At 67.1% G+C, this 55,252-nt stretch carries 53 protein-coding genes and 1 pseudogene (2 of these 54 cut by a window edge); 14 read left to right on the top strand and 40 right to left on the bottom strand.

Annotation, left to right across the window (positions count from 1 at the left end):
• The 3 genes from CSC70_RS00270 to CSC70_RS00280 form a co-directional block, all read left to right on the top strand.
• On the top strand, positions 1-103 hold the final stretch of the coding sequence (locus CSC70_RS00270) for a hypothetical protein (protein WP_162454638.1). Its footprint begins 365 nt before the window's first position; 103 of the gene's 468 nt are visible here — the last part of the coding sequence; its start codon lies off the left edge, out of view; its stop codon occupies positions 101-103.
• Between the two features lie 106 nt (positions 104-209).
• A complete protein-coding gene (locus CSC70_RS00275) occupies positions 210-791 on the top strand; it encodes a hypothetical protein (RefSeq protein WP_162454639.1) in 582 nt (193 codons plus the stop codon).
• A 43-nt stretch (positions 792-834) separates the two neighbouring features.
• On the top strand, positions 835-1,608 hold the full coding sequence (locus tag CSC70_RS00280) for a hypothetical protein (protein ID WP_162454640.1): 774 nt from the start codon (positions 835-837) through the stop codon (positions 1,606-1,608).
• A 110-nt stretch (positions 1,609-1,718) separates the two neighbouring features.
• Here the strand turns inward: CSC70_RS00280 and CSC70_RS00285 are convergent, their stop codons facing one another.
• The 6 genes from CSC70_RS00285 to CSC70_RS00310 all read right to left on the bottom strand — a co-directional run bounded on the left by CSC70_RS00285 (position 1,719) and on the right by CSC70_RS00310 (position 6,736).
• Complete coding sequence (locus CSC70_RS00285; RefSeq protein ID WP_162454641.1) at positions 1,719-2,639, bottom strand: lysophospholipid acyltransferase family protein; 921 nt, start codon at positions 2,637-2,639, stop codon at positions 1,719-1,721.
• Positions 2,632-3,945: an O-antigen ligase family protein gene (locus CSC70_RS00290; RefSeq protein ID WP_162454642.1), complete on the bottom strand. Its 1,314-nt coding sequence runs from the start codon at positions 3,943-3,945 to the stop codon at positions 2,632-2,634. Before CSC70_RS00290 ends, CSC70_RS00285 begins: the two co-directional genes overlap by 8 nt.
• A complete protein-coding gene (locus CSC70_RS00295) occupies positions 3,938-5,068 on the bottom strand; it encodes a glycosyltransferase (RefSeq protein ID WP_162454643.1) in 1,131 nt (376 codons plus the stop codon). The genes CSC70_RS00290 and CSC70_RS00295 overlap by 8 nt, the downstream gene beginning before the upstream one ends.
• A gap of 13 nt (positions 5,069-5,081) precedes the next feature.
• The gene (locus CSC70_RS00300; RefSeq protein ID WP_162454644.1) at positions 5,082-5,279 is read right to left on the bottom strand and encodes a zinc-finger domain-containing protein; all 198 of its coding nucleotides are present in this window, start codon (positions 5,277-5,279) and stop codon (positions 5,082-5,084) included.
• A gap of 101 nt (positions 5,280-5,380) precedes the next feature.
• The gene (locus tag CSC70_RS00305; RefSeq protein ID WP_162454645.1) at positions 5,381-6,064 is read right to left on the bottom strand and encodes a YceI family protein; all 684 of its coding nucleotides are present in this window, start codon (positions 6,062-6,064) and stop codon (positions 5,381-5,383) included.
• 84 nt (positions 6,065-6,148) lie between these two features.
• Positions 6,149-6,736, bottom strand: a complete 588-nt coding sequence (locus tag CSC70_RS00310; RefSeq protein ID WP_162454646.1) for a malonic semialdehyde reductase — start codon at positions 6,734-6,736, stop codon at positions 6,149-6,151.
• A gap of 124 nt (positions 6,737-6,860) precedes the next feature.
• On the opposite strand from CSC70_RS00310, the gene CSC70_RS00315 reads away from it, so the two are divergent.
• Positions 6,861-7,814 (top strand): mitochondrial fission ELM1 family protein, encoded by a 954-nt coding sequence (locus CSC70_RS00315; protein WP_162454647.1) that lies wholly within the window; start codon positions 6,861-6,863, stop codon positions 7,812-7,814.
• On the opposite strand, the gene glnE is transcribed toward CSC70_RS00315, so the two are convergent.
• Genes glnE through CSC70_RS00330 form a run of 3 tightly spaced genes read right to left on the bottom strand, consistent with a single transcriptional unit; the run spans position 7,811 to position 11,696 of the window.
• On the bottom strand, positions 7,811-10,621 hold the full coding sequence (gene glnE, locus CSC70_RS00320; RefSeq protein WP_162454648.1) for a bifunctional [glutamate--ammonia ligase]-adenylyl-L-tyrosine phosphorylase/[glutamate--ammonia-ligase] adenylyltransferase: 2,811 nt from the start codon (positions 10,619-10,621) through the stop codon (positions 7,811-7,813). The genes CSC70_RS00315 and glnE overlap by 4 nt on opposite strands.
• A gap of 45 nt (positions 10,622-10,666) precedes the next feature.
• Complete coding sequence (lipB, locus tag CSC70_RS00325) at positions 10,667-11,362, bottom strand: lipoyl(octanoyl) transferase LipB (RefSeq protein ID WP_162454649.1); 696 nt, start codon at positions 11,360-11,362, stop codon at positions 10,667-10,669.
• A 55-nt stretch (positions 11,363-11,417) separates the two neighbouring features.
• Positions 11,418-11,696 carry a DUF493 family protein gene (locus tag CSC70_RS00330; protein WP_162454650.1) on the bottom strand — a complete coding sequence of 93 codons (279 nt, stop codon included), beginning with the start codon at positions 11,694-11,696 and terminating at the stop codon, positions 11,418-11,420.
• Between the two features lie 88 nt (positions 11,697-11,784).
• Here CSC70_RS00330 and CSC70_RS00335 point away from each other — a divergent pair, with 88 nt between their 5' ends.
• Positions 11,785-12,648: an EamA family transporter gene (locus CSC70_RS00335; protein WP_162454651.1), complete on the top strand. Its 864-nt coding sequence runs from the start codon at positions 11,785-11,787 to the stop codon at positions 12,646-12,648.
• 84 nt (positions 12,649-12,732) lie between these two features.
• Here the strand turns inward: CSC70_RS00335 and CSC70_RS00340 are convergent, their stop codons facing one another.
• The 8 genes and pseudogenes from CSC70_RS00340 to CSC70_RS00375 form a co-directional block, all read right to left on the bottom strand.
• Positions 12,733-13,962 (bottom strand): D-alanyl-D-alanine carboxypeptidase family protein, encoded by a 1,230-nt coding sequence (locus tag CSC70_RS00340; RefSeq protein WP_162454652.1) that lies wholly within the window; start codon positions 13,960-13,962, stop codon positions 12,733-12,735.
• A gap of 108 nt (positions 13,963-14,070) precedes the next feature.
• Positions 14,071-15,330 (bottom strand): septal ring lytic transglycosylase RlpA family protein, encoded by a 1,260-nt coding sequence (locus CSC70_RS00345; RefSeq protein WP_162454653.1) that lies wholly within the window; start codon positions 15,328-15,330, stop codon positions 14,071-14,073.
• A complete protein-coding gene (gene mltB / locus CSC70_RS00350) occupies positions 15,327-16,499 on the bottom strand; it encodes a lytic murein transglycosylase B (protein WP_162454654.1) in 1,173 nt (390 codons plus the stop codon). The genes CSC70_RS00345 and mltB overlap by 4 nt, the downstream gene beginning before the upstream one ends.
• 136 nt (positions 16,500-16,635) lie before the next feature.
• On the bottom strand, positions 16,636-17,772 hold the full coding sequence (gene rodA, locus CSC70_RS00355; protein WP_162454655.1) for a rod shape-determining protein RodA: 1,137 nt from the start codon (positions 17,770-17,772) through the stop codon (positions 16,636-16,638).
• 113 nt (positions 17,773-17,885) lie between these two features.
• A pseudogene (gene mrdA / locus CSC70_RS00360) lies at positions 17,886-19,706 on the bottom strand (penicillin-binding protein 2); the annotation flags it as partial.
• A 1-nt stretch (position 19,707) separates the two neighbouring features.
• Positions 19,708-20,187 (bottom strand): rod shape-determining protein MreD, encoded by a 480-nt coding sequence (mreD, locus tag CSC70_RS00365; protein ID WP_162454657.1) that lies wholly within the window; start codon positions 20,185-20,187, stop codon positions 19,708-19,710.
• Positions 20,184-21,074 carry a rod shape-determining protein MreC gene (gene mreC, locus CSC70_RS00370; RefSeq protein ID WP_425501492.1) on the bottom strand — a complete coding sequence of 297 codons (891 nt, stop codon included), beginning with the start codon at positions 21,072-21,074 and terminating at the stop codon, positions 20,184-20,186. Before mreC ends, mreD begins: the two co-directional genes overlap by 4 nt.
• Before the next feature lie 173 nt (positions 21,075-21,247).
• Entirely contained in the window at positions 21,248-22,294 is a 1,047-nt protein-coding gene (locus tag CSC70_RS00375) for a rod shape-determining protein (protein ID WP_162454659.1), read from the bottom strand.
• A 245-nt stretch (positions 22,295-22,539) separates the two neighbouring features.
• Between CSC70_RS00375 and CSC70_RS00380 the strand changes: the two genes are divergently transcribed.
• A complete protein-coding gene (locus CSC70_RS00380; RefSeq protein WP_162454660.1) occupies positions 22,540-23,472 on the top strand; it encodes a carbohydrate kinase family protein in 933 nt (310 codons plus the stop codon).
• A gap of 6 nt (positions 23,473-23,478) precedes the next feature.
• Here the strand turns inward: CSC70_RS00380 and CSC70_RS00385 are convergent, their stop codons facing one another.
• From CSC70_RS00385 to ubiE, 3 genes are all read right to left on the bottom strand, one after another.
• Entirely contained in the window at positions 23,479-24,204 is a 726-nt protein-coding gene (locus CSC70_RS00385; RefSeq protein ID WP_162454661.1) for a hypothetical protein, read from the bottom strand.
• A gap of 67 nt (positions 24,205-24,271) precedes the next feature.
• Positions 24,272-26,194, bottom strand: a complete 1,923-nt coding sequence (locus CSC70_RS00390; protein ID WP_162454662.1) for a M1 family metallopeptidase — start codon at positions 26,192-26,194, stop codon at positions 24,272-24,274.
• 67 nt (positions 26,195-26,261) lie between these two features.
• Positions 26,262-27,023, bottom strand: a complete 762-nt coding sequence (gene ubiE / locus CSC70_RS00395) for a bifunctional demethylmenaquinone methyltransferase/2-methoxy-6-polyprenyl-1,4-benzoquinol methylase UbiE (RefSeq protein WP_162454663.1) — start codon at positions 27,021-27,023, stop codon at positions 26,262-26,264.
• Positions 27,024-27,082: 59 nt separating this feature from the next.
• Here ubiE and CSC70_RS00400 point away from each other — a divergent pair, with 59 nt between their 5' ends.
• Together CSC70_RS00400 and CSC70_RS00405 are read left to right on the top strand one after the other, a co-directional pair.
• A complete protein-coding gene (locus CSC70_RS00400; protein WP_162454664.1) occupies positions 27,083-27,538 on the top strand; it encodes a nucleoside deaminase in 456 nt (151 codons plus the stop codon).
• A 185-nt stretch (positions 27,539-27,723) separates the two neighbouring features.
• Positions 27,724-29,328: an inorganic phosphate transporter gene (locus CSC70_RS00405; RefSeq protein ID WP_162454665.1), complete on the top strand. Its 1,605-nt coding sequence runs from the start codon at positions 27,724-27,726 to the stop codon at positions 29,326-29,328.
• A 57-nt stretch (positions 29,329-29,385) separates the two neighbouring features.
• Here the strand turns inward: CSC70_RS00405 and hslU are convergent, their stop codons facing one another.
• From hslU to CSC70_RS00460, 11 genes are all read right to left on the bottom strand, one after another.
• The gene (hslU, locus tag CSC70_RS00410; protein WP_162454666.1) at positions 29,386-30,762 is read right to left on the bottom strand and encodes an ATP-dependent protease ATPase subunit HslU; all 1,377 of its coding nucleotides are present in this window, start codon (positions 30,760-30,762) and stop codon (positions 29,386-29,388) included.
• 132 nt (positions 30,763-30,894) lie between these two features.
• Positions 30,895-31,446, bottom strand: coding sequence for an ATP-dependent protease subunit HslV (gene hslV, locus CSC70_RS00415; RefSeq protein WP_162454667.1), 552 nt, complete (start codon positions 31,444-31,446; stop codon positions 30,895-30,897).
• A gap of 87 nt (positions 31,447-31,533) precedes the next feature.
• Positions 31,534-32,424, bottom strand: a complete 891-nt coding sequence (gene xerC / locus CSC70_RS00420) for a tyrosine recombinase XerC (protein ID WP_162454668.1) — start codon at positions 32,422-32,424, stop codon at positions 31,534-31,536.
• 34 nt (positions 32,425-32,458) lie between these two features.
• Entirely contained in the window at positions 32,459-33,136 is a 678-nt protein-coding gene (locus tag CSC70_RS00425; RefSeq protein ID WP_162454669.1) for a DUF484 family protein, read from the bottom strand.
• Complete coding sequence (gene dapF, locus CSC70_RS00430) at positions 33,133-33,966, bottom strand: diaminopimelate epimerase (protein ID WP_162454670.1); 834 nt, start codon at positions 33,964-33,966, stop codon at positions 33,133-33,135. Before dapF ends, CSC70_RS00425 begins: the two co-directional genes overlap by 4 nt.
• 10 nt (positions 33,967-33,976) lie before the next feature.
• Complete coding sequence (gene lptM, locus CSC70_RS00435) at positions 33,977-34,165, bottom strand: LPS translocon maturation chaperone LptM (RefSeq protein ID WP_162454671.1); 189 nt, start codon at positions 34,163-34,165, stop codon at positions 33,977-33,979.
• Positions 34,166-34,219: 54 nt separating this feature from the next.
• Positions 34,220-34,636, bottom strand: coding sequence for a YbaN family protein (locus CSC70_RS00440; protein WP_162455298.1), 417 nt, complete (start codon positions 34,634-34,636; stop codon positions 34,220-34,222).
• Between the two features lie 128 nt (positions 34,637-34,764).
• Positions 34,765-36,954, bottom strand: a complete 2,190-nt coding sequence (locus tag CSC70_RS00445; protein ID WP_162454672.1) for a S9 family peptidase — start codon at positions 36,952-36,954, stop codon at positions 34,765-34,767.
• 43 nt (positions 36,955-36,997) lie between these two features.
• Entirely contained in the window at positions 36,998-39,103 is a 2,106-nt protein-coding gene (locus CSC70_RS00450) for a prolyl oligopeptidase family serine peptidase (RefSeq protein ID WP_162454673.1), read from the bottom strand.
• A gap of 71 nt (positions 39,104-39,174) precedes the next feature.
• On the bottom strand, positions 39,175-39,459 hold the full coding sequence (locus CSC70_RS00455; protein WP_162454674.1) for a hypothetical protein: 285 nt from the start codon (positions 39,457-39,459) through the stop codon (positions 39,175-39,177).
• 74 nt (positions 39,460-39,533) lie between these two features.
• Positions 39,534-40,502, bottom strand: a complete 969-nt coding sequence (locus CSC70_RS00460) for a helix-turn-helix transcriptional regulator (RefSeq protein WP_162454675.1) — start codon at positions 40,500-40,502, stop codon at positions 39,534-39,536.
• 174 nt (positions 40,503-40,676) lie between these two features.
• Here CSC70_RS00460 and CSC70_RS00465 point away from each other — a divergent pair, with 174 nt between their 5' ends.
• Both CSC70_RS00465 and CSC70_RS00470 read left to right on the top strand, forming a co-directional pair.
• The gene (locus tag CSC70_RS00465; RefSeq protein WP_162454676.1) at positions 40,677-41,333 is read left to right on the top strand and encodes a hypothetical protein; all 657 of its coding nucleotides are present in this window, start codon (positions 40,677-40,679) and stop codon (positions 41,331-41,333) included.
• 124 nt (positions 41,334-41,457) lie between these two features.
• Positions 41,458-42,171 (top strand): DUF481 domain-containing protein, encoded by a 714-nt coding sequence (locus tag CSC70_RS00470; RefSeq protein ID WP_162454677.1) that lies wholly within the window; start codon positions 41,458-41,460, stop codon positions 42,169-42,171.
• Between the two features lie 73 nt (positions 42,172-42,244).
• Here CSC70_RS00470 and hemC read toward each other — a convergent pair whose 3' ends face one another.
• From hemC to CSC70_RS00490, 4 genes are all read right to left on the bottom strand, one after another.
• The gene (gene hemC, locus CSC70_RS00475) at positions 42,245-43,153 is read right to left on the bottom strand and encodes a hydroxymethylbilane synthase (protein WP_162454678.1); all 909 of its coding nucleotides are present in this window, start codon (positions 43,151-43,153) and stop codon (positions 42,245-42,247) included.
• Positions 43,154-43,180: 27 nt separating this feature from the next.
• Positions 43,181-43,909 (bottom strand): LytR/AlgR family response regulator transcription factor, encoded by a 729-nt coding sequence (locus CSC70_RS00480; protein ID WP_162455299.1) that lies wholly within the window; start codon positions 43,907-43,909, stop codon positions 43,181-43,183.
• A gap of 132 nt (positions 43,910-44,041) precedes the next feature.
• Positions 44,042-44,701, bottom strand: coding sequence for an alpha/beta hydrolase (locus CSC70_RS00485; protein ID WP_162455300.1), 660 nt, complete (start codon positions 44,699-44,701; stop codon positions 44,042-44,044).
• Positions 44,702-44,730: 29 nt separating this feature from the next.
• A complete protein-coding gene (locus CSC70_RS00490; RefSeq protein WP_162454679.1) occupies positions 44,731-44,928 on the bottom strand; it encodes a rubredoxin in 198 nt (65 codons plus the stop codon).
• A 67-nt stretch (positions 44,929-44,995) separates the two neighbouring features.
• On the opposite strand from CSC70_RS00490, the gene thiE reads away from it, so the two are divergent.
• Positions 44,996-45,649, top strand: a complete 654-nt coding sequence (gene thiE, locus CSC70_RS00495) for a thiamine phosphate synthase (RefSeq protein ID WP_162454680.1) — start codon at positions 44,996-44,998, stop codon at positions 45,647-45,649.
• On the top strand, positions 45,646-46,941 hold the full coding sequence (hemL, locus tag CSC70_RS00500; RefSeq protein ID WP_162454681.1) for a glutamate-1-semialdehyde 2,1-aminomutase: 1,296 nt from the start codon (positions 45,646-45,648) through the stop codon (positions 46,939-46,941). The genes thiE and hemL overlap by 4 nt, the downstream gene beginning before the upstream one ends.
• A gap of 16 nt (positions 46,942-46,957) precedes the next feature.
• Here the strand turns inward: hemL and CSC70_RS00505 are convergent, their stop codons facing one another.
• Positions 46,958-48,178 (bottom strand): acetylornithine/succinylornithine family transaminase, encoded by a 1,221-nt coding sequence (locus tag CSC70_RS00505; RefSeq protein ID WP_162454682.1) that lies wholly within the window; start codon positions 48,176-48,178, stop codon positions 46,958-46,960.
• A gap of 83 nt (positions 48,179-48,261) precedes the next feature.
• Between CSC70_RS00505 and CSC70_RS00510 the strand changes: the two genes are divergently transcribed.
• A complete protein-coding gene (locus CSC70_RS00510) occupies positions 48,262-49,140 on the top strand; it encodes an ion transporter (protein ID WP_162454683.1) in 879 nt (292 codons plus the stop codon).
• Between the two features lie 13 nt (positions 49,141-49,153).
• Here the strand turns inward: CSC70_RS00510 and CSC70_RS00515 are convergent, their stop codons facing one another.
• From CSC70_RS00515 to CSC70_RS00530, 4 genes are all read right to left on the bottom strand, one after another.
• A complete protein-coding gene (locus CSC70_RS00515; protein ID WP_162454684.1) occupies positions 49,154-49,588 on the bottom strand; it encodes a VOC family protein in 435 nt (144 codons plus the stop codon).
• 29 nt (positions 49,589-49,617) lie between these two features.
• Positions 49,618-50,433: an SDR family oxidoreductase gene (locus tag CSC70_RS00520; protein ID WP_162454685.1), complete on the bottom strand. Its 816-nt coding sequence runs from the start codon at positions 50,431-50,433 to the stop codon at positions 49,618-49,620.
• Between the two features lie 62 nt (positions 50,434-50,495).
• Positions 50,496-52,922, bottom strand: a complete 2,427-nt coding sequence (locus CSC70_RS00525) for a membrane-bound PQQ-dependent dehydrogenase, glucose/quinate/shikimate family (RefSeq protein ID WP_162454686.1) — start codon at positions 52,920-52,922, stop codon at positions 50,496-50,498.
• A 204-nt stretch (positions 52,923-53,126) separates the two neighbouring features.
• A complete protein-coding gene (locus CSC70_RS00530) occupies positions 53,127-53,792 on the bottom strand; it encodes a protein kinase family protein (RefSeq protein ID WP_162455301.1) in 666 nt (221 codons plus the stop codon).
• Positions 53,793-53,864: 72 nt separating this feature from the next.
• On the opposite strand from CSC70_RS00530, the gene CSC70_RS00535 reads away from it, so the two are divergent.
• Positions 53,865-55,252: the 5' portion of a bifunctional DedA family/phosphatase PAP2 family protein gene (locus CSC70_RS00535; protein ID WP_162454687.1), read on the top strand. The gene runs 613 nt beyond the window's last position; only the first 1,388 of its 2,001 coding nucleotides appear in the window; it begins with the start codon at positions 53,865-53,867; the stop codon falls past the right edge of the window.

Below are 55,252 nucleotides of genomic sequence, written 5' to 3' on the forward strand. Positions count from 1 at the left end.
TAAAGCAACGGCTCTTTTCACAGGCTGCGTCAACCAATCGAACGGCGCATCTTTGCATGATCGTGCGCTAGGCTTCATGTGCACAGCCCGTGTTCGAGACTAGTACCTAACAACCACCACATCTGGCAAACGCCGGCCACTGGCAATGTTCCCGACGCACAAGGTGTACAACACTCAGTGCCACAGGATTACACAAGGCGAATTGCCCCATGAAACCTACTTTTCTTATCGTATCGTGCTTTATCTTTCTGATCACATGCGTAAAAACACCTGCTGCGACCACCAATATTGCTTTAGCTCTTGATACGGCACGCACAGAATGCGGTTATGAATTAGGAGGCTTGGAAACACGCATCCTGACCGCACAGGCCATCGCCGTAGGTAAAGAGGGGTTCCAACAGATTTACACACTGGAATGGAGAAAAGAAGCACGACGATTTCGGGCCACAATGACCCTGAATTGTGATCCAAATGGTTTATATGAATTTGATTCATCGACCCCGGTTCTCACCCCACAATACTTGATCGCCGAGGAGGATTCAGGTGGTCGCTATATGCGACACGTAGGCTGGCAGAAGCTGGCCTTGGCAGAGAATTGGACCGCCCTAGTAGCTTATATCGACTATATTTTCGGCGACGGCGACCGCACCAACACGTGCGACTTTTTAGCGTGCAATGGTGAAGTCCCCACCCCCTGCATCGCACTGTCGATTACCGAGCCCACCTCACTAAGCGTTGACAACAGTGTATCTGTGCTATCCATATTTAGAAGGATACCGGCCGCACGCTAGCGTCACAACCGGCGTTCAACGAACGCATGCGTAGATCATACCCATGCAAATTCTATTGATCACACTTCTTCTGGCCAGCTCAATCCGAAATGAAGCCCATGACGATGCTGGTAATCGGATGGAACTCTTGGTTCCGCAGCCACTCACCACTAAAGGCATCGGGCATGATGACTCAAGGTGCATTAAGAATGGTGATTTGTGCATAACTTTGGATGCGAGCGGCCAACTTCATGTCGTTCATTCGGTCACAAATAATATTTCTGAAGACTACAGCCCATCTAGCATCGGACCAAATGGCTATGACTGCGAAATTTCACTCTGGCCGTATGCTGTGGAGACACAAGAAAGCTCGATCATTGGCATATTGTGCAGAGAATCCACCAGCTACTCTGGTGGTGGCGCAAGCTCTACCGAATTGCGCTTGATAGAACTCAGAAAAAGCAACACCCCTCAACAAATACTTTCTATTCCAGTTCATGCGTACGCCATGATTCGTGCGTGCTTTTCCGAAGAGGACATGGAGAGTCGCGCCGGAGCTTGTCATGATGAATACACGTTTTCCGGCGAACTATTTCTTGCCAACCATGCATATGACGGAGCCCCCGTCTTCGAATTCGAAACGGTTGCAACATCCTTTCCCGGCCATGTTTCGCGATATGAAGATTCGCTATCAAACCCGCCTCTGAGCGAAGCAGATTTAATCACAACAGCGAATTCGCGGTGCAGCTATCGCCGCACATTCCGCTTGAAAACTGGAACAGGTCGATATGAGCCGGATCGATCATTGCCCGAGTGCTCCGACTACACCAGCCCATGACGCAGCACCTGGACAATCTTCTTCCATTTTTGAAACGGAAATGAAATTCATCCGCATGATTTGACCTGCCCCCCCCCCCACCGAGCCATACCAATCAAATCTGAAAGCGATCAGCGATTGCGGTAGACATCCCCCTCACCCGGCGGGCGGGTCTTGAAGCGGCGATGCACCCACAGGTATTGCTCGGGGTGTTGGCGGACGACGGTTTCCAGTTCGGCCATGTAGCGGGCGGCGTCGGTGACGGGGTCGCCGCTGGGCCAGCCGGGCCAGGTCGGTTCAATCCGTAACCGATAGCGGCCATCGGCGTCGCGGTGGAACCAGAACGGCAGCACCATCGCCTTACCGCGGCGGGCCAGGTCCGGGGTCGCGGTCAGGGTCGCGGCGGGGATGCCAAAAAACGGCACGAAAGCGTGCTGGTAATTGAAGTTCTGGTCGGCCGAATAGGCCACAATGCCGCCCTGCGACAACGTGCGCAACAAACCACGCACGTCCTTCTTGCCGATCACGTCGGCGAACGCGCGCCGGCGAGCGCCGTCCAGCAGGCGCTCGATGCAGGGATGATTGTTGCTGCGGGCGACGATGCTGACGCGCTCGCCCAGGGCTTCGCCCAGCAGCCGCGCGCACAGTTCCGAATGCGGGAAATGACCGCCGAACAACAGCACGCCATGTCCGGCAGCACGCGCTGCGCGCAGGTGCTCCAGTCCGTCCACTTGCGCCACCAGCCTGCCCAGCGCGGCGGGCGGCGCATACCAGCCGCGCACCAGCTCCAGCGCGCCGGTAACAGTGGCGCGCAGATTGGCCTTCAGCAACCGGCGGCGGGCGGCGGCATCGAGTTCCGGAAAACACAGGTCGATATTGATCTTGGCATAACGCCGGCGCTTGCCCAGCAGGGGCCACAACAGCCAGGTCAACGCAGCGCCCGCGGCCAGCAGCAGCCGTTGCGGCAATCGTGCGATGGCTGCAGCCAACAAGTTGACCGGACCGATGAACCAGCAGCGCAGCATGGGCCGCGCGGCGGCGGGCTCAGTCATCGTCTCGGGCCAGCAGACTGCCCGAATACAGCGCCGCCAGCATCAGGGCCAGTCCGCCCCAGAACGTGGAGTAGAAAGCCAGGTGGGTATTGAGCGGGAACACCGTCACCGCCAGCGCCAGCATCGCCGGACGGGCGCGATCGCGGGCCTGCGGCGTGGCAAACCGCCAGGCACGCCACGCCATCGCCGCGCCGGCCAGCCACAGCAACAGGCCGAACGCGCCGGTTTCGCTGAGGACCTCCAGCACGATCTGGTGCGCGTGCAGCGCCGGTCCCTCGCCCCAGGCCGGCCGTTCCTGCGGGCTCGGATCGCAGTCGGGAAAGGCGTCGCGGAAATTGCGCACACCAACGCCGTTGACCGGGTGTTCGCGCACCATGCACAGCGCGGCGCGCCAGATCTGCGCGCGTCCGGACAGGGCGGTATCCACATTGTCCTGACCGATGGTCAGCAACGCGGTGCTGCGTTCGATGCGCTCCTCGAACTGCGGCGAGACCAGCGCCAGCACGACCAGCAAAGCCGCACCGAAGGCGAACACACCGACCATGCGCTTCCAGCCCAGCAGGCGCCAGCCGGAGAACAGCAGCACCAGGGCGAAGGTGATCCAGGCCGAACGCGCGCCGGCCAGCAGGACCACCAGCCCGATCGCCGCCGCCGCCAGGATCCAGCCGATCATGCCGAAGCGGCGCCCGACCGCGAACATGGCGAACGGCGACAGGCTGGCCAGCACCACGCCCAACTTCAGGTTGCACGGGCCGAGGATGCCACTGAGCCGGTCCGCGGCGGCGACCTGCGCCGCCGTGCACATGCCGTGGCCGCTGACCATCAGCTTCAGTTGGTCGATACTCCAGAACAGCGGACTGGTCCCGAACGCGACCTGCGCCAGCGCATCCAGCGTCCACACCGCCACGATGATCGCGAGGCCGTTGAAGGTGATGCGACGGCCGCGCGCATCGGCGACCGCCGCGGCCACCAGCCACAGGAATGGCAGGTAGCGCAGGTCGACCAGCGATTCGCGCCAAGCGCGGCCGTGATCCAGCGCATCAACCGCCGATATCGCTTCCGGCAGCCAATAGGCGAAGAACAGCACGCTGGTCAGCGCCCACGCCGGGCCGCTTAGCAGGCGCATGCCGCCGCGGAACCTGACCAGCAGCAGGCGCGCGATGGCGGCCAGCGCGCCCAGCACCATCACCCCCTCGGCCCAGCCCGAGGCCGGCCACAGGGCGACGAAAGCCAGCACCCACACCGGCGCCCAGCGCCAGCCGTGGGCAACCGAACTGGGAGGTATGGAGAGATCTACTCTATTCATCGATCAGGCCATGATAAAGGTCCAGCGTGGCCTGCTGCATGGCCGCCAGCGTGTATGGCAGGGTATCGGGCAACGCAGGGCGCTGGGTCAGCAAGGTTTGCGCACGCGCCAGCAGCGCGGTTTCATCGAACGCCGGCACCGCCCCCTGCGGCAGAAGCTCCCGCAGCAATTCGCCAACCCCGCCGTGGTCCCAGCCCAGCACCGGACGGCGTACCGACAAGGCCTCGATCACCGTGCGGCCGAACGCCTCGGGCTTGCGCGAAAGCTGCAGTACCAGGTCGCTGGCGGCGTAGGCCTGCGCGATGCGCGCGGTCGGCGGCGTGAATTCCACCGCTTCGGCGACCCCCAGCGTGGCCGCCAGCCGTTCCAATTCGACGATGTAGTCGCCGCGCCCGGCCTCGCGCGCGCCCGGCAGCCACAGCCGCGCATCGGCGCCGGCCCGGCGCAGGCCGGCCAGCAGTCGCAGCGCATCGGCATGTCCTTTCAGCCGCGTGCCGCGCCCCGGCAGCAGCAGCAGGGGGCCCTCGCCGTCGAGACGCGGGTATTCGCGCACCGCATCGGCGCGGACAGCAGGATCCGGCCACGGTGCCGGCGCGAACGCGACCGGATCGATCCCGCGCGGAATCACCACCAGCCGCTGCGGATCAGTACGCGGATAGTGCCGCAGCACGTACTCGCGCACGCAGTTCGATACGCAGACCACGCGCTCGCCGCGAGTCATGATGCCGCTGTACCAACCCGGCGAATTCAGCCCATGCACGGTGGTAACGAAACGCGGGCAGCGCGGTTTCGGCATTCCGCGCAGCGCACGCCAAGCCATCCACGCCGGCAACCGCGAGCGCGCATGCACGACATCGGCCCGCTCGCGCGCGAACAGCTCGCGCAGCGTCGGCACATGGCACAGGGTCAGCGGCGACTTGCGGCCGATGTCCAGTGCGACGTGCTCGGCACCGACGGCTTCCAGTGCCGACAGCAGACGCCCGCCGGCCGACACCACGATGGCGCGATGCCCGGCCCCGACCAGCGCCGCGGCGATTTCCAGGGTGGAGCGTTCGACGCCGCCGGACTCCAGTGCCGGCAGCAATTGCACCACGGTCAGGCGACGCGACGGCGCTGCGGCCATGCGCGGTCCGGGGTCAGTCCACCAGGGTGAAGATCGAGCCGCAGTACGGGCAGCGCACTTCGCCACCCGACGCCTTCTCGATCGGCAGGTAGACCCGCGGATGCGAGTTCCACAATGCCATCGACGGCAGCGGACAGCTCAGCGGCAGGTCGCTGCGGTGCACGGGATAGCGCTTCTGGGCGTTGGCGGGCACGGCGGCGGTCTGGCTCATGGCGGACGGGTGCGAAGCGGAAGGACGGCCGCCATTCTAGCAGCCGCCAGAAACGACGACGCCGGCACATGGCCGGCGTCTCGCGCTGCAGCGGGATGCGCTCAGTTGACGGCGGGTTCGGCCGGGATCGTGCCTTCGGTGGTGATCCGCAGTTCGACCTCGTCGCTGACGTTGGGCGCATAGGCGCCGACGCCGAAATCGGTGCGCTTGAGCTGGCCGGTGGCGCTGAAGCCGATCGCCGGCGCACCGAGCATCGGGTGCTGGCCGGCGCCGTTCAGGGTCACATCCAGCACCACCGGATGGGTCTGGTCCTTGATGGTCAGGTCACCGGTCACCTTGAGCGCGTTGACGCCGGCGCTTTCGACCGCGGTGCTCTTGAAGGTGGCGACCGGATAGGTGGCCGCGTCGAAGAAATCGGCGCCCTTCAGGTGCTCGTCGAGCTTCGGCACGAAGCTGTCCAGACCGGACAGCGGCAGGGTGACTTCGACGCTGGACTGAGCCGGGTCTTCCGCGTTGTAGACCAGCGTGCCCTCGACGTTGCCGAAGTGGGCGCTGGGGTGCGAGAAGCCGAAGTGACTCCACTGCACCAGCACGTCGGTATGGGTCGGGTCGAGCACGTAGGTGCCGGACGCGGCGGCGATCGCGGTGTCGGTGGCTTCTGCGGCAGCCGCTTCCATCGCCTCGGGGGCAGGAGCAGCCGCTTCGGCGGATGTTTCCGGCTTCGAACAGGCACTGACGGCCACGGCAATGGCCAGGGCAATGAGCAGTTTCTTCTCGGTATTCATCAACGGACTCCGATGTGGGTGGCAGACCGGGGCAGCCCCGGCAGGATCGCATTGCCGGGATTCAACCGGCGTGAGCATGCCGGATCACTCGATCCGCGCAGCCTCGTCGAACGGCAGCCGCGGCGAGCGCGGGAAGATGCTGGCCGGATCGCCCTGGCCCAGGTTGACCAGGAAGTTGCTGCGGATCGCGGTGCCGGTGAAGAACGCCTCGTCGACCTTGGCCGCGTCGAAGCCGGACATCGGCCCGGTATCCAGCCCCAGCGCACGCGCGGCCAGGATCAGGTAGGCACCCTGCAGGCTGCCATTGCGCAATGCGCCTTCGTAGCGATCCTCGCGCGGGCCGTCGAACCACGGCTTGGCATCGACGTGCGGGAACAGGTAATTGATCTTCTCGTGGAAATCCAGATCGGTGCCGACGATTACCGTCACCGGCGCCGACATCGTCTTCTGCAGGTTGCCTTCCGACAACGCCGGCGCCAGCCTGGCCTTGGCCTCGGCCGACTTGACGAAGACGAAGCGCGCCGGCGTCGAATTGGCGGCCGTCGGTCCCAGCTTCACCAGTTCGTACAGCTGGTGCAGGGTGTCGTCGCTGATCTCGCCGGTGAAGGCGTTGTAGGTCCGCGCCGTGCGGAACAACTGGTCGAGCGCGGCATCGTTCAGGGCTTGGGGCATCGGGGGTTCCTGGCTGTGGGTCGGATCGCTGCCGGTCCCTCGGGGTCGGCCAGCGTTGGACGCCAGTGTAGAGTGTGCCGACTTTGGCGTTGCACCAACGCTTCGGAACGGATTGTTTTAGTCCATGGAACAACACTCCGACCTGCTTGTCGTCACCGATGGTCTTGCCGGCAACCGCCGGCAGGCGCTGGCGCTGGCTGGCGCGCTGGGCTTGCCGTACCGCGAACAGGTGCTGGTACCGCACGCGCCGTGGCGCTGGCTGGCGCCGCGGCGACTGCCCGGCGCCGGTCGCGGTTTCGACCCCGCATTGACACGGTTGCCGCCCCCACGACTGGCGATCGGCTGCGGTCGCCAGGCCGCGCTGGCAACGCGCCTGTTGCGCGCCCGTGGCACGCAGACGGTGCAGATCCTCGACCCCCGCATCGATCCCGCGCACTGGAACCTGGTCATCGCGCCGGCGCACGACGGACTGGCGGGCGCAAACGTGATCGCCGTGGCCGGCAGCCTGAATCCGATCGACGATGCCTGGCTGGATGCCGCACGTCAGCGCTTCCCGGCACTGGCCAGCCTGCCCGCGCCGCGTACCGCCGTGCTGCTGGGCGGCGACAGCGCGCACTGGCGCTTCGACCGCGCCGGCTTCGACGCCCTGGCTATGCAATTGCAGGCCCTGCAGGATCGCGACGGCGGTAGCCTGCTGTTCACCACCTCGCGGCGCACTCCGGCGGAGGTGGCCACGGCGCTGCGCGCGCGTTTCGCCGACAGCGCAGGACTGCTCTGGTGCGGCGATAGCGATGGCGAAAACCCCTATCCGGGCCTGCTCGGCTGGTCCGACCGCATCGTCTGCACGCCGGATTCGGTCAACATGCTGTCCGAAGCCTGCGCGACCCGCGCGCCGGTGTGGGTGTTCGATCCGCATGGCGTGCAGGGGCGTCCACGCCGTTTCATCGATGACTTGCGGGCGCGCGGACGCATCCATGACCTGGCCGAACCCGCTTTGGCATCCGCGGTCGAACCGCTGCGCGAGACCGCGCGCGTTGCCGCCCTCGCGCGGCAACGGCTGGGGCTGGACGCAAGCTAGTCGCCGGCAGGGTCGGGTTCCACCTGCAAGCCGAAGGCGCGCGTGGCCGCCCGCACCTGCGCGCACGCGGCATCGATGCGGTCATCGCGGGCGACGATCCGCTTGCGCCGGTCCAGCGTGCAGGCCAGCCCGGCCGCCAGCAGGGTCGCATGTGCCTGCCGCAACGCCTCGGCGGTGGCCGTCTCCAGCACGCCGGCCCGATCCTGCGCATCGATCAACGCGACACTGTTGCGCGGCGCCAGCAGCACCGGATGCGCATGCGCCTGGCCGAGCACGCCGTACTGCAGCAGGAATTCCAGATCGACCAGCCCGCCGTCGCCCTGCTTCAGGTCGAACTGCGTTGCATCGCTGCGATCCAGCGCCTCGCGCATGCGCCGACGCATGTCGATCACGTCGGTGCGCAAGGCCTCCTGCTCGCGCGGGCGCGCCAGCACCTCGGTACGGATCGATTCGAAATCCTGCAGCAACGCATCGTTACCGGCGACACCGCGCGCGCGCACCAGCGCCTGATGCTCCCAGGTCCAGGCGCGTTCGCGCTGGTAGTCGCGATAGCTGGCCAGCGATGTCACCAGCATGCTCTTGCTGCCGTCCGGACGCAGCCGGGTATCGACTTCGTACAACCGACCGGCGCTGGTCACCGCGCCAAGCATGGCGACGATCTTCTGCGCCAGCCGCGCGTACCAGCGCGACGGGTCCAGCGGACGCGGGCCGTCCGATTCGGCATTCGAATCGGCGTCGTACAGGAACACCAGGTCGAGGTCGGAACCGAATCCCAGTTCCTCGCCGCCCAGACTGCCGTAGCCGATCACGGCGAAGCGCCCACCCGGCACCTGGCCGTGTGCGGCAACGACCTCGTCGCCGGCAATGCGCAGCACCACCCGCACCACCTCGTCGGCCAGCCAGGCCAGCTGGCGTGTGCTGTCGGCGGCCGGCTGCCGCCCGTCCAGCGCCGCCAGTGCGATGCGGAAACTCAGCGCCAGGCGCTTTTCGTTGAGCAGCCGCAGCGCCGATTCGGTATCGGCTTCCTGCAAAGCCAGCGCGCATTCCTCGCGCAGCCGCTCGCGCCCGGGCATCGGCCCGGCCACCCGGGTATCGAGCAGTTCGTCCAGCAGCAGCGGATAGGCCATCAGCCGTTCGGCCAGCAACGCACTGCGCGAATACACATCGACCAGCCGCTGCCGCGCGCTGGGCTGCTCGTCGAGCAGGGCCAGGTAGCTGGCGCGGCGCAGGATGGCCTGCAGCAGACCCAGCAGGCGGCGCAGGGTCGCATCGGCCTGCGCGCTGGTGCCAGCCGCGGCCAGCAAGGCCGGCAGCACGCGGTCCAGCCGCGCGCGCGCGCTGTCGGACAGTCCGCGCACGCCGGGCGAGCGAACAAAGTCGCGCAGCTGCGCATCGGCCGCCACCGGATCGGCGAAGCCGGCCCGTTCCAGCAGTTCCGGATCGCCTCCCTTCGGCAACGCACGCCAATAGCCTTGCAGCGCATCGGGCGGCGCCTCGCGCCGGCGCGGGGCCAGCAAGGCGTCGAACTCGCGGGTCACGGTTTCGCGCTGCGCCTGCAGTTGTGCCTGCAGCGCGTCCCAGTCCACGCAACCCAGTCCCCGAGCGATCCGCGCCTGCAGCAGCGGATCTTCCGGCAAGGCGTAGGTCTGCGCATCGCCCATCATCTGCAGCCGGTTCTCCAGCCGGCGCAGGAAGCGGTAGGCGATGGCCAGCGCTTGTGCATCGCGCGCATCGACATGCCGCGCCTCGCTCAGCGCCGCCAGCGCCGGCAGCAGTCCGTGCACGCGCAGCGCCGGCTCGCGACCACCGTGGATCAGCTGCAAGGCCTGGGCGAGGAATTCGATCTCGCGGATCCCGCCCGGCCCGCGCTTGATGTCGCCGGCCAGTTCGCGCCGCGCCACTTCGGCGGCGATCGCCGCCTTCATGTCGCGCAGGCCGTCCAGCGCGGTGAAATCCAGATAGCGACGGAACACGAACGGCCGCAGTTCCTCCAGCCAGCCCTCGCCTGCCTCGATGTCGCCGGCGACCGCGCGCGCCTTCATCCACGCATAGCGCTCCCAGTCGCGGCCCTCGCGCTGGAAATACTGGTCCATGCCGGCGAACGACATCGCCACCCGGCCAGCGCCGCCGAACGGACGCAGGCGCAAGTCGACGCGGTGGCAGAAACCGTCAACGGTCGGCTCGTCCAGCAAGCGGGCCAGGCGCTGACCGAGGCGGGCGAAATAGTCCTCGGCCGCCAGCGCGCGCGCGCCATCGGACTGACCGCCTTCCGGGTAGGCATAGACCAGGTCGATGTCGGACGAGAAGTTCAATTCGCCGCCGCCGAGCTTGCCAAGGGCGAACACCACCAACCGCTGCGGCGTGCCGTCGACCGTGCGCACCGTGCCGTGGCGACGGACGAACTCGCCTTCCAGCGCGGTCAGCGCGGCCTGCAGGCATTGCTCGGCCAACCGTGAACTGCCAGCAAGGATGTCCTCGACGTCGGCGCCTTCGACCACATCGCGCCAGATCAGGCGCAGCGACTCGGCGGCGCGATGCTGACGCAACAGGCCCGGCCATTCATCAGGTAAACCCTCGGGCAAATCCGGCAACGGCAGCGGCGCGGATGCATCGCGCAGCAGTTCCGGCAACCGCTGCGGCTGGCGGCACAGGGTTTCCAGCGCAAAGTCGCTGGCGGCGATCAGCCGCGACAGCGTGTCGCGGACCGACGGCTCATCGATCAGGGACTGCAGCGCCGGCACGGCGCGCAGCCGCGCCAGGCCGCGTTCAACCTGCCTGTCCAAGGCTTCGCGCAAGGTGTCGTCCATCGGACGAATTGTGGCATGCCGCCGCGCGCGTACGCCGGGGCGCGGTCACGCCGCCAGCGACAGGTCCGGCAACGCCGATTCGTGACGCAACTGCAGGCCGAACTGTTCGCCCAGATGCGCCAGCAGGGCCGGCTTGACCGCCTCGATCGACGAGGGGCCGCCGAGGTCGGACAGCGCCACCACCTGCAGGCCCTGATAGCCGCAGGGATTGATCCGCAGGAACGGCTCCAGGTCCATCGCGATGTTGAAGGCCAGGCCGTGGAAGGTGCGGCCGTGGCGCACACGGATGCCCAGCGCGGCAATCTTGGCGTCGGCCACGTACACGCCGGGGGCGCCTTCGCGGCGCCGGCCTTCGATGTTCCAGTCGGCGAGCGTGTCGATGATCGCCTGTTCGATGCGACAGACGTAGTCGCGAACGCCGATCTTCAGCCGCGGCAGGTCGAGCAGCGGATAACCGACGATCTGACCCGGCCCGTGATAGGTCACCTGGCCGCCGCGGTCGATGTGAACCACCGGAATCTCGCCCGGCGCCAGCACGTGTTCGGGTTTGCCGGCCTGGCCCAGGGTGAACACCGGATCGTGTTCGACCAGCCAGATCTCGTCGTCGGTGTGTTCGTTGCGGGCGTCGGTGAAGCGTTGCATGGCGCGCCATACCGGCTCGTAGGGTTGCCGGCCGAGGTCGCGCACGATGCCTGTTCGACGCGTCGATGCAGGGCTGCGGTCGATTCCCGTGTCTTTCATCGTTCGCCCTCATCCGCCTTCGGCACCTTCTCCCGCCAGCGGGAGAAGGGAGCGGTCACAGCGTCCACTTCACTTCCGGGTGTTCGCGCAGCGCCTGATGGGCGGCGTCGTACTGCTCGCGGCTGTCGGCACGAAAACCGATCCGCACCGAGACGTAGCGGCCGTTGCTGGAATGCCGCCACTGGATGCTTTCCTCCAGCACTTCCACGCCGACCTGGCCCAGCAGCCTGGGAAGCTCGGTCTCCAGCCCCTTGTCGGCGGCGCCCATCGCGCTGAGCTCGAAGGTGCCGGGGAACTGAAAGCCGTGGTCGGGGTTGTCGGATTTGATTTCCATGCGCCGATTATTGGGGCGGCTTGCCGCGAAGCCAAGCCGCTGGCGGGCCGGGCACGGATAATGGACCTTTCCGTGCCGGTCTTCGCCCATGTCCTACCTGTTGCTGAGCGTGCTGTGCAGCGTGGCCGTGTCGGTGCTGCTGAAGCTGCTGCAACGGCGCGGGATCGATGCCGCCCAGGCCATCGGCTGGAACTACCTGGCGGCCGCGTTGCTGTGCTGGCAGTTGCTGGACCCGCCGCTGCAGACGCTGGCCGCACCAGATGCGCCGCACCTGGCACTGGCCGCGCTGGCGCTGCTACTGCCGGGCATCTTCCTGGCGCTGGCCGCCTCGGTCCGAGCGGCAGGCATCGTGCGCACCGACGTGGCCCAGCGGCTGTCCCTGCTGCTGTCGCTGCTGGCCGCCTTCCTGTGGTTCGGCGAAACGGCCGGGGCGATGCGGGTTGCCGGACTGCTGCTGGGCCTGCTGGCGGTGGTCCTGCTGGTACTGCGGCCGAATCGTGCGACGGCACCGGCCGGCGACGCCGGACAATGGTCGTGGCCACTGACGGTGCTGGTCGGCTTCGCCTGCATCGATGTGCTGCTGAAGACCGTTGCCGCCGCCGGCACGCCGCTCGCGGCCTCGTTGCAGGTCGCCTTCACCGCCGCCTTCGTGCTGATGACGGCCTTCAACCTGCTGCGGGCCTGGCACGGCCGGTTGGCGATGGCTGCGTCGGCGTTTTGGGCGGGCCTGCTGCTGGGCCTGCTAAACTTCGGCAACCTGCTGTTCTACCTGCACGCCCACCGCGCCCTGCCCGAGCATCCGGCCGTGGTGTTCTCGACTATGAACATCGGCGTGGTCCTGCTGGGGACCGTGGTCGGCGTGCTCGGCTTCGGCGAGCGCCTGGCGCGGATCAACTGGCTTGCCATCCCGCTGGCGGTGCTGGCAATCGCGCTGATTGCCGCCGGCACATGAGTTGCCGACCGTGAACCATCCGGCCACAACGAAGAAAGCCGGCATGTGCCGACTTTCTGTCACGCCCCTCGATGGAATGCTGACTCAGTCCGAATCCCACCACATCCAGAACGCATCCCACAGGCGGCGGAAGAAGCCGCCTTCCTCGACCGCGTCCACAGCCACCAGCGGCGCTTCGGCCACGACCTTGCCATCCAGTGTCACCTTGACCATGCCCAGCGCCTGGCCCTTGGTAATCGGGGCGACCAGCTGCTTCGGCACCTCCATCGCCGGCTTCAACGCGTCGTAACGGTCGCGCGGAACGCTGACCAGCAATGGCGTGGCCACGCCCAGCTGCACCTGCTTGCTCTTGCCCTTCCACACGCGCTGGGTGGCGATGGCGGTGCCGACGTCATACAGGCGGTGGGTTTCGTAGAAGCGGAAGCCCCAGTTGAGCAAGGCCAGGCTGTCGCTGGCGCGCTGCTTTTCCGAGGTGGAGCCCATCACCACCGCGATCAGGCGCTGGTCGCCGCGCTGGGCCGAGCTCATCAGGCAGTAGCCGGCGCCGGAATGGTGGCCGGTCTTGATGCCGTCCACGCTGGGGTCGCGCCACAGCAGCAGGTTGCGGTTCGGCTGCGGGTTCATCGCGCCGACCTTGAACTCCTTGATCTTGTTGTAGGCGTAGGTCTCCGGGTAGTCGCGGATCATCGCGCGGCCCAGCAGGGCCAGATCGTAGGCAGTGGAATAGTGTTCCGGCGCCGACAGCCCATGCGCATTGACGAAATGCGAGTCCTTCATGCCCAGCCGCTCGGCGTAGGCGTTCATCAGCGATGCGAAGGCTTCCTCGCTGCCGGCGACATGCTCGGCCAGGGCGATCGCGGCATCGTTGCCCGACTGCACGGCCATGCCTTTCTCCATGGCCTCCAGTGGCGCGGTCTGGTTGACCGGAAAACCGCTGTAGCTGCCGTCGGTCGCCGCGCCGCCTTCGCGCCAGGCGCGTTCGCTCATCATCACCGGGTCGTCGCGCTTGACCTTGCCGTTGGCGATCTCGGCGGCGACCACGTACGAGGTCATCACCTTGGTGATGCTGGCCGGTTCCAGCCGCTCGTTGTAGTTCTCGCCAGCCAGCACCTGGCCGGTGGTGTAGTCCATGATCACCCAGGCCTTGCCAGCGGGTACCGGCGCCGGCGGGATTTCGGTGATTGCCGGTGCGGGAGCGGCCGGCGAGGGCGCAGGCGCGGGCGTCTGGGCGAAGGCCAGACCGAAGGCGGCGGTGACGAGGGCAATGGTTGCAAGGCGGACCGGACTGGACTTCGGGGTAAAACGGAACTTCATGCGGTGCGGACTCCGTGGATTCGCGGGCTGCCGGGCAGCCGTTCGAAAGTCATTGATGGGGAAATTGTAAGCGCAGGTCGGCAAGCTGCCGCGCGGGCCGTATGGGCGTCATTCACGCACCAGTTGCGGTTGCCCCAGCCCCAGCGCGGCGATGCGCTCGGCCAGCGATGCGGCGCTGCCGGCATCGGCCGCCGGCACCCGCAGCCGCCACAGGGTGCGACCGTTGCTCTGCGCCTCGCTCAGGCCGGCATCGGCGATGCCGGCCGCCTGCAACCGTTGCAGCGCGCGCTCGGCATTGTCTCGGCTGGAAAAACTGCCGACCTGCAATTGCACAGCGGATGATGGCGGTGGCACAGGAGTAGCCGGAGTCGTTGGCGGCAGTGCAGAGGTGGTCGATGCATCGGCAGCCGCCGGCGCATCGCCGAAACGGTCGGAATAGCTCTGTGCCGGCTTGCCGGTCGCCACCCGGATGCCGTTGGCCTGCATCCAGGCATCGAACTGGTCGGCGTTGGTCAGCGTTCCGGCTTGCGCTTGCCCTGCCGGCGCGGACCGTATCGGCGCGGGCGACGAAGGCGACAGTGATGCCGGCGCGGGGGCGGCGGGCAGTTGCTGCACCAGCCGATCCATCGCCGTGGGCATGGGCGCGGCAACGGATCCGGATGCGGAACTGACCGAAGCATGTTCGATGGAAGCGGGTTTCGCCGCGGCCCGCTTCGGCGCGTCCTGGTCGCCCGGCTTCAGGGCGCGCACCTCGACCCGTCCGGTACCGCGCTGGACGATGTCCAGTTTGACCGCCGCGGCGTAGCTTAGATCGATCACCCGCCCTTCATGGAACGGGCCGCGGTCGTTGACCCGCACCACCACCGACTTGCCGTTGTCCAGATTGGTGACGCGGGCAAAGCTGGGCAGCGGCAGGGTCTTGTGTGCCGCGGTGAAGGCGTACATGTCGTATACCTCCTGGTTGGAGGTACGGCGACCATGGAACTTGTTGCCGTAGTACGAAGCGGTGCCGCGTTCGACATAGCCGTCGGCGTCGTCCAGTACCCGGTACTTCTTGCCCAGCACGGTGTAGGGCGAACGGTTGCCCACCGGCGAGCGCGGTTCGTTGCCGACCACCGGCTCGGCGATGCAGTTCACGTCGGGGATGTAGTCCGGAGTGCTGTCGCGCACGCCCGGCGCGTACAGGCCGCCGGCGGTGTAGTTGCCGCGCTTGGACGCATCTTCCTGTGCCGGCCGGTACTTGCCGATGCAGTCCTGCGCCACGGCCGGCGAGGCGCCGACCACGGTGCCGGCAGCGGAATCGGACTTCTTCGGTGCGGTGCCGCAAGCCGCCAGGGCCAGCAACAACAGCGGCAGCAGCCGCTTCATGCCGGCGGCAGGTCCTTGCCGGCGATCGCCTGCGACAGCTGGTACACGGCCATCGCGTACATCTTGGAGTTGTTGTAGCGGGTGATGGCGTAGTAGTTCTGGAAGCCCAGCCAGTACTGGCGACCTTCGCTGCCGTCCAGCGACACCACGGTGGCCCGCGCATTGGCCACCACCGGTTCGGCCGGCAGGTAGCCGCGTTCGGCCAGATCCTGCAGCGAATAGTCAGGCAACCAACTGTCGGGATTGAATTCGTCATGGCCGGGCAGCAGCTCGGCCCGCGCCACCACCGGGGCGCCCGGCACCCAGCCGCCGCGCTCGCCGCCCTTCTTGCGGAAATAGTTGGCGATCGAGGCGAACACATCGTCCTTGCTGTTGAACAGATCGCGGCGGCCGTCGCCATCGCCGTCGACCGCGAACTGACGGTAGCTGGATGGCATGAACTGACCCATGCCCATCGCCCCGGCATAGCTGCCGATCAGCGACGGGATGTCCAGGTTCTCTTCACGCGCCAGCGCGAACAGCTGCGCCAGCTCGTCGCGGAAGAACTGCTCGCGACGGTATTCGTAGGCGGCGCGCTCGGGATTGCCGCTGCGCGGGTAGCGGAAGGCCAGCGTGTACAGCGCGTCCAGCACGCGATGCTTGCCGACGTAATTGCCGAAGCTGGTCTCGACCCCGACGATGGCGACGATGATCTCGGCCGGCACGCCGAAATTCTGTTCCTCGCGCTCCAGCGCCGCGCGGTTCTGCGCCAGGAAGGCGCGGCCGCCGTCGATCCGGGCGCGGGTGATGAAGGCCGGCCGGTACTCGCTCCACGGTTTGACCCGCTCGGCCGGCCGCGACATCAGCGCGATGACGTCATTGCGGAACTTCGCCTGCGCCAGCACGCTCTCGATGTAGGCCGGTTCGATGCCGAAACGGGCGGCGGTGTCGCGGACGAACTCGGCGCGCGCGACCTCGAACGGAACCGGGGTCAGATCAACGGGTTCGATCGGCTTGACCGCTTCCACCGAGGTTTCTGGCGGTGGCGCGGCAGGTGGAACCGCTTCGGCGGACGCCAGCGGCGCGGCGGCGGCGGCAGGTGCGGATTCGGCCTCGGAGGGAGACGATGGCTGGCTCGCGCAGGCGACCAGCAACAGCGGCAGGAATGCGGAAAAAACAGGCTTCTTCATCGGCGCGCAGGGTAGCACGCGGGCCAGCGGAATCGTGAATGGCCGATGGCCGCAACGGTGCCGCATGAACGGCCGGCGCGGCGCGGCACAGGCGCCGCATCCGGGCGGTTTTCGCGACTGTTCGCGTGCATTGGGCTCAGTAGCCGTGCACCGGCCGATGCGCCTTGACCGACATCACCAGTCCCAGCCCGGCCAGCAGCGACACCGCCGAGGTACCACCGTAGCTGAGCAGCGGCATTGGCACGCCGACCACAGGCAGCAGGCCGGAGATCATGCCGCCGTTGACGATCACGTAGACGAACATCGCCAGGCCCAGGGTCCCGGCCAGCAACCGCGAATAGGTGTCGCGCGCTTCGATCGCGATCCACAGGCAGCGGCCGACCACGAACATGTACAGCGCCAGCACCAGCGCCACCCCGATCCAGCCGAACTCCTCGGCCAGCACCGCAAAGGCGAAGTCGGTGGTGTGCTCGGGCAGGAAGTCCAGGTGCACCTGGCTGCCCTGCCCCCAGCCCTTGCCGGTCCAGCCGCCGCCGCCGATGGCGATCTTGGACTGGATGATGTTCCAGCCGGCGCCGAGCGGATCGTTTTCCGGGTCGCGGAAGGTCAGGATACGGTTCTGCTGGTACGGACGCAGGAACGAGAACCACGAGATCGGCGCGAACATCGCCAGCCCGCCGGCGGTGGCCGCGCCGACCCCGGCCGCCGCGAACCACCACCACGACAACCCGGCCAGGTACAGCGCGAACACGCCGCTGGCCGCCACCAGCATCGCGGTGCCGAAATCCGGTTGCAGCAGCACCAGCCCGGTCGGCACCCCGATCAGCAGCACCGAACCGATCACGGTGCGCAACCGCGGCGGCAGCGGTTCGCGGTTCAGGTACCACGCCAGCATCATCGGCAGGGTCAGCTTCAGCAGCTCCGAGGGCTGGAAATAGAACACCTTCAGGTTGATCCAGTGATGGCCGTGCTTGCCGGTGCCGATGAACAGCACCAGCACCAGCGGCAGCAGCGAGGCCAGGAACACCCACGGCGTCCACGCCCGCAGGCGGTTCGGCGGCACTCGCGACAATGCCCAGATCGCGCCCAGCCCGATTGCGAAACGCGCGCCCTGCGCCAGCACCAGGTGGCTGCCCTGGCTGACGCCGCCGGCGCTGTACAACACGGCCAGGCCGATGACCATCAGCGCGCCCAGACCCAGCAGCAGCGGCCAGTCCAGCGTCCGCGTCAGGTACCGCAGCAGGTCGAACAGCCAGCGCAGCAGATCCTTCATGGCGACACCTGTTCCGCTGTTTCGCCAACCGCCGGTGGCGCGGCCTGCGCATCCTCGGGCGAAGCGGCCTCGACCGGTTCCGCGATTTCACCGGCCGCATCCGGCGGCGCGGTCTTCGGCAGCAACCAGGCGTCGAACACCTTGCGCGCGATCGGCGCGGCGGCGGCGGCGCCGTAGCCGCCACCTTCCACCGCCACCGCCACCGCGATGGTCGGGTTCTCCGCCGGGGCATAGCCGATGTACAACGAACGGTGACGCTTCCACAGCGGCAAGGTCCGGGGATCGACCGCGCGCTCGCTGCGATTGACCACCTGCGCGGTGCCGGTCTTGCCGGCCGAGCGATAACCGGCGTCGCGGAAGATGCGGGCCGACGTGCCGATCGTCGTGGTCAGTTCCATGCCTTCCTGCACCACCTTCAGGTGGTCGGGACGGTCGGTGATCGGCGACGGCACCGGTTGCGGCAAGGCCTGCCAAGGCGCATCGAATCCGTTGCGCTGCTCGACCACCAGGTGCGGGCGCATCAACTGGCCACTTGCGATCGCCGCGGTACTGCGCACCAGTTGCAGCGGGGTCACCTTCCACAGGCCCTGGCCGATGGAAACATTGACCGTGTCACCCGGATACCAGCGCTCGCCGGTCAGCCTCCTCTTCTCGTCCGGCGACGGCAGGATGCCGGCGATCTCGCCGGTCAGATCGATCCCGGTCGGCTGGCCGAAGCCGTACTTGCCCAGGAATTCGTCGTAGCGCCGGATACCCATATCCAGCACCAGTTGGTAGTAATAGGTGTTGACCGACTCGTAGATCGACTTGCGCGCGTCGGTCCAGCCGTGGACACCATCAAGCCAGCCGCGCCCCTTCATGCCCGGCAGGCGGAATACGCCGGTGGACAGCACCCTGTCCTCGGGCGTGCGTGCGCCGCTGTCCAGCCCGGCCAGCGCGGTGATCGGCTTGATCGTCGAGCCCGGCGCCACCCCGCCCAGTACCAGCCGGTTGAACTGCGGGCGCGAGGGGTTTTCGTTCAGCGCCTTGAAATCGGCGTGCGAGATGCCGTTGACGAACAGGTTGGGGTCGTAGCTGGGCAGGCTGACCATGGCCAGGATTTCGCCGTTGCGCGGATCGATCGCCACCGCCGAGCCTTCCAGCTCGCCGAAGGCCTCGACCATGGCCTTCTGCAATTCGGCGTCCACGCCCAGGCGCAGGTCGGTGCCGGGCTCCGCCGGTATCTGGCCGATCTTGCGCAGCGCACGCCCTTCTACGTTGGTCTCGATCTTCTCGTAACCGACCTTGCCGCGCAGCGCGCTTTCGTAATAGCGCTCCAGCCCGGTCTTGCCGACATGGGTCAATGCGGCATTGATTTCATCAAGATTTTCCAGGTCCTTCTCGTCGATCCGGCCGACGTAGCCGACGATGTGCGCGAACAGCTCGCCGTAGGGATAGCGCCGGGTCTGGTACGGCACCACCTCGACCCCGGGAAAGCGCCAGCGATCCACCGCCAGCCGCGCGATCTCGTCCTCGTCCAGTTTCGCTTTCAGGGTGATCGCGCGGAAGCCGCGGGTGACCTTGCGAGTTGCCTCGAAGCGCTCGACGTCTTCCGGCCGCAGTTCGATGACCTTGCCGAGCGCCTCGACCAGCCGTTCCGGGTCGCCGGCCCGTTCCGGCAACACGTCCAGCCGGAACGCCGGCACGTTCTCGGCCAGCAGTCGACCTTCGCGATCGAAAATGCTGCCGCGACCCGGCACCACCGGCTGTGGGCGGATGCGGTTGTCCTCGGAACGGGTGACGTATTCTTCGTGATCGAGCACCTGCAGCTTGAAGTACCAGGCGCCCAGGGCCAGCAGGGCCAGCGCCACCACACCGGCGCCGAGCACCGCGCGACGGCGGAACTGTTCGGCTTCCGCGTGCGGGTTCTTGTTCGGCCGGCGCGAAAAGCCCATGTCAGCCGCGACGCCCCTGGCGCAGCGCGTCCATCAGCACGAACAGCGGTGGCCACAACAGCATGCCCAGCAGCGGCGCCCACCAGTATTCCCACGGCAGCACCGGCTCGCCCAGCACGCGGTGCACGACGGTGCCGATGATGCGGTCGTTCAGCAGCAGGGCACCGATCACCAGCGCCTGCTGCGACAGCGGGAAGAAACGCATCCGCGCGCGGAAGCGCTGCAGGATGAAGGCCATGATGGTCAGCCGCAGCGCCTGTTCGCCCAGCAGGCTGCCGAACATCAGGTCGGCGACGATGCCGATGCAGAACGCGAAGCCCAGGCCGGCGGTCTCCGGCGCCTCGATCACCCAGTACGCCACCACCAGCGCCAGCCAGTACGGCCGCAACGGCTGCAACACCGCCGGCAACGGCAACAGGGCCAGCAGCAGGGCCAGCAGCAGGCTGACCGGCAGCAGCCAGCGATTGCGCGGACGGCTCACGGCGCCAGTTCCTGCGGCGGATCGGAGGCCGGTGGCGCGGCCGGATCGGTTGTCGGCGTGGCCGAATCGTCGTCGGCAGCCGGCTCGGTCGGCACCGGCAAGCGCGCGCCCGGCTTCAGCAGCAGCACGTCGCGGCCGCGATCCAGCTGCGCGGCGGGGCGAATCTGCCCGATCAGGAAGGTGCGGCTGTCGTCGGAACGCAGGTCGGTGATGGTGCCGACCGGGAAGCCGGGCGGGAAGCGCCCCCCCAGGCCCGACGTGACCAGCACGTCACCTTCCTTGACGTCGGTGTTGGCCGGGATGTTCAGCAGTTCCAGCTGGTCGCTGCGGCCGCTGCCATAGGCCACCAGTCGCACCCCGTTGCGGCCGACCATCACCGGCACCGCATGGTCGGGGTCGGTCAGCAGCAGCACCACCGAATGCATCGGCGTGGTTTCGATGATCTGCCCCATCAGTCCGCCGGCATCGATCACCGCCTGGCCCTGTTGCACGCCGGCGCCGCTACCGGCATCCAGCACCAGCCGCTGCCGGGTCGGGTCCAGATCGATGTTGAGCACCGAGGCCAGCTGCACGTCCAGTCCCCGGCTTTCGGCCGCGCCGAGCAGGGCGCGCAGCTGGGCGTTGTCGGCCACTGCGGTCTGCAGCCGGGTCAGGCGCGCGTTGGCGATCAGCAATTCATTGCGGAGTTCGCGGTTCTCGTCGATCAGGCGCGAACGCGTGGCCGCGTCGTCCTGCATCCGCGTACCCAGCCGCCCCGGCAGACCGGCCAGCCACCACAGCGGTTGGGTGGCCGCATCGGCGTGGGAGCGCACCTGGGCCAGCCAGCCGCCGCGATGATCCATGAACAGCAGGACCATCGATAGGGCCAGATAGGCCAGCAGCTTCAACGTTCCGGCAGCTTCGCCCGGGCGTGTTGCGATGGGGGGACCGGGGTAGGAAGGCACGGGGCTAGCAGCGAGTGAAGAGCAACGAGAAGTGAGGGGCGGGGAGTGAAGAGCGAGCAAGAGCCGGGAAGCCGCTTCCTCTCATTTCTCGCTCCTCTCCACTCGTTCCTGCTTCATTATTCCGGCGCGAAGAACTCGTTGCCGTGCATGTCCACCAGTTCCAGCGCGCGGCCGCCGCCGCGGGCCACGCAGGTCAGCGGATCGTCGGCCACCTGCACGTGCAGGCCGGTTTCCTCGGAGATCAGCCGGTCCAGGTCGCGCAGCAGGGCGCCGCCGCCGGTCAGCACGATGCCGCGCTCGGCCACGTCGGCGCACAGCTCGGGGGGGGTCTGCTCCAGCGCCAGCTTGACCGCGCTGACGATGCCCGACAGCGGCTCGTGCAGGGCTTCCAGCACCTCGTTGGAGTTGATCTTGATCATTTTCGGCACGCCCTCGGCCAGGTTGCGCCCGGAGATTTCCATCTCCTGCACTTCCTGCTGCGGATAGGCGCAGCCGATCTCCAGCTTGATCCGCTCGGCGGTCGCCTCGCCGATCAGCATGCCGTGGTTGCGGCGCACGTAGTTGATGATGGATTCGTCGAAGCGGTCGCCGCCGACCCGCACCGACTGCGAGTAGACGATGCCCGACAGCGAGATCACCGCCACCTCGGTGGTGCCGCCGCCGATGTCGATGACCATCGAGCCGCGCGCCTCGCTGACCGGCATGCCGGCGCCGATCGCCGCGGCCATCGGCTCTTCGACCAGGTACACGTCGCGGGCACCGGCCTCCTCGGCCGATTCCTTGATCGCGCGGCGCTCGACCTGGGTGCTGCCGGCCGGCACGCAGACCAGCACCCGCGGGCTGGGGCGCAGGAAGCGCGACTTGTGCACCTTCTTGATGAAGTACTTCAGCATCGCCTCGGTGTAGGTGAAATCGGCGATCACGCCGTCCTTCATCGGCCGGATCGTGGTGATGTTGCCGGGAGTGCGGCCGAGCATCTGCTTGGCCTCGGCGCCGACTGCGGCCACCGTGCGGGTGCCGCCGATCGCCCGGTCCTGGCGCACCGCGACCACCGAAGGTTCGTTCAGGACGATGCCCTGGCCGCGGACGTAGATGAGGGTGTTGGCCGTGCCCAGGTCGATGGACAGGTCGTTGGAAAACATGCCGCGGAATTTCTTGAACATCGGGGAAAGGTGTCCTGCGAATCGGGGAGTGACCGGAAACCGGCGGTTTTCCGGGCAAAAACGGGGAAGTTAGCCTAGCAACCCGCCTGTGCGCGGGCAAGGAAAATCCATGTGAAGACGGCCTGCCCCGCCGCCGCCCGGGGCCGGCTGCGACGACCGCGGGCTGGCCGCAGCCGGGGGCAGCCGGTACCCTTGTCCGCCGAGCCGGTCGAACACCGCCGGACCCACCCCCTCGAGGCCACCCGATGTCCGCACTGATCTGTGGTTCCCTTGCCTACGACACCATCATGGTGTTCCCGGACCAGTTCAAGAACCACATCCTGCCGGACAAGGTCCACATCCTGAACGTCTCGTTCCTGGTGCCGCGGATGCGCCGCGAGTTCGGCGGCTGCGCCGGCAACATCGCCTACAACCTGAAGCTGCTCGGCGGCGATCCGGTGCCGATGGCCACCGTCGGCCAGGACTTCGGCCCGTACCGGCAGTGGTTCGAGGAACAGGAAATCGAACTGGGCCAGGTCAAGGTACTCGACGACCTGTTCACCCCGCAGGCCTTCATCACCACCGACCACGACAACAACCAGATCACCGCCTTCCATCCGGGGGCGATGATGCGCAGCTACGAGAACCATGTGCGCAACGTACCGGACGTCGATTTCGGCATCGTCAGCCCGGACGGCCGCGAAGGCATGCTGCAGAACTCGCGCGAGTTCGCCGAGGCCGGCATTCCCTTCATCTTCGACCCCGGTCAGGCCATGCCGCTGTTCAACGGCGAGGAACTGCGCGCCTTCATCGAGCAGGCCGACTACGTGACCGTCAACGACTACGAATCCAACCTGCTGCAGGAGCGTACCGGCTGGTCGGAAAAGGACATCGTGCAGCGGGTCAGGGCCTATATCACCACCCAGGGGCCGCGCGGCGCGCTGATCCATACCCCGGAGAAGACCTACGACATCCCGCCGGCGCACGAGCGCCGGGTCACCGATCCCACCGGCTGCGGCGACGCCTTCCGCGCCGGACTGATCTTCGGCATCCAGAAGGGTTTCGACTGGGTCACCATCGGCCGCATCGGCAACCTGATGGGCGCGCTGAAAGTCGAGCACCCCGGCACCCAGAACCAGCGTTTCGACTACGACGAGTTCAACGAACAGTTCAAGCAGCAGTTCGGTTATTCGTTGTAATCCGCATCAATCCCAGCCCGGCATGTGGGTCGGGTTCAGGCCGCCGGTTTCGAACACCACCTCGCGCGCGCCGACGTCGCGGGTCTGGAACTCGATGGCCAGCGCCTTGTTGTTGCGCGCGAGCTTCCACAGCGCCTTCTCGTCGTCGATGAACATGGCGATGGCCTCGTCGGTATCCGGGCGGTTGGCGCTCATCCTGCGCGACTTGCCGTCGTCGGTGGTGACGGTAACGGTACAGCGTCGATAGCAAGCCTTGGCGAAGTCGCCCGCCTGCAGCACCAGATAGCTGCTGCGCTTCCACTTGGGGTGGTCGCGGAACACCAGCTGCACCGTGCGCGGGCCGCTGCCGTCGACATCGACGGTTTCCTGGCTGTAGATCAGCGCCGAGCGCTGGATGCCGCCGCCATCGGCGACCTGCGAGTAATTCCACAGCGAGGACAACCGGTCCTGCTCGCGCTGGGCCTCGGCCTTGCCCTTCACCTCGTCGAAGCTCTGCTGGATCTCGGTGGCGGCCTGCGTGTCCGGGTACTGCGCCAGCAGCGCGGCGCCGTGGATACGCGCCATCTCCCACTTCTGCGCGACCCGAGCATCTTCGTACTGTTTCGCCAACTCGGCCGCGGCCTGTTCCTTCTGCGCCGCGGCCGCCTCCGCCGCTGCGCGCAGGTCGGCTTCGCTGGGGCCGCAGGCGGCCAACACGGAAGCCAAGGCAAGGATGACGAGTTGTCGTTTCATCGTGTCCATTCTCCCGGGATGAGTCGGCTCCGCCCCGTACAAGGCGAGGCCGAGATCACGCAGCAGCCTATTGGCCGACTTCGGCCTTGATCAGCAACGCCTTGACCGAAGCGGTGGTGATCGGGTGGTAGCCCGGCTCGGCCTTGGCGAAGGCGTCCTTGGCGAAGGCCAGGCCTTCCGGCGTCTTCACCAGTTCCTCGTAGATCGGCATGATCAGCTTGCGCCGGCCGACCCGCTCGATGAACTCGCCGGCCGCCGGCCGCGCTTCGGCATAGCCGCTGCGGAGGGTCAGCGGATACCAGCGCATGGCGATTTCGCCGTTGCCGGTGCCGGTGAAGTGGTAGGCCTCGTCCAGCTGGGCGAGCCGTTCCGGTTTGACCTGCTGGCCCAGGCCTTCGATGAAGTGCACCCACTGCTGGGTCACCCAGGCATCGGTCACTTCCTTCGCCGGCAGGCTACCGCTGCCGAGCCAGGCGATGCGCGCGGTGTCGACGATGGCGAAGCCGCGCGACTGCGCCTTGATCGCCGACTGCGGCACGCCGGGCTGGTTCAGCCAGGCATCCAGCTCGGCGTCGGTCACCGCGTGCGGGCTCTTCGGCAGCAGGTTCTTCTTCAGGTAGGCGACGAACTGGTCCGTATCGACGCTCTGGAAGGCATGGTCGTCGAACCAGCCGCGCAGGAACGGATCGAATACCTCGCGACCGAAACGCTGCTCCAGGAACTGCAGGAACCACGCGCCCTTGTTGTACGGAACGCCGCTCAGCGCTTCGTCCGGATCGCGGCCGGTCAGCGGCGACAGCGCCAGCACCTGATCGGCCGGTGCCAGGTCGGCGATTTCCGCCATCAGGTCGATCTGGTCGATCTGGCGCTCCATCTCGGCCATTTCCTGCCCGTACAACGCCTCGGTGATGCGGCTCTGTACATAGGTGGTGAAACCTTCGTTGAGCCAGATGTCCTTCCAGCTCGAATTGGTCACCAGATTGCCCGACCAGCTGTGCGCCAGTTCGTGCGCGACCAGCGACACCAGCGACTTGTCGCCGACGATCACGGTCGGGGTGGCGAAGGTCAGGGTCGGATTCTCCATGCCGCCGAACGGAAACGACGGCGGCAGCACCAGGATGTCGTAACGGCCCCAGCGGTACGGGCCGTACAGCGCCTCGGCCGCCTGGATCATCTTCTCGGTGTCCTCGAACTCGCTGGCCGCCTTGCCGGCCATCGCCGGCTCGGCCCAGACGCCGCTGCGCGGGCCGGTCGGCTTGAACACCAGATCGCCGGCAGCGATCGCCAGCAGGTAGGACGGGATCGGGTGTTCCATGCGGAAGCTGTAATCGCCGTCGCGAACCGCGTCGGGGGCGCTGTTGGCTGCCATCAGCACCATCACATCGGGACGGCTGGTGACATGCGCGCTGTAGGTGAAGCGCACTCCGGGCGTGTCCTGCAACGGCACCCAACTGCGGGCGTGGATGGCCTGCGACTGGCTGAACATGAAGGGCAATTGCTTGCCCTCGGTCATCGACGGCTCCAGCCATTGCAGGCCGGACGCCTGCGGCGAGGTGCGGTAGCTGATCCGCACCTTGGCGTTGCGTTGCGGGGTTTCCACGGTCAACTTGCTGCCGTAGATCGGGTCGGCATCGGCCAGCGCGAACTGCAGCGGCGCCCAGTTGCCCTCGGCATCGGCGCCTTCCACCTGCGCGACATCCAGCGCGCGCGTATCCAGCACCAGTTGGGTCGCAGCCTGATCCTTCCAGTCCAGCGTGTAGGTGGCGGTGCCCTGGATCTGCCTGGCATCGAAGTCCAGCGAAAGTTCCAGCGCCAGGTCGGTGATCGCGACCTTGCCCGGTTCGGCGTAGGAGTTCTCGTCGTGGCCGCGCTCGACCTTGGCGACGGCCGGCTCGGCGGGAGCGGGACTGGCCTCGGGGGCCGGCGCTTGCTTGGAACAACCCGCCGCCAGTACGGCGGCGCAGGACATCAGCAGGAAAACGGAGCGCATTCTGGGGAATCCGGACAGGGGAAAACCCTATCAGTTTAGCGCCTTTTCACCCCCTCCCCGAAGCGTCTCAGACCTTGTAGCCGGTATGCACGGCCACGATGCCGCCCGACAGGTTGCGATAACCGGCGCGCCCGAACCCGGCCTCGACCATCATCGCCTTCAGCGCATCCTGCGGCGGGTGCTTGCGGATGCTCTCGGCTAGGTACTGGTAGCTGTCGGCATCGCCGGCGAACAGCGTGCCCAGCCGCGGCAGTACCTTGAACGAGTGGAAGTCGTAGATCGGCTTGAACCACTCGGCCTGCACTTCCGAGAATTCCAGCACCCTCGCTTGCCCGCCCACCTTCAGCACGCGGTGCATCTCGCGCAGCGCGGCACCCTTGTCGGTGACGTTGCGCAGGCCGAAGGCGATGGTGACCAAGTCGAAACTGGCGTCGGGGAACGGCAGCGTCTCGGCATTGCACTGCACGTAATCCAGCCCGGACACCAGACCGCGGTCGGTCATCCGGTCGCGTCCCACCGACAGCATGCCGGCGTTGATGTCGCCCAGCACGATCTCGCCGGTATCGCCCACCCGATCCTTCAGCAGCGCGGCGATGTCGCCGGTGCCTCCTGCCAGATCCAGCACGCGGTCGCCCGGCTTGACCTGACAGGTAGCGACGAAATAGCGCTTCCAGACCCGATGGATGCCCAGGCTCATCAGGTCGTTCATCAGGTCGTACTTGCCGGCCACCGAAGTGAACACCTCACCGACCAGTTTCTGCTTGTCGCGCGCGGCGACGTCGCGGAAACCGAAATGGGTGGTGCCGGACTCGTAGGGGGATTCGCTCATCCGCGCATTATGGCATCGGCGGCGCTAGGATGAGCTTCCGCCCGCTTCGCGATTCCGCCATGCCCGACACGCCCGATTACCGCGCCATGCTGGCCACCGCCGTCGCCGAAGCCCGCCGGGGTCTGGCCGAGGGCGGCATTCCGATCGGCGCGGCGCTGTATCACGGCGACGGCCACCTGCTCGGCTGCGGCCACAACCGTCGCGTGCAGGAAGGCGATCCGTCGGTGCACGGCGAAACCGACGCCTTCCGCAAGGCGGGACGCCAGCGCAGTTACCGCGACACCATCATGGTCACCACTCTGGCGCCGTGCTGGTACTGCAGCGGACTGGTCCGCCAGTTCAATATCGGCACCGTGGTGGTCGGCGAATCGGCCAACTTCCGCGGCGGCATCGACTGGCTGCGCGAGAACGGCATCAATGTCGTCGAGCTGGACGACCCGGAATGCATCGAGATGCTGGGCGACTGGATCGCCGCCAACCCCGAGGTCTGGAACGAGGATATCGGCGAGGACTGATCAACGATTTTCGTGACATGGCATTGCTTGGTAGCCGCCTGCCGGGCGACGCGAACCATCGCAGCGTAATGCTGAATCCTGTCAGATTCTGTCACACATTCGTCATCTCCGGGCAATAGGGTCTGCCATCGGCGCATGAATGCATCGGCGCCCGTCATCACCCCCGGGGAATTGAGGAAAACTCCATGAGTTCGACAGCACCGACCTCCGATCCAGCGCAGGCCGCCAACGGCGGCATCTCCAAGCTCAGCGTGTTCTTTGCCGCCCTGCTGGTCGTCGTCGGCGCCTATTTCCTGTACTGGGCCAACATCTACACCAACAGCAATAACCTGATCCTGCTGGTGCTGGCTTCGTTGTTCGGCATCTTCATGGCCTTCAACATCGGCGGCAACGATGTCGCCAACTCGTTCGGCACCAGCGTCGGCGCGGGCACGCTGACCATCAAGCAAGCGCTGGTCATCGCCGCAGTGTTCGAAGTCAGCGGCGCGGTGATCGCCGGCGGCGAAGTCACCGGCACCATCCGCGGCGGCATTGTCGATCTGGGCGGAATTGAGGTCCATCCGATGGACTTCATCCACATCATGATGTCGGCGCTGGTGGCGGCGGCGTTGTGGCTGCTGTTCGCCACCAAGAAGGGATATCCGGTCTCGACCACGCACTCCATCGTGGGTGCCATCGTCGGCAGTTCGATTACCCTCGGCTTCCTGATGAACGGCGCCGATACCGCGCTCTCGCTGGTGCAGTGGGGCGAGATCGGCAAGATCGCGATGTCGTGGGTGGTGTCGCCACTGCTGGGCGGCGTCGTTGCCTACATACTGTTCTCGCAGATCAAGAAGCACATCCTCGACTACAACGACCAGGCCGAATCCCAGCTCACCGCCATTCGCGAGGAAAAACACACCTACGCACGCGATTACAAGGATGCCTTCGATCGCCTGTCCGATGTGCAGAAGATCGCCTATACGCATGCACTGGCACGCGACATGACGATGATGACGGACAACGATTTCCGTCCCGACGAGATCGAATCCGACTACTACCGCGGCCTGCATGCGATCGACCGCAAGCGCGACGAGATCCAGGCGCATCGGGCGCTGGAAAACTGGGTGCCGCTGGTCGCTGCAATCGGCTCGATGATCATCGGCGCAATGCTGCTGTTCAAGGGCCTGAAGCACATCGACCTAGGCCTGACCACGCTGCACAACTACCTGATCATGGGCATGACCGGCGCAGCGGTGTGGATGGCCACCTTCATCTTCGCCAAGACGCTGAAGAGTGCTTCGCTGGGGCGCGCCACCTTCCTGATGTTCAGCTGGATGCAGGTGTTCACCGCCGCCGGTTTCGCCTTCAGCCACGGCTCCAACGACATCGCCAACGCGATCGGTCCGTTCGCGGCCATCCTCGACGTGCTGCGTACCGGCCAGATCGATGCCAAGGTGCCGGTGCCGACCCTGACCATGGTGACCTTCGGTGTTGCCCTGATCGTCGGCCTGTGGTTCATCGGCAAGGAAGTCATCCGCACGGTCGGCACCAATCTGACCGAGATGCATCCGGCCTCGGGCTTCTCTGCCGAGCTGGCGGCGGCCAGCGTGGTGATGCTGGCCTCGACCTTCGGCCTGCCGGTATCCAGCACGCATATCCTGATCGGCGCAGTACTGGGTATCGGCGTGGTCAACCGGCAGAACAACTGGGATCTGATGAAGCCGATCGGCCTGGCCTGGGTCATCACCCTGCCCGCCGCCGCGATCCTCAGTTCGATCGCCTTCCTGATCCTGCGCTGGGCCTTCTGACCGGCACCAGGCAACACGCGGCGTGCGCCCGCCGACTCCTGCGTCGGCGGGCGAATTTCAGAGGATATAGCGGCTCAGGTCCGGGTCCTGCACCAGTTCGTTCAGGTGCGCATCGACGTAGGCGCGGTCGATCCGCAGCGCCTCGCCGTCGCGATCCGGCGCCTCGTAACTCAGCGTGTCCAGCAGCCGCTCCAGCACCGTATGCAGGCGACGTGCGCCGATGTTTTCCTGCCGCTCGTTGACCTGATAGGCGATCTCGGCCAGACGCTCGACCGCATCGTCGCTGAACTGCAGCGACACGCCCTCGGTCTTCAGCAGCTCGACATATTGCGTGGTCAGCGCCGCCTTCGGCTCGGTCAGGATGCGCACGAAATCGTCCTTGCTCAGCGCCGACAGCTCGACCCGGATCGGGAAGCGGCCCTGCAACTCCGGAATCAGGTCGCTGGGCTTGGCCAGGTGGAAGGCGCCGGAGGCGATGAACAGGATGTGGTCGGTCTTGACCGTGCCGTACTTGGTGGAAACGTTGCTGCCCTCGACCAGCGGCAGCAGGTCGCGCTGCACGCCTTCGCGGCTGACGTCGCCGCCGCCCACGTTGTCTCCGCGCTTGGCCACCTTGTCGATCTCGTCGATGAAGACGATGCCGTGCTGTTCGCAGGACTCGATCGCCGCGGCGCGGATGTCGTCTTCGTTGACCAGCTTGCCGGCCTCTTCCTCGATCAGCTGCGGCCGCGCGGCGCGGATGGTCAGGCTGCGCTTGTTCGACTTGGCTCCACCCAGATTGGAGAACATCTGCCGCAACTGCTGGCCCATCTCCTCCATCCCTGGCGGGGTCATGATGTCGACGCCGACGTTGACGGAGAATTCCAGTTCGATCTCGCGATCGTCCAGCTCGCCGGCGCGCAGTTGCTTGCGCAGCTTGCGCCGGGTTTCCGATTCCTGCGACGACGGCTCGGCGCCGATATCGACCGTGGTGGTGGCACCGAAACCGAAGCCCTGCGCTTCGCGTCGCGGTAGCAGGGCGTCAAGGATACGGCCCTCGGCACGTTCCTCGGCCTGCGTGCGCAACCGGGTCTTGGCCTGCTCGCGATGCATCTTCACCGCGGTATCGACCAGGTCGCGGACGATCTGCTCGACATCCTTGCCGACGTAGCCGACCTCGGTGAAGCGGGTCGCCTCGACCTTGACGAACGGCGCATTGGCCAGGGTCGCCAGCCGACGCGCGATCTCGGTCTTGCCAACGCCGGTCGGGCCGATCATCAGGATATTCTTCGGCATGACCTCGTTGCGCAGATCGTCGGGAAGCTGCATACGCCGCCAACGGTTGCGCAGCGCAATCGCCACCGCGCGCTTGGCCGAGTGCTGGCCGACGATGTGGCGGTCGAGTTCCTGCACGATCTCGCGCGGGGTCATGGTCGGACTGGAGTTATCGGTCATGGCGTTTTCAGGCTTGTTGGACACAGCCCTTCTCCCGCAAGCGGAAGAAGGTGCCGAAGGCGGATAAGGGGACTTGCGCAACAACGTCTCCTCTCTCTGCCATCTCCCGCAAGGGGAGGAGTGAATGAGTAATCAGAGTTCCTCGACGACAACGTTGCGATTGGTGTAGATGCAGATGTCGCCGGCGATGTTGAGCGCTTCGGTGGCGATGGTGCGGGCGTCGAGTTCGGTATGCGCGAGCAACGCGCGTGCGGCCGACAACGCATAGGAACCGCCGGAACCGATGGCGATGATGCCGTCTTCCGGTTCGATCACGTCGCCGGTGCCGCCGATGATCAGCGAGGTTTCCCTGTCGGCGACCGCCAGCAACGCCTCCAGCTTGCCGAGACGGCGTTCGGTGCGCCAGTCCTTGGCCAGTTCCACTGCGGCCCGGGTCAGCTGGCCGTGCTTCTCCAGCTTGGCCTCGAACAACTCGAACAGGGTGAAGGCGTCGGCCGCCGCGCCGGCAAACCCGGCCAGCACCTGGCCGTCCTTGCCCAGCCGCCGCACCTTGCGCGCATTGCCCTTCATCACCGTATGGCCCAGCGTCACCTGGCCATCGCCGGCCACGGCGACCTTGCCGTTGCGGCGCACCGACAGGATGGTCGTGGCGTGGAACACGTTGGGGTTCTGGCTGGGGTCCATGTCGCCTCCGGAGTGTCGAAGCGATCTGGGGGCAGCGGCAGGGGATTCAAGGGCGGCCGCAGCGGAACAGAACGCGCGGTCCGGCGGTCAGCCCTTGTCCTTGCCGCGCCGTTTCGCCCGCGGATGGGCCTCGTCGTAGACCCGGGCCAAGTGCTGGAAATCCAGGTGGGTGTAGATCTGGGTGGTGGCAATGTCGGCGTGGCCGAGCAGCTCCTGCACCCCACGCAGGTCTCCGGAGGATTCGAGGATATGACTAGCGAAACTGTGCCGCAGCATATGCGGGTGCACGTGCTTGAACAGGCCCTGGCGCTGCGCCAGCTGCTTGATCCGGATCTGCACCGCACGCTGCGAGATCGGCCCGTCGCCGCGTCCCGGAAAGACGAAAGCCTCGTCGCCGGCCGCACGCTCCTGCCGCCACTCGGCCAGTGCCGCGCGCGCATGCGAGCCGACCGGGACGATGCGCTGCTTGTTGCCCTTGCCCAGCACGTTGACGAAGCCGCCCGCCAGATCCAGGTCGCGCCAGCGCAGGCCGCACAATTCGCTCAAACGCAGGCCGGAGGAATAGAACAGCTCCAGCAGGGCACGGTCGCGACGACCCAGCGGCGCGTCGGTCGGCACTTCGACCAGGCGCATCGCCTCGTCGGCATCGAGCACCTGCGGCAGCTTGCGCGCGGCCTTCGGCGCACGCACGCCAGCGGTGGGGTCGGCGGCGATGCGCCCGTGCCGCAGCAGCCAGGCATAGAAGCTGCGACAGGCCGACAATCGGCGCTGCAATGTCTTCGGCGACAAACCGCGACGGTGTTCCGAGGCGACGAAGGCGCGCACCTGCTCGGTGTTCAATCCGGCCAGATCGGCTTCACTCTGCGCATGCGACCAGTCCTGCAATGCGGACAGATCGCGCCGATACGCATCCAGCGTGTGCGCCGAGACCCGGCGCTCGACCTGCAGATGGGTCAGGAAGTCATCGACCGTGCCCATCCTGCACCGTCACCGGCAACGACGCGGCAAGCGCTCAGGCATTGAAACGCTTGAGTGCCGTAGCCAGCGCTTCGCCCATCATGCGCAGGAACAGCGTACCCATACCGGGATAGAAGCGATTGCCGTCCTGACTGCCCACCGCGACCAGGCCGACCACCGGCAGCGGCAACAGAGCGGTGGAATTGATCTCGCCGGCACGGTCGCCGTACAGCAGGGCGTTCTTGTCCGGGTGCAGGCGGCCGCAGATCGGCTCGCCGTCGTTGAGACAGTCGCGGAACGTGGACAGGTACGGGCTGGTGTGATCGACTACCTGCAGCCATTCGGTGTCTTCTTCCAGCCCCGACACCGGCTTGAACAGCACGATCCGGACCCGGTCGCCCTTGAAGTCCTCCTTCAGCGATGCCGCCATCGCCCGCACCGCGTCGGCGGCGTTGTCCTGCTTCAGCACCGACAGGGTCAGCTGGTGCGTGCGCACCGCCAGCCGCTCGTTTTCCTGCGCATTGGCGAACAGTTCGGTCAGCCGCCGCGACAGTTCACGGTTCTTGTCGCGCAGCACTTCCAGCTGGTAGCTGGCCAGCGACGCGGTCTGTCCTTCCTCGCGCGGCACCACCAGGCTCAACGCCAGGTCCGGGAACTGTTTCAGGAAGTTGGGATGCCGGCGCAGCCATGCGGCCACTTCGTGGGCGCCGAGTTTTTCCTGGGTGTCGCTCATGGGTGGAATTCCCCTTCGAATACGAATGCCGTTGGCCCGGACATGATGACCTGTGCGTCGTCCGCAGGCCAGCGGATACGCAAATCGCCGCCCGGCAGCGATATCGTGGCCTCGCGCCCGATGCGTCCCCGCCGCATCAACACCGCCGCCGCCGCGCAGGCGCCGCTGCCGCAGGCCAAGGTTTCGCCAACGCCGCGCTCGTAAACACGCAGGCGCACATGATCGCAGGCGACGATTTCGGCGAAACCTACGTTGACCGATTCCGGGAAGATTGCGTCCCCTTGCAGGCGACGGCCGATTGCATCAACAGGCGTCGAGGCGACGTCGGCCACCTCGATCACGGCATGCGGGTTGCCCATCGATACCGCGCCGAAACACAACTCGGCGCCATCGACGACAACGGCGTATTCGTCCTGCGCCTGCGCGAATCCGGACATCGGTATCCTGGCCGGCGCAAAGTCCGGCACGCCCAGTTCGATGGCGTATTCGCCATCGCCCAGCGCCTGTACCGCATGCGTGGCCACGGGACTGTCGATGCGGAAGGCATCCCCTACTGCCGCGCCGTCGCGCACCAGCCAGGCGGCGACGCAACGGGCACCGTTGCCGCATTGCTGCGAATTGGAGCCATCGGCATTCCAGATCCGGTACGACGCCACCGAACCGTCCGCGCGCGGCGTCTCGATGGTCAGGATCTGGTCGCAGCCGACGCCGAAATGGCGGTCGGCCAGCCGCGCAGCCAGGGCCGCATCCGGCGGCGGCGCACCATCGCGCAGGTCGAGCACGACGAAATCGTTGCCCGCCCCATGCATTTTGTCGAACTTCAGCCCCATGGCCGTGCCGTCAATGCCGCGCGGACGGAGTGTCCTGCGCGGTCGGCGCCGGTTCGGCTTCGCCCTCTGTCGCGTCGTCGGCCGGCACGACCGGTTCGACGGCCGGCTTCTCCGGCAGGAACAGCGGCCCCTTGGCGCCACAGGCGGCCAGCATGACCAGCAACAGGCCGGCGGAAAGGAAGCGGAGCGATCGATTCATGCGTGCCAGTATAGCCAGCCATGAATGAACCGCGCGGCCGGAGCTGCACTGCCGTCAATGCGGTTCCGGCCGTCGCCACAGCCAGACAGCCACTACGGCCATGCAGGTGATCGGGAGAGCACTCATCCACCAGCGGTGGCCGTCGATCCACAGCGGCAGGATCAGCAGGGTCGCGGCGCAGGCCAGCATCGTCCAGGTCGCCGCGCGCTTGGCCCGTCGCGACACCGCCCCCTGCGCCTGCCAGTCGCGGATGACCGGGCCGAAGCGGGGATGCGCCAGCAGCTGTCGATGCAGCCGCTCGGAACCGCGCGCGGCGGCATAGGCGGCGATCAGCACGAAGACCGTGGTCGGCAGCCCCGGCACGAAGATGCCGACGATGCCCGTGCCCAGGCTGGCATAGGCCAGCAGCCACCAGGCCCAGCGCAGGCGCGTCGGTCGCGGCGAAGCCGGATCGGAAGGCGGGTCATGCATGTCGGCCGGATCGGAAGGCATCTTCGACGGCAAAGGTAACCGCATCGCGCGCGGCCTGCTCGCGTCCACGACAAAAAAGAACGCCGGGTTGTCCCGGCGTTCGTTCGTTCAAACCGCCCGCATCCAGCTCACTTCGCGCCCGGGCCATCCACGCCGAGCTGGTCGAGCATGAAGCCGTACATCTCGGCCTGCTCGCGATAGCGGCGGAAGCGTCCGGACTTGCCGCCGTGGCCGGCGTCCATATTGACCCGGAACACCACCGGCTTGTCGCTGGTGTCCAGGTCGCGCAACCGCGCCACGTACTTGGCCGGTTCCCAGTACTGTACCTGCGAATCCCATAGCCCGGTGCCGACGAACATGGCCGGATAGTCCTGCGCACGCAGGTTGTCGTACGGCGAATAGGTCAGCATGTAGTCGTAGTAGGTCTTCTGCTCGGGGTTGCCCCATTCATCGTATTCGTTGGTGGTCAGCGGGATGCTGGGATCGAGCATGGTGGTGACCACGTCGACGAACGGCACCTGCGACAGGACCACCGCGTATTTCTCCGGCGCCATGTTGGCTACCGCACCCATCAGCAGGCCACCGGCGCTGCCACCGTAGGCGGCCACCCGGTTGCGAGCCGCATAGCCCTGTTCGACCAGGGCGTCGGTGACGTCGATGAAGTCGGTGAAGGTGTTGAGCTTGTGCAGTAGCTTGCCGTCCTCGTACCACTTGCGGCCCATCTCTTCGCCGCCACGGATGTGGGCGATGGCGTAGACCATGCCGCGGTCGAGCAGGCTGACCGTGGTGACGCTGAACCCCGGGTCCATCGAGGCGCCGTAGCTGCCGTAGCCGTATTGCAGCAGGGCGGCGCTGCCATCCTTGCGGAACCCCTTGCGGTAGACCAGAGAGACCGGAATCCTGGTGCCATCGCGGGCGGTCGCCCACAGCCGCTCGGTCACGTAGTTCGCCGGATCGTAGCCGGGGACCGGTTGCTGCTTCAGCAGCCGGCGCTCGCCGGTCCTGACGTTCAGCTCGTAGGTCGTCGACGGCGTGGTCATCGAGGTATAGCGGTAACGGAGCCAGTCGGTATTGCTTTCCGCATTGGTCGACAGCCCCATCGAATAGGCCGGCTCGTCAGCCTTGACGTATTCCTCGCCACCGCCGTCGCGAATGATGCGCAAGCGCTCCAGCGCGTTGGAGCGTTCGGCGACCACGGTGAACCCGTCGAACAGCTCGAAGCCTTCGACCAGCACGTCGTCGCGATGCGCCACCCAGTCGGTCCAGTCCTTGCGCGAGTTCGAGCCGTCGGCCGCGGTGACCAGCTTGAAGTTGGTCGCCGGCTTGCCGTCAGCGCCGGGGGCGTTGGTACGGATCGTCCAGTGGTCACCCAGATGGTCGGGGAGGTATTCGACGTCGCGTTCGCGCGGGGCCAGTACGGTGAATTCGCGCGGATCGGCGGCCGGTGCGTAACGGTATTCGCTGGACACCGTACTGCTGACGCCGATGACGATGTACTTGTCGTCGCGGGTGCGGCCGATGCCCATGTAGAAGCTGTCGTCCGGCTCCTCGTAGACCAGCGCGTCGTCGCCGGCGGGGCTGCCCAGCACGTGCTTCTTGACCCGCTTGCTGAGCAGGGTTTCCGGATCCTTGTCGACGTAGAACAGGGTGCGGTTGTCGTCGGCCCAGACCAGGTTGGGTTCGGCGTTGGCGATCATGTCCGGCAGCAGTTCGCCGCTTTCCAGATCCTTGAAACGGATTGTGTACTGGCGACGGCCGTTGGTGTCGTCGGCGTAGGCGAGCAGCCGGTTGTCCTGGCTGACCTCGTAATCGCCGACGTTGTAGTAATCCTTGCCTTCGCCGAGCGCGTTGACGTCCAGCAGCACCTGCTCACCGGCGAAATCGCCGGCCTCGTTGGCCTTCTGGATCGATAGCGCGTCCACGCCCGGGCCGTCCTGCCGGCGCGCGTGCACCGGGTAATCCTTGCCGGTCTCGAAGCGACTGTAGTACCACCAGCCACGCTCGCGGTACGGCACCGAGCTGTCGTCCTGCTTGATGCGGCCGACGATTTCGCCGTACAGCGTGTCCTGCAGCGGCTTCAGCGGCGCCAGCAGCTGGTCGGCATAGGCGTTCTCCGCCTTCAGGTAGGCCAGCATGGCCTTGTCCTCGCGGGCGTCGTCGCGCAGCCAGTAGTACTCGTCGTTGCGCTCGGCGCCGTGCGGCGCCTTGACCACGTGCGGCCGCTTTTCGGCGTCGGGAGGCGTGGCCGCAGCGGCCAGTACGGAGGTGACGGGAATGTTCATCAGTGCGATTGCGAACAGGAAGGAGGTCGGTTTCATATGGGGTCCGCTCGTGTCGGGACAACGGCCGGTTCCGCCGTTATCAGGGTTTGCCCAGTTGCTGCCACAGGAAGGTCAGGTAGAGCGCATCCATGTGCGCGGACTGGCGGTTGTTGGCTGCGCCGCCGTGGCCGCCCTCGATGTTTTCGTAGTAACGCACGTCTTTTCCGGCCGCGGACATCTTCGCCATCATCTTGCGCGCATGGCCCGGGTGCACGCGATCGTCGCGGGTCGAGGTCAGCAGCAGGGTCGGCGGGTAGTCGCGCTTCGGATCGAACAGGTGATACGGGGAGAAGCTGCGGATGAACTCCCAGTCGGCCGTGTCGGGATCGCCGTATTCGGCCATCCACGAGGCACCGGCCAGCAGGTGGCTGTAGCGTTTCATGTCCAGCAGCGGCACCTGGATGACCACCGCGCCGAACAGTTCCGGATACTGGACCAGCATGTTGCCGGTCAGCAGGCCGCCGTTGCTGCCGCCGCGGATGCCCAGGCGCTTGGGCGAGGTCACCTTGCGCGCGATCAGGTCCTGCGCGACCGCAGCGAAGTCCTCGTAGGCCTTGTGCCGGTTGGCCTTCAGCGCGGCCTGGTGCCAGCGCGGGCCGTATTCGCCGCCGCCGCGGATGTTGGCCACCGCGTACACGCCGCCGCGCTCCAGCCAGCCCTTGCCGATGCCGCCGGAGTAGCCCGGCGTCAGCGAAATCTCGAAGCCGCCATAGCCGTACAGCAGGGTCGGGGTGTCGCCGTCGTAATGCAGGTCCTTCGGCCGCACCAGGAAATACGGGATCCGGGTGCCATCCTTCGAGGTCGCGAAGTGCTGCTCGATGACGTGCTTCGAGGCGTCGAAGAACGCGGGCATCGACTTCAGCACCTCCAGCGCATCGGCCGGGCCGCCGGCCTCGGCCAGGACCAGCGTGGTCGGGGTCAGATAGTCGGTGACGGTCAGCCAGATCGCATCGCTTTCGTCGGCATCGACCGCAGAGACGCTGGTGGTGCCGTTGTCGAGCGAACCGACCTGCATCGGTGCCGACGCCCACTTGCCGTCGGCGTAAGTCAGTACGCTCAGCTTGTTCTTCACGTCCTCCAGCACGTTCAGAACGATGTGGTTGCGGGTCAACGTGACGCCGGCCAGCGAGGTGCGCTCGGTCGGTTCGAACAGCACGTCGAAATCGCGCATGCCGGCCATGAAGTCGTCGAAGCGGGTTGCCAAGTACGAACCTGCGGCATAGGTCTTGCCGCCCACCGTCCACGGCTCGCGCAGCTCCAGCGTCAGCCATTCGCGGTACACGCCCTTGTTGGCCGAATTCGGCGCGTCGATCCGGGTCAGCGCGCCGTCGGCGCCGCGCAGGAACAGCTCGTCGTTGTAGAAGGCCAGCGTGCGGCTGACGAAATCGCGTTCGAAGCCGGGAGTGTCGTCATGGTAGGCGGCGATGTACATGTCGTCGGGCCCGCCTTCGTAAACGACCTTCGCGTCAGCCAGCGGCGTGCCGCGCTTCCATTCCTTGACGATGCGCGGATAGCCGGAACTGGTCAGGCTGCCGTCGCCGAAATCGGTGAAGACGTACACACTGTCCTCGTCGATCCAGCCGAGCCCGCCCTTGGCCTCCGGGCGGAAGAAGCCGTCCTCCACCCACTCCTTCTTCGACAGGTCGAATTCGCGGGTCACGTCGGCGTCGGCGCCGCCGCGCGACAGGGAAATCAGGCAGCGGCGGTAATCCGGCTTCAGGCAGCTGGCACCGTGCCAGACCCAGTTCTCGCCCTCGGCGGCGTTCAGCGCATCCAGATCGAGCACCGTTTCCCACTGCGGCTGCGGCTTGCGGTATTCGGCCAGCGTGGTGCGGCGCCAGATGCCGCGCTCGTGCTGCTTGTCGCGCCAGAAGTTGTAGTACCAGTCGCCCTGCTTGTAGACGCCGGGGATCTTGGCGTCGGAGTCATAGATGGCCAGCAACTCGGATTCCAGTTGACGGAATTCCGGGGTCGCGGCCAGTTCGGCTTCGGCCTTGGCGTTCTGCTCGCGAACCCAGTCCAGCGCCTTGTCGTCGGTCACGGCTTCCAGCCACTGGTACGGGTCGGACACGGGGGGCTCCTGAGCAGGGGCGGCGCCCGCCGCGGCAAGACCGGCCAGCAGCAGCGAGGAAGACAGCTTGATCATGGATCGACACCGCGGGAAATGGACAGCCTTTCACGCTATCACAGCGACCCGCCCTTCCCACCTGCCGAAGGTCAGGCCACCCTGATCGGAACCAGCCGCCGGGCCTGCGGGAGGCGGCCTGCGGCGGCGCGGCGAACCGGCAGCCGGAACCGATACAGCGCCCACCAGGCGCTGGCCGGCATCCCGACCAGCCACAGCGGCCACCAGCCGAAGACTTCGCTATGGCCCCGCGTGGCCGGCAGCACCGCGACCAGGGCCAGGCCGGTCAGGGTCAGGGCACACAACGCCTGCGTCAGGCGCGGACAGGGCGAGGAGACGTGGCGGGAATGGCGACGGTGCGGAACAAGGCGGGGCATGGCGACAACTCCGGCGGCGATGTTGCGCACAGCGTGCCTGCCGGTCATCTCACGGGTTGCGACGGTCGCCGCGATCAGTGCTCGTAGTTGCCCAGCGCCAGTGCCAGCAGCGACTTGGCCTGTTCGCGCAATACCGGCGGGGCGACAATCTCGGCATCGGCGCCGTAGTGCAGCACGTCCATCAGCAGCTCGCGCGAGGCGCTGTACGGCACCTTCAGTTCGTAGCGGCCGTCGGGCAGGAAACGGCCCTGCTGCTTCGAATGCCACTGCTCGTCGGCCACCCAGCGCGCCGCCTTGGCGCTGAACACGATGGTCGCCCAGCCTTTCGGCTCGCCGGAAAAGATGCCGTAGCTGGAGGCCAGATGCTGGCTCAACTGCTCGCTGCCGATGTCGGTAGTCGTTTCGTCGAGCATGCGCGCCTGACTGATGCGGTCGGCGGCGAAGCTGCGCAAGCCTTCGCGCTCGTGGTCCCAGGCGTCCAGATACCAGTTGTCGCGGTAGTGGGTGATCCGCTGCGGCGATACCGTGCGGCGCGTGCGTTCGTCGGTGGAGCGCGCGCGGTATTCGAACTGCAGCCGTCGCCGCTCCAGCACCGCCGCGGCAACGGTGCGGAACCCGGCCTCGTCGAGTTTGCGGCCGCGATGCGGGATGACCCGCACCCGCTCCACCGGCCATTGCGCGACCCCGGCGTGGTCGGCCAGCAGGCTCTCGATACGCTTCTGCAACGGCGCCAGCGCGCTGGACAGCACGCCGCCGGTGGTGCGCGACAGCAACTGCTGCGCCGCCAGCAGGGCGTACAGCTCTTCCGAACTCAGCCACAGGCCGGGAAGTTCGAACCGGTCGCCCTCGCCGGCCGCATAGCGGAAGCCGGCCTCGCCGTCGCCTTCGATCGGTGCCATCAGCGCGTCGCGCAGATAGGCCAGGTCACGATAGGCGGTGGCCCGCGAGCACCCCAGTTCATCCTGCAGCCGTCGCACCGTGACCGGGTAGCGGGCGGCCTTGAGGATGCGGTGCAGTGCGGTGATGCGCTCGATCTTGTCCATGTCCCGGGCCCGCGGTCGTCTGCGGCCATTATGCCGGGGCATGGCCGTTTCCGCCGCACCGCTGCGTTGGCCGTGTCAACGGGGATTGCATTCGTTCGGTCCGGGGAAGGCGCCGCTTTCAGGCGCCCGACGCGGCCGTGCGCCGCATCCGCTGCTCCTCCACTGGAGAGATCCATGCCTCGCCTGCCGCTGACCGTGATCTGCACCGCCTTGCTGGCCGCCGCCTGCCGGCCCAGCGGCGATGCCGCCCTGCCGGCGACGCAACCCGCCGAAGCCGGGGCCGCGGCAACGGCCGTCGCCCCTGCGACGGATCCGGTCGCGGACGATCCGAAGCAGAAGGTCGCCGCATCGATGCAGGCCTTCCTCGGCGTGGACAGCTTCCACGCCATCATGGTCATGGAAGGTCCGCAGTCGATGACCAGCGAACTGGACTACGTGGCGCCGGACCGCTACCGCATGTCGATGCCGATGGGCACCCAAGTCATCATCGGCAACACCATGTACCTGCAGGCCGACGGACAGAAGGTGACCCTGCCCCTGCCCCTGCCCAGGGACAGCCTGAACCAGTGGCGCGATCCGCTGAAGCTGGAAGAAAACCGCGCCCGGCTGGAAGTGTCGGACCTGGGCAAGGACGCCGTCGAGGGCCAGCCCGCGCACAAGTACCGGGTCGGCCATGGCCCATCGCAAAACGAAGAGCTCACGCTCTGGATCGCCGAGGACGGCCTGCCGCTGCAACTGGTCAACACCGGCCAGGCGCAGGGCAAGCCCTACCGGATGACGATCCGCTACGGCCGCTACAACGATCCGGACATCCGCATCGACTCGCCCTGAGTCCGGACCCGATCGACCCGCATCGGGCCGGCAACGTTTCGGCCCGATTCACCCGCAATGTGAAGAATGGCGGCCCACGCCGGCGTCCTGCCGGCGTTTTCCCCCATTCTTCACGGAGTTACGCATGCGTCAGCATCTGGTTCTTGCCCTTCTGGCCGCGATGGCCGCCCCTGCCATCGCGCAGGCCGAGGACACCCAGGACTGGAGCGGACAGGGCGAACTGGGCCTGGCCGTTTCCAAGGGCAATACCGACAGTTCGACCCTGGTCGGCAAGCTCAACCTCGGCAAGGAGGCCGGCAGGTGGAAGAATGCATTCGGCGCCTCGTTCCTGTACGGCGAGCAGGACGACGTCGAAAGCGCCTACCGCTACGAGCTGTACGGCACCAGCGGCTACCGGCTGGGCGATCGCAGCTACCTGTTCGGATCGCTGCGCAACGAGCGCGACCACTTCACCGCCAACGAATACCAGTGGACCGCCGCCTTCGGCTACGGCTACGAGGCGATCAAGAACGACGCCACCCACCTGACCTTCGAGATCGGCCCCGGCTACCGCTGGGCCAAGTTGCAGGACGTACAGATCCACAACAACGAGGCGGTGCTGCGCGGCTTCATGGATTTCGGCCACCAGCTGACCGAGACCACGTCGATCTACGACACCCTGCTGATCGAAGCCGGCTCGGACAACACCTACGCCAAGAACGACCTTGGTCTGCAGGTGCAGATGACCGAAGCACTGGCGCTGAAAGCCGGACTGGAAGTGCGCCACAACACCGACGTGCTGCCCGGCACCAAGAAGACCGATTCGCTGACCACGCTGAACGTGGTTTACGGCTTCTGAGCATTGCCGGCACGGCAGGATGGAAAACGCCGCCCTCGGGCGGCGTTTTTCGTTGCCCGGCCATTTCCGCCACTCAAGCCTGGGCCAGCAATTCGCCTGCGCCCTGCGCCAGCAGCATTTCGGCCAGCCGGCGGCCCAACGCATCGGCCTCGTCGCCGGTGGCTTCGGCGCGCACCAGACGGCCGTCGGTAGCGGAACCGACCAGCCCCTGCAATTGCAGCCCTGCCGGTGATTGCATCGTATAAGCCGCCACCGGTACATGGCAGCTGCCGTGCAGAGCCAGGTTCATCGCCCGCTCTGCCGCCACGCATCGCCGGGTCGGTGCATCGTCCAACTCGGCCAGCAGCGCCTTGGCGGCAGCATCGTCGCTGCGGCATTCCACCGCGATGGCGCCCTGCGCCGGCGCCGGCAGCCAGTCGGGCGCGTCCAGACGCTGGCGGATGCGCGCGCCGAATCCCAGCCGCTGCAGGCCCGCGCAAGCCAGCACGATGGCGTCGTACTCGCCGGCGTCCAGCTTGGCCAGCCGCGTGTTGACGTTGCCGCGCAGGTCCAGCAATTGCAGGTCGGGACGCCGCGCGCGCAACTGCGCCTGCCGGCGCAACGAGGACGTGCCCACCCGCGCGCCGTGCGGCAGCGCGTCCAGCCCGGCGTGGTCGTTGCTGACGAAGGCGTCGGCGTGATCGGCGCGCGCCAGCACCGCCGGCAGGGCGAAGCCGGGCTCCAGTTCCATCGGCACGTCCTTCAGCGAATGCACCGCGCAGTCGGCTTCGCCGCGCAGCATCGCCAGTTCCAGTTCCTTCAGGAACAGGCCCTTGCCGCCGATCGCCGCCAGCGACCGGTCCAGCACTTCGTCGCCGCGGGTGCTCATCGGCACCAGCACGACCTCCAGTCCGGGCCGTGCGGCGCGCAGGCGTTCAGCGACGTGTTCGCTCTGCCACAGGGCGAGCGGGCTCTTGCGGGTGGCGATGCGCAGGATCTGCATCCCGCCATTATGCCGTCGCCGGCGGGCTCAGAGGTGGCGCAACGCTTCCCGCAACTGGGTCACGCAGCGACGGCTGACCTCCAGCGGCTGCTCGCCGTGGCGCAGGATGGCATGCACGCGACCGTCGGGATTGCGCCTCAGCTCGACCAGTTCGTGCCGCGCCACCAGGCAATTCCGATGGATGCGCAGCAATCGCGGACCGAATTCCTCCTCCAGCGATTTCAGCGACTCCTCGATCAGATCCTCGCCGCGCGCATGGTGCACCACCACGTATTTCTCCTCGGCCTGCAGGTAACGGACCTCGTCGACCGGTATCAGGCGCATGCTGCCGCGCAGGCGCGCACACAGATGGGTGCGCGGCGGCTTGCCCGCCACCGGCACCTGCTGCTCGCGGCCGGCGATGAACACGCGTGCGCGCTCCAGCGCCGTCGCCAGGCGGTCGGCGCGCACTGGCTTGACCAAGTAATCGATCGCCGCCGCCTCGAATGCCGACAACGCATGCTCGTCGTAGGCGGTACAGAAAATCACCGCCGGACGCGGCTCGAACGCGGCCAGATGGCGTGCCACCTCAAGCCCGTCCATTCCCGGCATGGCGATGTCCAGCAGGACCACGTCCGGCTGGAACCGCGAACAGGCCTGCAACGCGGCCTCGCCGCCGTCGGCTTCGGCGACCACTTCCGCGTCCGCACATGTACCCAGCAGCGAACGCAGGCGTTCGCGCGCCAGCGGCTCGTCGTCGACGATCAGGACCTTCATCGTCGTGTGCATGGCGACGGCTTGCACGGCAGATCCCCTCCCGATGGCGCCCGGCGACCGGTTGGGCCGCTCGTCGCATAGTAGCCATGGCGGACGCCGCAAGCCAATGCGCGCGCAGTGACGGACCGGGAATCAGCTGGCGAAGCGCGCCGACATCCAGTCGCCCAGGTCGCGGATTTCCTCGGCGCAGACCTGGTGCGCCATCGGATAGCTGTGCCACTCCAGGGCGTAACCGGCGTTCCGCATCGCCTGCGCGCTGCGCTCGGCATGCAGTTGCGGAATCACCGGATCGCCGCTGCCATGGGCCATGAATACCGGCTGCGCCAACGACGCCGGCGCGAGGAAGCTGTCCAGCACGTCCATGCCCGGCAGATAGGTCGACAACGCGATCAACCCCGCCAGCGGCTGCGTGCGTCGCGTACCCAGGGCCAGGGTGATGGCGCCGCCCTGCGAGAAGCCGGCCAGCAGCAGGCGCGAAGGCTCGACCCCGCGCTGCCGTTCGCGTTCGATCAGCGCCTCGACCTGGGCCATCGATTCGTCGATCCCGGCGGCATCGGCGCGGGTGGCGAAATCCATGCCGACGATGTCGTACCAGGCGCGCATGCGGTAGCCGTTGTTGATGGTCACTGCCCGCACCGGCGCGTGCGGGAACACGAACCGCAACGCCGGCCAGTCCTGCCGCACCAGTTCCGGCACGATCGGGGCGAAGTCGTTGCCGTCGGCGCCCAGGCCGTGCAGCCACAGCACCGTCCATTGCGGGTCGGGGCCGGTTTGCAACTCGACGGCGTCCAGCCATGCCGTCGCGGAGGGCTCGTTCGCACTCAAGCGAGCATCTCCATCTCGAAATCTTCCTTGGTCGCGCCGCAGTCGGGACAGGTCCAGGTGTCGGGCACGTCTTCCCAGCGGGTGCCGGGGGCGATGCCCTCTTCCGGCAGGCCGTCCGCTTCGTGGTAGACGAAACCGCAGACCACGCACATCCAGCTGCGGTAGGTGTTGACGCTATCGGTGTCTTCGCTCATTCGGGGGGATAATGGCAGGCGTGAGCCCGCATTGTCCCATCCCGCGCCCCTGCACCGGAAGCCATCAATGAACCGATGCGCCGCCAATGTCCGCGGGCTGTACCCGATCACCCCCGACGAAGCCGACACCGCGCGCCTGCTGGCGCGCGTGGCGCCGCTGCTGGATGCCGGCATCGCTTGGCTGCAGTACCGCAACAAGGCGGCCGACGCCGGTTTGCGGCGCGAACAGGCCACGGTGCTGCAGGCGCTGTGCGCAAGCGCCAATGTCCCGCTGATCGTCAACGACGACTTCGCCCTGGCCCACGCGGTCGGCGCGGCAGGCGTGCATCTGGGCGAAGACGACGGCGACATCGCCGCGGCGCGGCAGGCACTGGGCCCGGACGCGATCATCGGCGCGTCCTGCTACGACGACATCGGCCGCGCCCACCGCGCGGTTGCCGCCGGCGCCAGCTACGTGGCCTTCGGCGCGTTCTTCCCCACCACCACCAAGACGACTACCCGCCACGCCGATCCGCGCCTGCTCGCCGAAGCAGCGGCGCTGGGCGTGCCGCGGGTGGCGATTGGCGGCATCACCCCGGCCAATGCCGCGCCGCTGGTGCAGGCCGGCGCCGACCTGCTGGCGGTGGTTGCCGGCGTGTTCGCCGCCGCCGATCCGCTGTCGGCGGTGGCCGCCTACCATGCCTGTTTCGATTCGAACCGACCCCTGGATTGCCCGACATGAACCACGATCGCTCCCACGCCCTGTTCGCCCGCGCGCAGCAACTGCTGCCCGGCGGCGTCAACTCGCCGGTCCGCGCCTTCAAGTCGGTCGGAGGCGAGCCGTTCTTCGTGCAACGCGCCGAAGGCCCGTACCTGTTCGACGTGGACGGCAACCGCTACATCGACTATGTCGGTTCGTGGGGGCCAATGATCGTCGGCCACAACCATCCGGCGGTGCGCGAAGCGGTCGAGAAGGCGGTGCGCGACGGCCTGTCGTTCGGCGCGCCGTGCCCGGCCGAGGTGACGATGGCCGAAACCATCGCCCGGCTGGTGCCGTCCTGTGAAATGGTGCGGATGGTCAATTCCGGCACCGAGGCCACGCTGTCGGCGATCCGGCTGGCGCGCGGTGCCACCGGACGCGGCCGGATCGTCAAGTTCGAAGGCTGCTACCACGGCCACGGCGACTCGTTCCTGGTCAAGGCCGGCAGCGGCATGCTGACCCTGGGCGTACCGACCTCGCCGGGCGTGCCGGCCGGGCTGAGCGAGCTGACCTCGACGCTGAGCTACAACGATTTCGACGGCGCGACCCAACTGTTCGACGAGATCGGCGGCGAAATCGCCTGCGTGATCGTCGAGCCGGTGGTCGGCAACGCCAACTGCATCCCGCCGCGACCGGGTTACCTGCAACACCTGCGCGAACTGTGCACCCAGCACGGCGCGCTGCTGATCCTGGACGAGGTAATGACCGGCTTCCGGGTGGCGCTGGGCGGCGCGCAAGCCCATTACGGGGTGACACCGGACCTGACCACGTTCGGCAAGATCATCGGCGGCGGCATGCCGGTCGGCGCCTACGGCGGTCGCCGCGAGCTGATGCAGCAAATCGCGCCGGCTGGCCCGATCTATCAGGCTGGAACGCTGAGCGGCAACCCGGTGGCGATGGCGGCCGGACTGGCGATGCTGGAGCTGATCCAGGCGCCCGGCTTCCACGAATCGCTGTCGCGCAGCACCGCCACCTTGTGTGCGGGACTGGAAGCCGCGGCGAAGGATGCGGGCGTGCCGGTAACGACCAATCAGGTCGGGGCGATGTTCGGCCTGTTCTTCACCGGCGAAAAGGTCGAAACCTATGCACAGGCGACCGCTTGCGACATCGCCGCCTTCAACCGCTTCTTCCACGCCATGCTGGAACATGGCGTGTTCCTGGCGCCCTCGGCCTACGAGGCCGGCTTCGTCTCCAGCGCGCACGACGATGCCATCGTCGCGGCCACGCTGGAGGCCGCGCGCGCGGCGTTCGCAGAGGTCGCCGCGAACCGGTAACCGTTTCCCGCTGCACTCAGCGGCCGGCGAACCCGGCCATCGCCGTGCGCAGCCGTGCCAGGCCTTCGGCCACGTCGGCATCGGCGATGGTCAGCGCCGGCACCAAGCGCAACACGTCCGGGCCGGCCTGCAGCAGCAGCACGCCGGCATCGCCGGCCAGCGCCATCATTTCGGCGGCGCGGCCGGCGTATTCGGGACGCAGCACCGCGCCCAGCATCAGTCCGCGCCCGCGCACTTCGGAGAACACGCCGAACTCTTCGTCGATCTTCAGCAGGCCCTCGCGCAGCGCCTGCGACTGCGCAGCCACGTTGGCCACGATCTGCGGCGAGGACAGTTCGCGCAACGCCGCGCGCGCGACCGCCGCGGCCAGCGGATTGCCGCCGAAGGTGGAGCCGTGGTCGCCGACCTGCATGACGTCGGACACCTTCGGCCCGGCCAGCATCGCCCCGACCGGAAAACCGCTGCCCAGCGCTTTGGCCAGGGTAACGATGTCCGGTTTGACGCCGTCGTGCCAGTGGGCGAACAGCGGCCCGGTGCGGCCCATGCCGCACTGGATTTCGTCCAGCACCAGCAGCGCGTCGTGACGGTCGCACAGCGCGCGCACGCCAGCCAGGAAGCCCGGCGCGACCGGCATCACCCCGCCTTCGCCCTGCACCGGCTCCAGCATCACCGCAGCGACGTCGCCGCCGGCCATGACCGCTTCCAGCTGCGCCAGGTCGTTGAAATCGACGTAGCGGAAACCGGCGGGCAGCGGCTCGTAGCCCTGCTGGTATTTCGGCTGCGCGGTCGCGGTGACCGTTGCCAGGGTGCGGCCGTGGAAGCTGCCCTTGAAGGTGACGATGACCCGCTGCTCCGGCGCCCGGCCGAGTGCGGCGGCGCGTTTGCGCACCAGCTTGATCGCGGCCTCATTGGCCTCGCCGCCCGAATTGGTCAGGAACACCCGGCTGGCGAAGCGCGAGGCGGCCACCAGTTCGGCGGCCAGCCGCAGCGGCGGCTCGCTGTGGAAGACGTTGCTGGTATGCCACAGCTTGCCGGCTTGCTCGGTCAGCGCGGCCAGCAGGGCCGGATGGCCGTGGCCCAGGCTGCACACGGCGATGCCGGCGGCGAAATCGACGTACTCGCGGCCTTCGACATCCCACAACCGCGAACCCTGGCCGCGGTCCAGCACCATCGGGCGTTGCCGATACACCGGCAGGTAGTTCTCGGACAACGGCAACAGCGATTCGGTGCGGTTCATGGCGACGTCTGCGGCAAGGGAAACGAAGGAAGGAGCAAGCTGCCAATTCTGACGCATTCCGGCGCATCGGGCACAATGCGCCGATGCGTCCCCTGTCCGCCCCCCAGCTCAACCCGGCCCGTGACACCGGCTGGCGCCGGCGCTGGTTCGACATCATCTACCGCCACGACACCCCGGCCTCGCGCAATTTCGACCTGCTGCTGGTGTGCGCGATTCTGCTCAGCGTAATCACCGTGATGCTGGACAGCGACCCGAGTATCCACGCGCGCTGGGCGCCGTGGCTGTACGTGGCCGAGTGGGTGTTCACCGCCCTGTTCACCGCCGAATTCGCCCTGCGCCTGCTGGTGGTCAAGCGCCCGCTGCGCTACGCCACCAGCATCTGGGGCGTGATCGATCTGGTGTCGATCCTGCCGACCTATCTGTCGCTGCTGCTGCCCGGCGCGCAGCACCTGCTGGTGATCCGCATCCTGCGCATCCTGCGCCTGTTCCGCATCCTCAAGCTGACCCGCTACGTCGAGGAAAGCAGCGTGCTGATGCGCGCCATGTGGCGCAGCCGGCGCAAGATCCTGGTGTTCCTGTTCACCGTGCTGACCATCACCGTGATCGCCGGCGCGCTGATGCATCTGGTCGAAGGTCCGGAACACGGTTTCGTCAGCATCCCGACCAGCATGTACTGGGCCATCGTCACCATGGCCACGGTCGGCTTCGGCGACCTGGTGCCGCAGACGCCGCTGGGGCGGATGATCACCTCGGTGCTGATCCTGATCGGCTACAGCATCATCGCCGTGCCGACCGGCATCTATACCGCCGAACTGGCCACCAGTCTGCGCGAAGAACAGCACCGTCACCGCCACGACATGCGCGGTTGTCCGGACTGCGGGCTGGAAGGCCACGACCCCGATGCGCGCTTCTGCCGTCAGTGCGGCGGCACGCTCCCGGAACCGATGAACCGGGTCGACTGAACGCGCCGGACGGCTACCAGCTGCCGGTATTGGGCATCGACGCCCACGGCTCGGCCGGCGGCAGGTGGCCGTCCTGCAGCAGTTCCACCGAGATCAGGTCGGGCGAGCGCACAAAGGCCATGTGCCCGTCACGCGGTGGCCGGTGGATGGTGTAGCCCATCGACTGCAAGTGCGCGCAGGTGGCGTAGATGTCCTCGACGCGGAAGGCCAGATGGCCGAAATTGCGCGCGCTGCCGTAATCCTCCGGCGGCGAACCATCTTCGGGCGGCCAGTTGAAAGTCAGCTCGACCTCGGCGTCCGGGGTCTGGTCGGCGGCCAGGAACACCAGCGTGTAGCGCCCCTTCTCGTTGTCCATGCGCCGGGTTTCCTTCAGCCCCAGGCCGTCGCAGAAGAAGCGCAGGGTGGCGTCCAGGTCGCGGACGCGGATCATCGTGTGCAGGTATTTCATCGGGATGTCCGAGTTGCGGAAGGAAACGTTCAGTCCAGGAACAGGTCCGGATACAGCGGTTGCGCAGGATCGACCGCATAACCGGACAGGTCGGTGACGCCGGCCTCGGCCAGCACTTCGTCGTCGATCAGGAAGTGGCCGCTGAAGCCGGCGGCCGGGCGGGTCAGGACCGCATGCGCAGCGTCGGCCATGATCTCCGGGCGACGGCCGTTGGCGGACGACACGCCGGGGATCATGTTCAGCGCGTCGGTGGCGATCAGCGTGCGCGGCCACAGCGCATTGATCGCGATGCCCCGGTCGCGGAATTCGGCGGCCAGGCCCAGGGTGACGAAGCTCATGCCCATCTTGGCCAGGGTATAGCCGGTGTGCGGCGCCCACCACTTCGGATCCAGCGACGGCGGCGGACACAGGGTCAGGATATGCGGATTGGACGCTTCCAGCAGGTGCGGCAGGCAGGCCTGCGCGCACAGGAAACTGCCGCGCGCGTTGACCTGCTGCATCAGGTCGAAACGCTTCATCGGCGTGTCCAGTGCGCCGCGCAACCAGATCGCGCTGGCGTTGTTGACCAGGATGTCGATGCCGCCGAAGGCGTCCACGGTAGCGGCAACCGCGGCGCGCACCTGCTCCTCTTCACGGATGTCGCATTTCAGCGCCAGCGCATGGCCGCCGGCCTCGTCGATGGCTTTCGCCGCACTGTGGATGGTGCCCGGCAACTTCGGGTTGGGCACCTCGGACTTGGCAGCAACGACGACATTGGCGCCATCGCGTGCGGCGCGCAGGGCGATGGCCAGGCCGATGCCGCGCGAGGCGCCGGTGATGAACAGGGTCTTGCCGCTCAGCGACATCGTGATCTCCAGGGTTGTTGCGCGAGGCCACGATGGTCGTGACACCGCGCGGCATGTTGAGGCTAGGGCACGGACTCGGGCAAGGCGTAGGCAATGACGTAATCGCCGCGATCGGGCGAACCGCGGGTGCCGCCGGCCGAAACCACCACGTACTGGCGACCGCTGCCCGGCGCAACGTAGCTCATCGGCGTGGCCTGCGCCCCGACCGGCAACCGCCCCTTCCATAACTCCTTGCCGCTGGCGATGTCCAGCGCACGCAGGAAGTAATCCTGGGTGCCGGCATGGAACACCAGCCCGGAAGCGGTGCTGACGCCGCCGCCCAGGGTCGGCATGCCGACCTCGAACGGAATCGTCACGTGCATGCCGCCGACCACGACGTCGCGGACCGAACCGGCAGGCCGCTGCCAGAGCAGGGTCTGCGTGTTCAGGTCGATCGCCGAATAGGTTCCCCACGGCGGTGCGTGACAGGGCACGCCCAGCGGCGAGTTGAACATCCCGTTGCGGATGGCGAAGGGCGTGCCTTCCATCGGATAGATGCTGCCGGCGCCGTGTCCCGCCTGCACGTCATCCGGATCCAGCTGCGCGCGCGGAATCAGCTGCATCACCTGCGGGATGCGGATGTCGTTGACGAACAGATAGCCACGGGATTCGTCGATCGCCACGCTGCCCCAGTTCATGCCACCGAAATTGCCCGGATAGACCAGGGTGGGCTCGGTGCTCGGCGCGCTGAAATCACCCAGGTAGCGCAGCTTGCGGAAAGCGATGCGGCAGGCCAGCTGGTCGAAGAAGGTCGCGCCCCACATCATCTTTTCGGTCAGCGGCTGCGCGCCGATCGCCGGCATCCCGACCGAGTACGGCTGGGTCGGGCTGACCCGGTCGCCTTCGGCATGCTCCTGCGGCACCGGCTTTTCCGCCACCTCGGTGATCGGGGTGCCATCGCGGCGGTCGAGCACGAAGATCTGCCCGCGCTTGGTCACCTGGACCAGTGCCGGCACGGTGCCGCCCTTGCCGTCGGGCATGTCGTACAACGCCGGCTGCGCGGGCACGTCGTAGTCCCACAGATCGTGGTGGGTGGTCTGGAATTTCCAGCGCACGCGCCCGGTCGCCAGTTCCAGCGCGACTACCGACGAACTGTATTCATCCGCCGCCGGTGAACGGTGCCCGCCCCAGAAATCGGGTTCCTGATTGCCGGTAGGCAGGTAGATCAGCCCCAGTGCTTCGTCGAAGGCCGGGGTCGACCACACGTTCGGGGTGCCGCGGGTGTAGGTGCCGCCTTCCGGAGGCAGCAGGGTGATTTTGGGATTGCCCAGGTCCCAGGCCCAGACCAGCGCGCCGGTATCGGCGTCGAATGCGCGCACCACCCCGGACGGCTCGTCCACCGAGCGGCCGTCGAACACCCAGCCACCGACGATCACCCGGTTCTGCGCCACCGTCGGCATCGAGGTCGGGAAGTAGTAGCCATGCTTGATCTCACCCATGCCGACCTTCAGGTCGACCTCGCCGTTGTCGCCGAAATCCGCGCAGACCCGGCCATCATCGGCGTCGATCTCGATCAGGCGCGCATCGACCGTGGTCAGCACGATCCGCCGCCGGCAGGTAGCCGGCTCGTCTGCCGGCACGTCCGCGGCAACGGCTTCGGCGACGGGCGTATCGTCCTCCGTCGCCTGCAACGGCCGGGGCACGGCCGCGGGTTCGTAATAGCCGACGCCGCGGCAGCGGTTCCAGATCTGCGAATCGGCGACTTGCGGGTCGTAGCGCCATTTCTCGCGGCCACTGTCCGCATCCAGCGCAATCACCCGGTTCATCGGCGTGCATAGGTACAGGCTGTCGCCGACCTGGATCGGGGTGTTCTGGTCCTCCGAGAACGGACTGGGCGGCTCGCCGGTGCGGAAAGTCCAGGCGACCTGCAACTGATCCACGTTGTCGGGCGTGATCTGCGCGGCCGGGGTGAAACGGGTGCCGCGCGGCGTGCGGCCGTAGTACTGCCAGTTGCCCGGCGCCGATGCCGCCGGCGCGGCGATCACGTCGCCGGCCGCGCCGATGCCGGTCACGCCGTGCGGGAAGAACATGGCCATACCGCAGACAATCAGGATGGCGCCCAGTGCAGCGACCAACCACCGGGATTGCCGCTGCACCCGCACGTCGCCGCGCAAGGCCGGCCACAACAGTGCCGCCAGCAGCGCCAGCACCAGCACCGGCGCCAGTCGCGGCACCAGCGGCCAGAACGACAGCCCCACTTCCCACAGGGCCCAGACCACGGTGCCGACGAATACCGCGGCATACAGCCAGGCACCGGCTGGCCGCCGCAGCAGGTACAGGATTCCCGACAGCGCCAATGCGCTGCCGGCGATCAGGTAATACCAGGAGCCGCCAAGCGCGACCAGGCGCAGGCCGCCAACGGCCAGCACCGCGCCGATCAGCACCAGCGCAACGCCGAACGCGCGCAGCAGAATGCGCGCCGTCTTGCCGGGAGAATGATCTTTGAACATTTCCGGTTCCCCTTGCGAGTCAAGACAGTCGGACAACGCCGGACGCACCTTGAAGGAGCGTCCGGCACGAAGGCATGCGAGGCGACGAACGATCTTTCAGGCCGCCGTCGGGACTTCCTTTCCCGCAGCACATGATAGGCGCGGACCGACGAGGCTGTCCTGCGCGGCCATGTGACACCGCGACGCGCGGCGCAGTCGCCGCATTCATGGCTTCGGTCCCTGTCCCTCGTTGTCTTCCCACTTCAGCAGCCGGCGGGTGACGAAGCGGTACACCGGCTTGCCGCTGCGGAACCATGCGTCACGCACCCAGGAATGGCGCTTCAGCAGGCGCTTTTCCACCGGCGTGAGCGCTTCGCCGCAATACATGCGCTTGTGTTTGAGCAGGTGGCGCAGATCCTCGCGGTACAGCAACCGCATCCAGCGCGAGCGCGGGCTGCCGCGCACCGCCAGCTGGAAATCGATGATCGCCGGGCGGCCATCGGCCAGCACCAGCCAGTTGGCTTCCTTGGCCAGGTCGTTGTGGGCGATGCCGCGACGATGCAGCTGCTGCAACAGGCGCCGCGCCGCGCGGAAATAAGCGATCTCGCCACGCGGCGGGCGCAGGTACATCGCGGTGCCGTCCAGATAGCTGCGATCCAGCCGGCGACCGTCCCAGCCCAGCAACTGCGGGGTATCGGCCTGACCCTGCAACTGCCGCAGCGCCCGCGCCTCGCGCACTGCCAGCCGCCAGGCCGGCAGCCGCAGCCACCACGGCGTGGCCGACAGGTCGCGGCGCACGAACACCCCGGCCGCACCGCGCATCAGGGCCACGCGGCCGAAGCTGTCGGCCTTCAGCGCGCGCAGTTCGGTGGCATCCGTGTCGATCGGCATCCGGGTCATCGGCGGATTCTAAACCGGGAGCGCGGATGCCCCGCCTATTGCCCCGCCTATAATCGGCCGGCGATGAATTCCTCCTGGTTCGATGCCCTGCTGGCCTGGATCGGTGCGCATCCGGTGGCCGCAGGCGCGGTGATCCTGGGCGTCGCCTTCCTCGATGCGCTGATCGTGGTCGGTGCAGTAGTGCCTGCGCTGCCGCTGCTGTTCGCGGTCGGCGTGCTGGTCGGCATGGGCGAAGTCTCCGGCCCCTACGCCTGGGCCTGCGCCGCGCTGGGCGCCTTCGCCGGCGACACCATCAGCTTCTGGGTCGGCCACCGCTGGGGGCCGCAATTGCGCAACCACTGGCCGTTTCGCCGCTATCCGCAGCTGCTCGACCGCGGCGAGGCGGTGTTCCGACGCAACGCCCTGAAGGGCATTCTGATCGCCCGCTACGCCGGACCGATCCGCCCGTTCGTCCCGGCCATCGCCGGCATGCTGGGCATGCCGCTGCGCCGCTACCTGCCGATCAGCGCGTTCGCCGCGATCAGCTGGGCCTTGCTGTTCCTGCTGCCGGGCTGGCTGCTCGGCCAGGCCTACGACGCGGTGGCTGCGGTGGCCGGGCGGCTGACCATGGTGCTGGGCCTGCTGCTGGTCGTGCTGGCGCTGGCCTGGGTACTGGTGCTGTACAGCTATCGCTGGTTCGCCGACCACGCCGACAACCTGCTGGCGCGGGCATTGACCTGGTCGCACAAGCATCCGGTGCTCGGCCGCTACTCGATCGCCGTGTTCGATCCGCGCCGGCGCGAATCGGTGTCGCTGGCAGTGCTGGCGGTGCTGCTGCTGGCGGTCGGCTGGATGTGGTTCGTGTTCCTCGGTGTAGTGCTGGGCCACGGCGAGCCGCTGCGCATCGACCTGGCCGTGCACGAACTGATGCTGGGCCTGCGCAATCCGCTGGCCGACCCGCTGATGGCGGCGTTGGCGGCGCTGGGCGATCTGCAGGTGCTGGCGCCGGCGGTACTGCTGGCGCTGGGCTATCTGGTCTGGCGGCGGCGCTGGATGGCCGCCGTCCACTGGCTGGTGGCGCTGGCTTTCGGCGGCGTGCTGACCGCCTGGCTGGGTGCGATGGTCGATATCCCCAAGCCACCGGCGGTCAGCAGCGGCTTCGGCTTCCCCTCGGTGGCGGTCACCATGGCCACCATTACCTTCGGTTTCTTCGCCGTGCTGATCGCGCGCGAATTGCCCGGTCGCGATCGCATCTGGCCCTATCTGGTCTCGGGCATCGTGGTGGCGTTGATCGGCTTCGGCCGGCTGTACCTGGGCGCGCACTGGCTGAGCGACGTGATCGGCGGGATGCTGCTGGGCATCCTCTGGCTACTGGTGCTGGGCATCGCCTACCGGCGCCGGGTGACCCGCTCGTTCTGGGTCAAGCCGGTCGCCGCGTTGTTCTACGGCGCCTTCGCCGTGGCCGCGTTGTG

The organism is Pseudoxanthomonas kalamensis DSM 18571 (assembly GCF_010211745.1).
Taxonomy (GTDB): domain Bacteria; phylum Pseudomonadota; class Gammaproteobacteria; order Xanthomonadales; family Xanthomonadaceae; genus Pseudoxanthomonas_A; species Pseudoxanthomonas_A kalamensis.

What these genes read in the sequence shown, in the direction of transcription:
- CSC70_RS00315 (WP_162454647.1), top strand. Translation starts at nt 6,861, where the DNA reads ATGGAACAACACTCCGACCTGCTTGTCGTCACCGATGGTCTTGCCGGC.
- CSC70_RS00305 (WP_162454645.1), bottom strand. Translation starts at nt 6,064, where the DNA reads ATGAATACCGAGAAGAAACTGCTCATTGCCCTGGCCATTGCCGTGGCC.
- CSC70_RS00335 (WP_162454651.1), top strand. Translation starts at nt 11,785, where the DNA reads ATGTCCTACCTGTTGCTGAGCGTGCTGTGCAGCGTGGCCGTGTCGGTG.
- mltB (WP_162454654.1), bottom strand. Translation starts at nt 16,499, where the DNA reads ATGAAGAAGCCTGTTTTTTCCGCATTCCTGCCGCTGTTGCTGGTCGCC.
- hslV (WP_162454667.1), bottom strand. Translation starts at nt 31,446, where the DNA reads ATGGACCCCAGCCAGAACCCCAACGTGTTCCACGCCACGACCATCCTG.
- CSC70_RS00385 (WP_162454661.1), bottom strand. Translation starts at nt 24,204, where the DNA reads ATGAAACGACAACTCGTCATCCTTGCCTTGGCTTCCGTGTTGGCCGCC.
- CSC70_RS00275 (WP_162454639.1), top strand. Translation starts at nt 210, where the DNA reads ATGAAACCTACTTTTCTTATCGTATCGTGCTTTATCTTTCTGATCACA.
- hslU (WP_162454666.1), bottom strand. Translation starts at nt 30,762, where the DNA reads ATGACCGATAACTCCAGTCCGACCATGACCCCGCGCGAGATCGTGCAG.
- CSC70_RS00345 (WP_162454653.1), bottom strand. Translation starts at nt 15,330, where the DNA reads ATGAAGCGGCTGCTGCCGCTGTTGTTGCTGGCCCTGGCGGCTTGCGGC.
- CSC70_RS00390 (WP_162454662.1), bottom strand. Translation starts at nt 26,194, where the DNA reads ATGCGCTCCGTTTTCCTGCTGATGTCCTGCGCCGCCGTACTGGCGGCG.
- CSC70_RS00530 (WP_162455301.1), bottom strand. Translation starts at nt 53,792, where the DNA reads ATGCCGATCGACACGGATGCCACCGAACTGCGCGCGCTGAAGGCCGAC.
- thiE (WP_162454680.1), top strand. Translation starts at nt 44,996, where the DNA reads ATGAACCGATGCGCCGCCAATGTCCGCGGGCTGTACCCGATCACCCCC.
- CSC70_RS00490 (WP_162454679.1), bottom strand. Translation starts at nt 44,928, where the DNA reads ATGAGCGAAGACACCGATAGCGTCAACACCTACCGCAGCTGGATGTGC.
- CSC70_RS00340 (WP_162454652.1), bottom strand. Translation starts at nt 13,962, where the DNA reads ATGAAGTTCCGTTTTACCCCGAAGTCCAGTCCGGTCCGCCTTGCAACC.
- CSC70_RS00480 (WP_162455299.1), bottom strand. Translation starts at nt 43,909, where the DNA reads ATGAAGGTCCTGATCGTCGACGACGAGCCGCTGGCGCGCGAACGCCTG.
- lipB (WP_162454649.1), bottom strand. Translation starts at nt 11,362, where the DNA reads ATGAAAGACACGGGAATCGACCGCAGCCCTGCATCGACGCGTCGAACA.
- CSC70_RS00280 (WP_162454640.1), top strand. Translation starts at nt 835, where the DNA reads ATGCAAATTCTATTGATCACACTTCTTCTGGCCAGCTCAATCCGAAAT.
- CSC70_RS00455 (WP_162454674.1), bottom strand. Translation starts at nt 39,459, where the DNA reads ATGCCCCGCCTTGTTCCGCACCGTCGCCATTCCCGCCACGTCTCCTCG.
- CSC70_RS00510 (WP_162454683.1), top strand. Translation starts at nt 48,262, where the DNA reads ATGCGTCCCCTGTCCGCCCCCCAGCTCAACCCGGCCCGTGACACCGGC.
- dapF (WP_162454670.1), bottom strand. Translation starts at nt 33,966, where the DNA reads ATGGGGCTGAAGTTCGACAAAATGCATGGGGCGGGCAACGATTTCGTC.
- CSC70_RS00400 (WP_162454664.1), top strand. Translation starts at nt 27,083, where the DNA reads ATGCCCGACACGCCCGATTACCGCGCCATGCTGGCCACCGCCGTCGCC.
- CSC70_RS00470 (WP_162454677.1), top strand. Translation starts at nt 41,458, where the DNA reads ATGCGTCAGCATCTGGTTCTTGCCCTTCTGGCCGCGATGGCCGCCCCT.
- CSC70_RS00520 (WP_162454685.1), bottom strand. Translation starts at nt 50,433, where the DNA reads ATGTCGCTGAGCGGCAAGACCCTGTTCATCACCGGCGCCTCGCGCGGC.
- xerC (WP_162454668.1), bottom strand. Translation starts at nt 32,424, where the DNA reads ATGGGCACGGTCGATGACTTCCTGACCCATCTGCAGGTCGAGCGCCGG.
- CSC70_RS00525 (WP_162454686.1), bottom strand. Translation starts at nt 52,922, where the DNA reads ATGTTCAAAGATCATTCTCCCGGCAAGACGGCGCGCATTCTGCTGCGC.
- lptM (WP_162454671.1), bottom strand. Translation starts at nt 34,165, where the DNA reads ATGAATCGATCGCTCCGCTTCCTTTCCGCCGGCCTGTTGCTGGTCATG.
- CSC70_RS00460 (WP_162454675.1), bottom strand. Translation starts at nt 40,502, where the DNA reads ATGGACAAGATCGAGCGCATCACCGCACTGCACCGCATCCTCAAGGCC.
- CSC70_RS00425 (WP_162454669.1), bottom strand. Translation starts at nt 33,136, where the DNA reads ATGAGCGACACCCAGGAAAAACTCGGCGCCCACGAAGTGGCCGCATGG.
- glnE (WP_162454648.1), bottom strand. Translation starts at nt 10,621, where the DNA reads ATGGACGACACCTTGCGCGAAGCCTTGGACAGGCAGGTTGAACGCGGC.
- CSC70_RS00375 (WP_162454659.1), bottom strand. Translation starts at nt 22,294, where the DNA reads ATGTTCAAGAAATTCCGCGGCATGTTTTCCAACGACCTGTCCATCGAC.
- CSC70_RS00405 (WP_162454665.1), top strand. Translation starts at nt 27,724, where the DNA reads ATGAGTTCGACAGCACCGACCTCCGATCCAGCGCAGGCCGCCAACGGC.
- hemL (WP_162454681.1), top strand. Translation starts at nt 45,646, where the DNA reads ATGAACCACGATCGCTCCCACGCCCTGTTCGCCCGCGCGCAGCAACTG.
- CSC70_RS00300 (WP_162454644.1), bottom strand. Translation starts at nt 5,279, where the DNA reads ATGAGCCAGACCGCCGCCGTGCCCGCCAACGCCCAGAAGCGCTATCCC.
- CSC70_RS00505 (WP_162454682.1), bottom strand. Translation starts at nt 48,178, where the DNA reads ATGAACCGCACCGAATCGCTGTTGCCGTTGTCCGAGAACTACCTGCCG.
- CSC70_RS00515 (WP_162454684.1), bottom strand. Translation starts at nt 49,588, where the DNA reads ATGAAATACCTGCACACGATGATCCGCGTCCGCGACCTGGACGCCACC.
- ubiE (WP_162454663.1), bottom strand. Translation starts at nt 27,023, where the DNA reads ATGAGCGAATCCCCCTACGAGTCCGGCACCACCCATTTCGGTTTCCGC.
- CSC70_RS00285 (WP_162454641.1), bottom strand. Translation starts at nt 2,639, where the DNA reads ATGACTGAGCCCGCCGCCGCGCGGCCCATGCTGCGCTGCTGGTTCATC.
- CSC70_RS00465 (WP_162454676.1), top strand. Translation starts at nt 40,677, where the DNA reads ATGCCTCGCCTGCCGCTGACCGTGATCTGCACCGCCTTGCTGGCCGCC.
- CSC70_RS00290 (WP_162454642.1), bottom strand. Translation starts at nt 3,945, where the DNA reads ATGAATAGAGTAGATCTCTCCATACCTCCCAGTTCGGTTGCCCACGGC.
- CSC70_RS00440 (WP_162455298.1), bottom strand. Translation starts at nt 34,636, where the DNA reads ATGCATGACCCGCCTTCCGATCCGGCTTCGCCGCGACCGACGCGCCTG.
- CSC70_RS00450 (WP_162454673.1), bottom strand. Translation starts at nt 39,103, where the DNA reads ATGATCAAGCTGTCTTCCTCGCTGCTGCTGGCCGGTCTTGCCGCGGCG.
- CSC70_RS00310 (WP_162454646.1), bottom strand. Translation starts at nt 6,736, where the DNA reads ATGCCCCAAGCCCTGAACGATGCCGCGCTCGACCAGTTGTTCCGCACG.
- CSC70_RS00295 (WP_162454643.1), bottom strand. Translation starts at nt 5,068, where the DNA reads ATGGCCGCAGCGCCGTCGCGTCGCCTGACCGTGGTGCAATTGCTGCCG.
- hemC (WP_162454678.1), bottom strand. Translation starts at nt 43,153, where the DNA reads ATGCAGATCCTGCGCATCGCCACCCGCAAGAGCCCGCTCGCCCTGTGG.
- CSC70_RS00330 (WP_162454650.1), bottom strand. Translation starts at nt 11,696, where the DNA reads ATGGAAATCAAATCCGACAACCCCGACCACGGCTTTCAGTTCCCCGGC.
- CSC70_RS00445 (WP_162454672.1), bottom strand. Translation starts at nt 36,954, where the DNA reads ATGAAACCGACCTCCTTCCTGTTCGCAATCGCACTGATGAACATTCCC.
- CSC70_RS00380 (WP_162454660.1), top strand. Translation starts at nt 22,540, where the DNA reads ATGTCCGCACTGATCTGTGGTTCCCTTGCCTACGACACCATCATGGTG.
- rodA (WP_162454655.1), bottom strand. Translation starts at nt 17,772, where the DNA reads ATGAAGGATCTGCTGCGCTGGCTGTTCGACCTGCTGCGGTACCTGACG.